The following is a 57,671-nucleotide window of genomic DNA, read 5'->3' as shown; positions in this document are numbered from 1 at the left end:
AACAAGCCATAAAGCTTGGACTTTATAGCATTTCTATAACTGACCATTGCGAATGTAACGAGTATTTCTTTAATAATGTGAGAAAAAGTATAGAGGCTTCTGTTATGGCTTCGGGTAAAGCGAGAGCAAGCTATGGCTCTAAAATGAAGGTATATACAGGTATAGAACTTGGTCAGCCAACACAAAATAAACTTGCCGCAGATGATGTACTTTCCTTGTGCGATTATGATTTTGTTATTGGCTCTCTACATAATCTCAAAAATGAACAGGATTTCTATTTTCTTGAATACAATAATGATAATGTTAATGACCTGCTCGAGAGATATTTCACACAGCTTTATGAACTTGCAGTAGATAACCGCTTTGATACGCTTGCACATATGACATACCCCTTGAGATATATAGTTGGCAATGTTACCAAAGAAATTAAATACGATACATATAAAGAAATGATAGATGAGGTTTTAAAAGTTCTTGTCAGAAATAAAAAAGCTTTAGAGATAAATACATCAGGCTTAAGACAAAGAATAGGAATGACGCTTCCAGGAGAAAATATAGTTTCACGCTTCAGAGAGCTTGGCGGAAAATATATTACAATCGGTTCAGATGCACATAGATGGGGAGATGTCGGCTCAGGTTTAGAGGAAGGATATAGACTTGCCCAAAGGTGCGGTTTCTCTTATGTAACAGTATTTGAAAAGCGTCAGCCAGTACTATTACCAATAGATTAGTGGCTGAGTGCCTCCGCTGTCAAGACGCGGAATCGCTCGACAAGTCTCGCTTGTGGTGGATTAGGGAAGATAGTTGACGCGGTCGGAGAAATTCCCAGTGAACTATCGATTAGCTAATAGATTTTCCTAAGACAATTAAAAGTTTTGCTCAAGCTTTTTCAAAAGCTTGCAGGGTTGAGGACAGAGTCTCTCATAGGTGTTAAGGACAACGCCCTTAACATCTTGTGCTAATACGGGCGAACGCAGTTTGCCTATAAAATATCAGAGGAATAGAAAATGAATTATAAAATGAATCTTGGTGCATGGAATAGCATTTTCGCTGTTCCATGCAGTGTTGTTGATGAACATATAAAACTTGCGGGAGCGGCTCAACTAAAGGTTTTGTTGTGGTTTTTGCGTCACGCAGGAGAAAATTTCTGCGATGAAGATATGGCGTCAGCACTTTCAATGAGCCCAGCTGATGCCCGTGACAGTATGCAATATTGGATAGCAACAGGCATTATAACCATAGATAAAGAAAGTGGTTCAATAGCTCCTTCTGTAAATGAAACTTCTGTACCATTTGGCTTTAAGCTTACAGAAAAACCTACTTTTACTGCTAAAATAGAACCTAAGTCTGAAACTTTAAAAGCAGAAATAACGCCTGTCGAACAGCCGATTGAAAAAAAGCAAAGTGAGCCTAAAAAACCACTCTCCAGACCGCAAAAGCCCGATTCAGCACACCTCGCAGAAAGAATGGTTGCTGACCCGTCAATCGCATTTCTTATGCAAGAGGCAGATAATATTCTTGGCAGAATGACAAGCAATGCTGATAAATGCACCTTGCTTATGCTGAATGAATATTACGGACTTCCTGTTGAAGTTATAATAATGCTTTTGCAGTATCTTCAGGATATGGGCAAAACTAATATGAAATACATAGAAAAGGTTGCCGAAAGTTGGGGAGATAATGAGATAACAACGGTTGACAGAGCCGAAAAGGAAATTATGCGTATGACAAATAGCAGAACTGCCTTTAGGCTTATAGTTCAAACAATCGGTCTTGAGGAACATTCCCCGACAGATAAGGAACTCAAACAAGCTGAGAGGTGGGTAAACGAATGGCACTTCACGGCAGATATGATTCGTGAAGCATATGAGAGATGTGTTGATGCTAAGGGCAAGTATATTCCTAATTATGTTGAATCCATACTTGAACGCTGGCATAAGGCCCATATTACAACCATAGAACAGGCTAAGGCAGAGAAAAAGCCAAAAAGAGCTAAATTCTCAAGTGAATCAGAAGCAACCTATGATTTGGAAGCATATGAAAATTCAAGCATTTTTGATGAATAAGGTGATATAAACAATGGGATATTCCAAGGATATATATGATGACGCTTTTGAGGAACTAAAAGCGAGAAGAAATAAAGCAGAATATGATGCAATGATAAAGCATTCAGAGCTTATTAAAAAGTTGCCAAGGGTACAAGAGATAGAAGAAAGCCTTGCAAAAACAAGTACAATGGCTGCTCGTGCAGTATTTGCCGATAGAATAAGTGTAAGAGAAATGCTCGAAAAGCTTAAAACACAAAATCTTGCCCTACAAATGGAGCTTAAAACAATTTTAGAAAAAAATGGTTATCAGTCAGACTATCTTGATGTACATTATAGCTGCAAAGAATGTAGCGATAAGGGATATATTGACGGGAAAATGTGTTTGTGCTTAAAAAAGCTTTTGCGTGAAAAGGCTTACGATAAACTAAATAGTGTTTCTCCGCTCTCACTTTCGGATTTCAAGACATTTTCACTCGATTATTATAGCCGAGAGCCTATTCGTGAGGGTGAAAAGATGATTTCACCATATACAAGAATGGAAAAAATTCTTAATTTTTGCGAAAGCTATGCAGTTAATTTCACACCACAATCAAGAAGTATTTTATTTCAGGGTGGTTCAGGACTTGGAAAAACTCACCTTTCACTTGCAATAGCAAAGGAAGTTATAAACAACGGCTATGGTGTAGTATATGCTTCTGCACCTGATATTCTCTCAAAACTTGAGAGCGAGAGATTCAACGATGATAAATCTACTGATGCAACAGAAAATCTTCTCAAGGAATGTGACCTCTTGATTATAGATGACCTTGGAACAGAATTTCTAACACAATTTACATTGTCAAAAATTTATAATATAATAAATACAAGAATGCTGCTGAAAAAGCCAATAATAATAAGTACAAACCTTACACTCAAGGAACTTGAAAAATCCTATCATCAGAGATTGGTTTCAAGAATAATAGGCGAGATGCTCAGACTTAAATTTATTGGTAGGGATATTCGTCAGATGCAGTATAATGATACAGTTAAGAAAGGGTGACCTCTATGGAAAGAAATGTATTGATAACGGCAGACAGCACTTGCGATTTGCCAGCAGAGCTTAAAAAGAAATATAATATTTCAACATATCCGCTCCATATTATTCTTGGCAGAACAAGCTATGACGACGGTGTAAATATAACACCTGATGAAATTTATAAGCATTTTAAGGCTTCAGGAACACTTCCAAAAACTTCAGCTGTCAATGTTCAGGAGTATATTGATGGATTTTTACCACTTGTAGAGCAAGGCTATGAGATAGTTCATATAAACTTGGGTTCAGCACTTTCTGCGTCATATAAAAATTGTTGCATTGCCGCAGAACAGCTTGGCAATGTTTATCCGGTCGATTCCTGCAATCTTTCAGGTGCGTCAGGACTTCTCGTTCTTGAAGCCGCTGAAATGGCTGAGAAGGGAATGTCAGGAAAAGAAATTGCAGAAAATATTCGTGCATTAACTTCGAAAACCTATGGAAGCTTTGTTGTTGATAGGCTTGATTATCTTCGTGCAGGCGGAAGATGTTCAACTATTGCAATGCTTGGTGCAAATCTACTCAGCCTAAAGCCAAGTATCATTGTAAATAATAAGGATGGTTCTATGACGGTTGGCAAAAAGTATAGAGGTAAGCTCGAAAAGGTTTTGCCACAGTATATTGATGATAAGCTCGCGGAATTTGATAATATCAATCCCAAAAGAGTTTTTATAACACATTCAGGTATATCTGATGAGCGTTTAAAGCTTGTTTATGATTATCTCAAAAGTAAGAATGTATTTAATGAAATTCTTATTTCAAGAGCGGGCTGTACTATTTCATCTCATTGCGGTCCTAATACATTAGGAATTTTATTTATGACAAAGTGATTTAAAATATCAAAGGAGATTCTATGAAACTAAAGACGAAGGATATTGTTATTACAACCCTCCAAAGAGAAAACAGAGAGATTTCTCGTGATGAGCTTTTCAAGCTTTCAAATATATCAGATAAGGCAAGCTATAACCTCGCTATTTCTGAACTTCAGGAGGACGGCGATATTATCCTTATAAAGAATAAAAATGTTGTGCTGAGTGAAGCAATGGGATATGTAAAGGCTACAATTCTCAGAAGCTCAAGATATTTTTCATTTGCAAGACCAGCAGACGGTTCACCTGATATATTCATTCCTTGCGAGAAGATGAAGGACGCTATCCCAGGAGATGTTGTCCTTTTGCAAGATATTCGCCAAGAGGAAAAAGGTCCTTCAGGAGGAGTTTTTCGTATAGTCAAAAAAGGCGACAGACTTATAACAGGTATGGTCGAGAGATATAAAAGTAAGCTTTCTGTTATTGCAGATGGCGGATTCGGATATAGTATTCCGATTGTAAGGGGCGGAGAACTCAGGTCCCGTGATGGGGATAAGGTTCGTGCGGCTCTTATGTATGACCAGCACGAAAGAAAGCTTTATTGCCGAGTTTTGAGCATTTATGGCAAGGCAAACAGTGCAAAGATATGTGCCGATGCAATTATAGATAGGTATGGTATTCCAAGCGAATTTTCAAAGGGACTTCGTGCAGAGGCAAAGAGAGTTTCAGAAGAGCCTATCACAGCAGAAGAAATCGCAAAACGCAGAGATTTGCGTGATGAGGCAATTCTCACTATTGATAGTGCAGATGCAAAAGACCTTGATGATGCAATTTCCGTAAAGAAAACCGAAAATGGCTGGACACTCGGCGTACATATCGCCGATGTTTCGCATTATGTCCGAGAAGGTAGTGAGCTTGATAAGGAAGCTTTTGAGCGTGGAACTTCCGTATATTTTGCAGATAGAGTTATTCCAATGCTTCCAGAGGAGCTTTCAAATGGCTGTTGTTCACTTAATAGCGGAACAGATAAATTGACTTTTTCTGCTATTATGAACATAGACCAGAAAGGAAATCTTTGCGATTTTGAATTTTGCAAGAGCATTATCAATTCCAAGGTAAGAGGAGTTTATTCCGAAGTTAATGAGATTCTTGCAGGAACTGCTGATGATGAACTTATAAAAAAATATTCTCCAGTTGAACAAACTCTCAAAGACGGAGAAGAGCTTTTTGCAGTTCTCAAGCAAAATGCTAAAGAGCGTGGCGAGCTTGAAATTGAAACAACTGAACTTAAATTTGTTCTAAATGAAGCAGGCGTATGTATAGATGTTTCTACAAGAACTCGTGGCAAATCAGAAGAAATGATAGAGCAGTTTATGATTATGGCAAATCAGGCGGCTGGTAAACTTGCTAAGGAAAAGAATATACCGTTTGTTTATCGTATTCACGCAAAGCCTGAGGCAGAGAGAATCGCAGCACTTGCAGATTTAGCACAGGCTTGTGGTTTCAGAGTTAATAAGATAAAGCCAGGACTTACACAGCGTGATTTAGCAGAATTGCTTTCAGCAGCAAAGGGTACAAGATACGAAAAGCTTATGTCTATGCAGGTTCTTCGTACGATGGCAAAGGCACAGTATGACGATAAGCCAATCGGACACTTTGGTTTGTCACTTGCAGATTATTGCCACTTTACATCTCCGATAAGGCGTTATCCTGATACATCAATTCACCGTATTCTTTCAGCACTTGTAGGCGGAATGTCTATTGAAGAAATCAAGAGAAAATATGAAGATTTCGCAGAGGAATCTGCAAAGCAGTCATCAGAAAGAGAAGTAAGAGCTGTAAATGGTGAGCGTGATACAGAAAAGTGTTATGCGGCAGAATATATGACAGCACATATCGGCGAATGTTATGATGGCGTAGTTGAGGGCGTAACTGCAAAGGGAATATTCGTATCAATTCCTTGTGGAATAGAGGGCTTTGTAAACCTTTCAAGACTTGAAAATGCGTTTTTTGAATATAATGGCACAACAACTACAATCGATAAGCGTTCTGGAATAAGCTATTCTATCGGTGATAGTGTAAGAATAAAGGTTACTGCTGCAACAGTAGCACTTGGCACAATAGATTATGAATTAGTATAATAAAAGCTAACCAACTTTCCTAAAGACAATTAAAAATTTCGCTTGAGGCGGAGTGCTTCCGCCGTCAAGACGCGGAATCGCTCGACAAGTCTCGCTCGTAGCGAGTGAGAAGACGGTTGACGCGGTTGGGAAATTTTCTAATGGACTACCGCTTAGCTAACAAACTATCCTAAGACACTTAAAGTTTAGGTCAAGGGGCTGTTTTTTTCACAGCCCCTTTTTTTAATAATTTATGTTATGAGTTTTAGTGAATTTTATTTAATTATTGAACATTGCAATAGCATTTTTAACCTCATTTGATGATTGGTCAATGGAGAGATATTCATATGAATAGAGCATAAAACCATCACAATTTATACTTCTACCATAGAGAATTTGATTTTTCAGAATTTCGTCAGATTCAAGCCAAGTTCCGCCGTCACTATCTGAACCAGCCTTATATACAGCCAAACCGATATAAAATTTTACGCTTTTATTGTTAATTATCTTTCGCCATTCATCAGCAGATTTTTTAAAAGGCAAATATGGGTGTGTATTGCTAACATAAATTTGTGGACAAATATAATCTACAAAACCTGCAATGCTTCCCCAGGATTTTATATCAGCAGAAATCTTTTCATCATTTTCGGTATTGCATTGTGGAGAAATGCCAAATACAACATTATCTTTTATTTCGTGAATAGCTGTATATACTCCTGAAATTAGTGCATTAATATTAGCCTTACGCCATTCTGTATGTGTGAGTGGGGAATAATTTTCATCAACTGTTGAGAGATATTTTTTATAATCAACTTCATCACATTTCATATCGTCTTCAGGGTAGAAATAATCGTCAAAGTGTATGCCGTCTACTTCGTAATTTTCTATAATCTCACGAACACCATTTATAATTAACTCTCTTACTTCGCTATATGCAGGATTATAGTATATATTTTTTCCACTTTGAAAAGTATAACGGTTGTTTTCCTCGTTCTCATCATTTTGCCAAATGGTATAGGGATTATCTGAAGATAGGGCAGAGGGTGTTTGGGAAAAGCGTATTCTTAGTGGATTTATCCACGCATGAACCTTTATATTCTTTTTGTGCGAGGAAATAATAATATATTTAAGAGGGTTATAGCTTGGATTTTTGCCTTGTGTACCACTGATAATATCTGACCACGGAAAATATTTTGAGGGATATAGTGAATCGCCGTTTGGTCGGATATGAATTATAATTGTATTGAGTTTATTTTTTGTGCAATTTTCGAGAATATCGTCTATTCGCTTTTGAAAGGCTTTTTCGCTGCGGTCTGTACCACTCATATTTAGTGACATATATGGAATCCATACGGCACGCATTTCCTCATCGGTATTTTCTTTGATTACAGCTGTTTCTATGGCTTTAACAGTAGTTTTTGGGGTGGAAATATTAGTTTTGCTTGTTTCGTATTTTGAAGGTTTTGATGAGGGAAAAATCATAGAAAGTATCACCGCAGAAATCATAAAAAATACGGAAATAAAAGCAGGAATGAGATTCATAGGATTTTTTTTCATTTGTCACACACCTTGATTTTTATTTATTATAATTATATAATAATTTTAAGTAAATAATTCTAAAGGGCGTGAAAAAGTGGAGTGGATTTTAATTGCATATCTTGTGGTTATAAATATTATAGCGATTTATGCGACAATTCACGATAAGAGAAGTGCTATAAAGCATAAATGGAGAGTGCCTGAAAGCACCTTGTTGCTATTAGCTGCGATGAGTGGTTGTGTTGTAATGTATATAACTATGCGTATAATTCACCACAAGACCAAAAAACTTAAATTTATGCTTGGCATACCAATAATTTTTATTCTTGAAGTTCTGACAGTCTTTTGTGCAAAAGTGCTTATTAGCTGTTGGTAAACTAAGTTGAAAGGTGGAATTAATATGAATGAAAGTAAGTTTACACCTACACCACATATCGAGGCAAAATATGGAGATTTCGCCGAAACAGTTATTATGCCTGGTGACCCTCTAAGAGCCAGGCATATATCTGAAAATTTTCTTATAAATGCAAAGCTTATAAATTCTGTAAGAGGGATGTATGCTTATACAGGAGAGTATCAGGGTAAGAAGGTTTCAGTTATGGCAAGTGGTATGGGTATGCCCTCAATGGGAATTTATTCTTATGAACTTTATAATTTCTATGGTGTTAAGAATATAATTCGTACAGGTACAGCTGGTGCGATAAGTGATAAGCTTCATATCAGAGATGTAGTTCTTGCAATGGCATCTTGCTATAATTCAAATTATGCGGAACAATATAAGTTACCAGGCACAGCGGTTCCAACAGCGGATTTTGACTTGCTTGATTCTGCATATAACAAGGCAAAAGAAATAAATATGCCAGTGTATGTCGGTACAATACTTTCAACAGATAATTTCTATTATGATGACCCTGACACATTAAAACAGTGGCAAAAACTCGGTATTTTAGCAACAGAAATGGAAAGTGCAGCACTTTATTTTAATGCTATGCGAGCAGGTAAAAATGCTCTTTGCATATGTACAATATCTGATTGTCCTTTAACAGGCGAGAGTGCATCTTCTGAGGAACGACAAACCTCATTTAATGATATGATAAAATTAGCTCTATCATTAGTATAATTATCTTATAGACAGAAAGCCATAGCTCAACTATGAGTTATGGCTTTTTTTATGTTATATTAGAATTTTGCGTTATGGATTATTACTCCACGATTATCTACAAGACTTGAATTTTTATGATATTCATCAATATCTGATAGTACCCAAGAAAATTCACTTACTTTGATTATGCTTCCGCAAAATTCACAATGTCCAGTATTGAGAACAGTTACTTTTGCACCACAGTTCGGGCAAATGACGGTTTGTATACCGTTTTGGATATTAGTTTTTTGGTCAACTGTAAATCTTCTCATAAATTTAAGCTGATATATAGTCTTTAAGTTTTCAGAAAAGCTTCCCTCAATAGGGATATTGGAATTTTTGCGGGAATCAAGAACATAATGTCTATGGATTGACATAAGGTATACAGTGATATATTCAAAACCAGATTCTCGCTCATATTTGTTGATAAAACAACCTACAAGTGAGCTGATATTATAAATATCCTTACGATTTTTTTCGAAATTGTCTTCGAGCAAGGAACGCATTTTTTCGTATAAATCATCACCAAGAAATATTCTTGATGCTTCAATATTGCCTATTGTCCAAGAATCCCAGAATATTCTAAAGCACTTTTTGCTCCATTCTATAAACTCAATAGAATTAAAGGCCGGGTCTGTGTATTGTAGAAAAACCATAATTTCGCTTGTATAGTTATTTGGAATAATATATGGGGAAGGCTTTTGATTTGGGTCTGCAAAAGATTCTGGATGAAACTTTTGCGGGGTGAAACCGTCACGAATAATATTTTTATCCTTAACTTCGTTGATTTTAAGATAGTCATCTATCGTTTTAGGCTTTTTTCTTGCTTTAATAAGATAATAAATCATAATACCAACTATGCAAAGCAAAGTAAAAACTACTATATATGCAATATTAAATGAAATTATGGAAGATACAATAATTGGTGCAAGTGCTATTGATATTATTAATAAAATAAATTTGATAAGAAAGAAAATAATTTCTTGTTTATCTTTTTTCTTCTTTTCCTCAATTATTTCATCTTGGTCTTTTGATATAGAGTCTTCATATTCTTTAAATCTTTCGTTTAGTTCATCAAATGCAAGACTTTGTATTGATTCTGGCAAATCATCATAATCAAATATGTTATATTTCAATTATTATAGTATCTCCTTTTAGAGTGCTGCTTTATTATTAGAAATTTATATTATGAATTATTACTCCACGATTATCAACAAGAGTTTTGTTTCTCAGATATTCATCAATGTCTGATAATACCCAAGAAAATTCGCTGACTTTGACTACGCTTCCACAAAATTCACAGCGTCCAGTATTAAGAGCAGTTACTTCTGCACCACAGTTTGGACAAATAACAATTTGTGTACCATTTTTAATATTAGTTTTCTGGTCAATCGTAAATCTTCTCATAAATTTAAGCTGATATACAGTTTTCAAATCCTCGGAAAAACTTCCTTCGATAGGGATATTAGAGTTTCTGCGCGAATCAAGAACATAATGCCTATGAATTGATGTAAGGTATACTGTAAGATATTCAAAGCCAGATTCTCGCTCATATTTATTTAGAAAACAACCTAAAAGCGAAAAAATCTTATAAATATCTTTGCGATTTCTTTTTGTGTTATCTTCAAGCAGAGAACGCATTTTTTCGTATAAATCATCGCCAAGAAATATTCTTGATGCTTCAATATTGCCTACTGTCCAAGAATCCCAAAATATTCTGAAGCACTTTTTGCTCCATTCTATAAACTCAAGAGAATTAAAGGTCGGGTCAGTGCTTTGCAAAAACACCATAATTTCGCTTGTATAGTTGTTTGGAGCTATATAGGGGGAAGGCTTTTGGTTAGGATTAGCAAAAGATTCTGGGTGAAAGCGTTGAGGGGTAAATCCATCATTGATAAGGTTTTCGTCTTCTATCTCATTGATTTTAAGATAATCGTCCATACTCTTAGGATTTTTCTTTGCTTTAATAGCATAAAAAATCATAATTACAATTATTCCTATTATAATCAGTGCTGCTATATATGGAATAGCTGGCATAAGTATAGCAAAACCAAGATTAAGAATATCACCATTGCTTTTGTTTGTTGGATAAGAATGATAATATTTAAAATAAAGCTCTTCATAGTTTATACTAATATAAAAATAAAATGCTATATCTAAGATAATAAATATAGTAAAAATTATAGAAAAAATATAGCTTGATTTTTTTTTCTTTTCTTTTTTTGCTTCGATTATGTCTTTATCTTCATTAGCCATTGCCTTATTATATTCGTGTAGTTTTTGATTTAATTCGTCATAAGCAAGACCATCGAGAGATTCAAGGTTTACATCATCATAGTCATCTTTATCAAAAAGCCCCATTTACAAGTACTCCCTTTAAGTTATTCTAAATATTCCAGACATACCGAGGTCTGTTCCAATTTGAGTTTTTCTTAGAGCTGAAATTCTCCAGCTTGAATTTGTTGTTTTGACAGTTTGACCGCAGAATCTACATTTTCCAGCAATAACTGCGTCAATATTAGAGCCACAGTTCGGACACTGGCAACTTGAAACACCTTTACCTATAAAACTTTTTTCTCCAAGTTTACGCCTTAGTGTCATACTATAAATAATAAAGTTATCCATATTTTTATTGCCGTGAATAGAATCTCCTGTTGCAATATCTTCTATATATTCAACAGCTTTAGCTTTTATGTAAAGGCTTGCATATTCAAATTTATCATTATATTCATAGCGATAGATATAATCTGTTTGAAAGTTTATTCTGTTGCATATATGAGCAATGCCCTTTTCAATATCGTCTTCAATTATTTTTTTATCATCAAAGAATATATCTTCTGTGGTAAGGTCTTCTATAAGTTTAAGATTTCTTTCTCCAAAAGCATCTTTATATGCTATGAAATAGTTTTCCGCAAACCATATAAATCTATCTCCGCTGAAATTTTCATCATTTTTGCGAATCTCATTAGAGATTTGCTCAGTTAAATTCTTTGGTTCACCAAAGTTGTTAGAATTTATCTGAGCCATTTGCTTATCTCTTTCGCGAATAAATCTCTCACCAGCATTATCATCTTTGGTTTTTTGGTACTGATATTTTATGAAGTAATATCCACCAACGACAATAAATACAATCAATAAAGTCCAAACGCCTGATGGGTCATCTGATGACGAACTATGAACAACATATCTTGTCATGTCAGTTATTTCATAGTTCGAGGCATAAGCACTAAGACTAAATATTCCCAAACAACAAATAATAGTGAGAAGTGTCAATAGAATTTTTCTTTTCATGTACTAACCTCTGATTTAGAATTTATTATTGTTATTAAAGACTATACCGCTAATATCATCAACGAAATTATTATCAACAGGTTCAAATTTTGTGAGAGTCCAGTCGGATTTTTCGATTTTAGTGATACTTTCACCGTTTATAATTGTGGTTTTGATACCATTAGTTCTAACGAAGGTCATCTGATAAATGGTATCAAAAACTTCTTCTTTTTTTCCAGTAATAATGCTGCCAGATGCTTCATCTACAATATAATTATTCATAGTTGCTCTAATGCTTACAGTGAGATTTTCAGAGTTTTCATCTATAACTAATTTATGAAGATAAGCATCTATAATATTGATATTATCTTTAATATTTACTCTACCAAGGCTAATAAGCTCTTGTATCTGAGCATTATGCTCCTCAAAAAGTTCTTTTGATTCAAATGTAAAAATTTTCTGCCAATCTCTCTGTGAAAAAGCGTTTTCAAGGGTTAAGAAGATATTTTTGACCCAATTAAGAAATTTTTCTAAATTGAAATTCTCATCTTTTTTGTATATATATTTGGCGATTTGCATATTAGCATTATGTGGAAATATAGGTGGAATATTTTTATAAACCTTTGTCGATTTTTTCTTATTTATTTTAAAAGTTATAAATGTAAAAGCGAGTACTATGAGTCCAGCTATACAATATATTGCTAAATCGATTGAATTACTGCTTGCTGAATGTGAACGATAGCGAGAGTGAGAACGAGAACGAGAGCGTCGAACTTGGGACAAATTATAATCAGCAGTAGATTGATTATAATTTTCATAGCTATTACTTACATAGGCAGGAAGTTCATATGCTTTAACAGCTATTGTTATAGGAAGCGAAAATATTAATATCATAGAAAGGATAATGGCAAAAATATTCTTTTTCAATTTTATATACCTCTATTAATTTTAATTATTACTAAAGATTATTCCTCTCATCTCATCAACGAAATGCTCGTCAACAGATTCAAGATTTGAGAGAACCCAGTTGAACTCTCCAGAATGAACAACGCTTCCGCAATATTGGCATACTCCTGCACTTGCAGATTCAACAGTAGCACCGCAATGTGGGCAAACATTAACAATAAGACCATTTATAAGATTAGTTTTTATACCTTTGCGTCTTGTGAAGGTCATCTGATAGATAGTATCAAAAACTTCATTTTTATTGCCCATAAGAACCTTGCCATTTTTCTCATTTATAATATAGTCATTCATAGTTGCTCTCAGGCTTACTGTGAGATTTTCAAAGTTCTCATCTATGACAAGTTTATGCAAGTAGGCGTCTATGACATTGATATTTTCCATAATATTTATTCTGCCAAGGCGAATATATTCTTGTAGCTGTGTGTTATGCTGTTCAAAAAGTTCTTCCTTTTCGATAGTACGGATTTTCTCCCAATCACGCTGAGCCCAAGCGGTCTGAATAGTAATAAAGATGTTCTTAGCCCATAACAAGAATTGTTCTGTGTCGAAATTCTCATCATTTTGCTTAATAAACTCAGTAATTTGCTCAGTAGCATTATAAGGAAACATAGGAGGAATGTTCTTATATTTTTTAGATTTTTTATCTGGTTGTTTTACACACCAAATTATAAGACCAAATACTGAAACGAATATAACTAAAAATGCTATTACCAAGATTATAGCTGTTTTTTGGTCAATTTCAGAAGAACCTGATGATGAACTACTTCTACCAGATGATGAATAAGAACGAGAGCGGGAACGAGAGTTAGAGCGAGAACGAGAACGGGAGCGAGAACCACCACTGTAACGATGATGGTTGCCAGTATCGAGAGGAAGATTATAGTAAGCGTCAACAGCTAATGCCGTAGGCATAGAGAACGCCACTATCGCCGAAAGAATAACTGCAAGAATTTTCTTTTGTATTTTTTTCATTTTTTACACCTTTTACACCTAAAATTAATATTGATTTGTACCATCAAGGAAAACTATGCCACGGTTGTCATTTACAAAATTTACATCAACAGATTCAAGATTTGAGAGAACCCAGTTAAATTCATCTGTATGAATAATACTTCCGCAATATTCACATTTACCCGAACTTGCAGAATTTACAGTAGCACCGCAGTGAGGACAGATATTTGCGACAAAACCATTAACTATATTTGTTTTAACGCCTTTTCGTCTTGTGAATGTCAACATATAGATAGTATCAAAATAAGATTTTTTATTGCCCATAATGGCTTTTTTTGTTTTTTCGTCAATTATATAGTCAAGCATAGTTGCCCTTAGACTTACTATAAGATTCTCAAAGTTTTCATCGATTACAAGCTTATGTAAGTAGGCATCTAAAACTTTGATTTCGTCTATAACATTTATCCTGCCAAGGCGGATATATTCTTGTAGCTGTGTGTTATGCTGTTCAAAAAGTTCTTCTTTCTCAAGGGTACGAATCTTTTCCCAATCACGCTGAGCCCAGGCGGTTTGAAGTGTAATGAAAATTTCCTTACTCCAGCCAAGAAAGCCTTCGGTAATGAAATTTGGGTCATTTACTCTCATAAATTCTGTAATTTGTTGGTTAGCATTATAAGGCATATTATTTTTAGAAAAAGTCTTATGATAAGTTTTCTTGCACATACCATAGATGAATACACCCGCAATTATTACAATAAAAATACCTGCCGTGATAGGGTCATTAACTCCCGAACCTGAACCACTTGAACGAGAACCACTTGAACGAGAACGAGAACGAGAACCGCCACTATGGCTGTGGTGGTTACCAACATCAAGTGGAAGATTGTAATATGCCTCAGCAACCATTGCCGTAGGAAATGAAAGTGCTAATATCGCCGAAAGAACAACCGCAAGAATTTTCTTTTTCATTTTAATTCGGATTTTCTCCTATCAATTCTGATTATTATTCAATATGATTATGCCACGATTATCGTTGTAGAAGCCATCTTCAACACCTTCCATATCAGAGAGAACCCAGTTGAATTCGCCTGTGTGAATGATACTTCCGCAGTATTCACATCTGCCAGCACTTGCGGAATTAACAGCCGCACCACAATGTGGGCAGACATTTGCAATAGCACCATTGACAAAAGCAGTTTTGATACCCTTTCTTCTTATAAATGTAAGCTGATAGATAGTATCAAAGACTTCCTTCTTATTGCCCATAAGAACCTTGCCAGATTTTTCATCAATGATATAGTCATTCATAGTTACAAACATACTTACTGTTAAGTGTTCGTAATTATCATCAATTACAAGCTTATGAAGATAAGCGTTTGAAACATTGATATTCTCTATAACATTTATCCTGCCAAGGCGGATATATTCTTGTAGCTGTGTGTTATGCTGTTCAAAAAGTTCCTCTTTCTCAAGAGTACGAATCTTTTCCCAATCACGCTGAGTCCAAGCTGTTTGTAGAGTGACGAAGATATTTTTGCTCCACTCAAGGAATTGCCCAGCATTAAAGTTTGTATCATTCTGCTGAATAAATCCTGCGATTTGAGGTGTGAAATCGTATGGAATAATTCTATTGGAGTTATTTTCTGACCTTTTCTTCTTGCCTGTGCATGTTTTAGTAAAAAACAAAATCAAAACTATAATAAATATTATTGCTCCAACAGTTATTACAATATCTTCTGGATTAGAAAGGTCAATAGAAGATTTTGAGCTTTTTGAAACACTGCCAGAATAATTGCTGTAGCTTCTGCTTGAAGACGAATCGGGTTTACTGTTTTTTGAAGACGAACTTGATCTACTCCTTGAACTACTTCTCGAAGATGACCTTGACCTGCTTCTTGATGAGGAACTTTTTTTCTTGTTATTATATCTGTGATAATTACCTACATCAACAGGCAGAATATCGTATGCTTCAGCAATCATTGCCGTAGGAAGTGAAAGTGCTATTATTGATGAAAGTATAATTGCAAGGATTTTCTTTTTCATTTTAATTAAATTTACTCCAATCAGTTTTGAGTATTATTGTTATCTAAAAGAATTACACCACGGTTATCATTCTTGAAGCCTGGTTTAACTGCCTGCATATCAGAGAGAACCCAGTTATATTCGCCAGAATGAACAATGCTGCCACAATATTCACATCTGCCAGCACTTGCAGAATCAACAGGGGCACCACAATGTGGACAAGAATTAGAGATAACACCATTGATAAGTGTAGTTTTAATACCCTTGCGTCTTGTAAATGTAAGGAGATATGTCATATATACATCCTTGTCCTTGCTACCCTTAAGAAGCTTACCTGATTTTTCATCAATGATATAGTCAACCATTCTGACCTTCATACAAACAGTTAAATGCTCGAAATTCTCGTCACGAACATACTTATGTAAGAATGCCTGGTTAACATTTATTCTTTCAATGCAATTTATTCTGCCAAGGCGAATATATTCCTGCAGTTGAGCGTTATGCTGTTCAAAAAGCTCTTCTTTTTCGATAGTACGGATTTTTTCCCAGTCACGCTCGCTCCAGGCAGTTTGTAGCGTAATAAAGATGTTTTTGCTCCATGCAATAAACTTTTCTGTATTGAAATCTATATCACTTTGCTTGATAAATTCAGTAATTTTGTTTGTGCAATCAGCAGGCATATATTGAGCAGGTGTTTCATAAGAACTGTAAGAAGTATTCTCATTGTTGCTTTTGTTTTTAGAACGATTATTAGAAATGATAGATATTACTATAATACCAATAAAAATAACTGCAGCAATGATGAGACCCTCTGGGTCATCTGAAACACTACTGCTTGAGTATGTAGTACCACCATAATCAGTAGTACCACCATAATCAGTAGTACCACCATAATCAGTGGTACCACCCCAATCGCCACCACCGCCATAATCATTGAAGTTGCCGACATCTAGTGGAAGATTATAGTATGCACCGACTAAAGCTGAAGGTATTGATAGCGCAACAAGAGCAGAAAAAATAATTGCAAGTATTTTCTTTTTCATAATATAACACCTCTAAATTATTTAATAATGTGATTATGTTGCAATATTTATATAATTTAATATATCATAATTTAACAAGATTTTCAATATACAAAACAAATTAAATAAGAAAAATTTGTCTAAATATGTAGTTTTATCTAATGGCTTATCTTAGAAACTTAAAAGCTTCGTTCAAGCCTTTGAAAAATGCTCACAGGGTCGAGAGCCCATCATGGGGGCTGTTTTTTCACAGCTCCTTTTTTTAAAATATCGACAGTTTTGTACAAAATCAACCTTAAAAGTGTATTTTTCATCACTTTTTAAAAAGAACTAAATTATGTATATAATTAATTTAGGTGATGAGAAAATGTTACATACAATTTCAGAAAATATAGCTAATTCATTGTTTGATGAAGAAAGTAAATATCCTATGAGCATTTATGTATATGGAATTGAGCTTATGATTTCATCTTTAATTGGAACCATAGTGGTGCTTACAATGGGAATATTATTTCAAAGCATTATTGAAAGCATAATTTTTATGGTATCACTTTCGCTGATAAGATTTTTTTCAGGTGGCTATCATGCACAGACATATATTAGGTGTAATACAGTTTTTGCTACATCTGCTTTACTTGTATTTATAACAAGTAAACTATATATAAAGTATCTTATGGAATATAATATTATAATTCATATAGGTGTATTTGTAGTTTCATTTATTATTATGGCAATATTCTCACCTGTTGAAAATGAAAATAAAAAGATTGATAAATCCGATAGATTAAAATTTAAGATAATCTCCATTTCAATAACTTTCATAGAAATTATATTATCTATGTTTATATATTATGAAACTGGTTTTGATTCAGTATTAGCTGTATTACCTACTATTATAGTTGTTGATGTGGCTATATTGGTTGAAATAATACTAAAGGAAAGGAGAAAATCTTATGTCAGCAAAGAAAAATGTTAAGAAGATTGTTGAATTTCTTGCTATAAAATCAGCAAAGATGGCTTGTGGCACAGCATCAACAAATGATTTCTGCCAGACAAAAGAACCTGAGAATCTCAAGAAGTATTTTAGCAAGAGATAACTTATTAAAAGGTTATTAAGATGCACTGAGCTTTTATAAGCTTGGTGCATTTTTTATATTAAAATACAAATTGAAACTTATAATTTTTATAATAAAAAGTACTTGACAACTATAAATTATAGAGTTATAATCTTATTATAAAATATATAATAAGTAATAAAGGGGAGCGGGTCTATGAGTAAAAATGTTCTTGTAGTAATTGATATGCAGAATGATTTTATTGATGGAGCACTTGGTACAAAAGAGGCTCAGGCAATAATTGAAAATGTTTATCAAGTAATTCAAAGCTTTGAAGGCGAAGTAGTTTTCACTCGTGATACTCATTTTGAAAATTATGCAGATACTCAAGAAGGTAAAAAACTTCCTATTCCACATTGCATCAAGGGAACAAATGGCTGGCAAATCAACAGCAGGCTAAAAAAGCTGATAAAACCTGAAACTAAGATTTTTGATAAAATAACCTTTGGCTCAACTGAACTTACAGAATATTTAAAGAATAATAAAGAGCTTGAAAAAGTAACTCTTGTTGGATTATGTACAGATATATGCATTATATCCAACGCTTTGCTTATTAAAGCAAATTTGCCAGAAGTTGAGATAGAAGTTTTAGAAAACTGTTGTGCAGGCGTTACACCAGAAAGCCATATAAATGCACTTAATGCAATGAAAATGTGTCAGATTTCAGTTAAATGATGGAAAGGAATGGTTATTCATGATTAAGATTAATGGCAAACAAATCGAGTTAGGACACTTCCCAGACGGAACACTTCTTTTAAAGAGTAATATAAAAGAGCTTGCTTGTGATGATGATAGCATTACAATTAAGTGGAATTACGAAAATAACGAGGAGCTTGTAGCACTTTATTTTCTTACAAATAATATTAAGGCATCAGGCTTTAAGAATATAATTCTTGATATGCCGTATATTCCAAATGCAAGACAGGATAGAGTAAAGAATGGTGAAGATGTATTTACCCTCAAATACTTTGCACAGATGCTCAATAGCCTAAGCTTTAGTGAAGTAAGAGTTTTAGACGCTCACTCAAATGTAAGTCTTGCACTTATTGATAATGTAAAGCTTGTATCTCCAAAAGAATATATCTATAAGGTTATTGAGAAAATCAAAGGAGATAATGCAGAAAATCCACTTATGTTTTATCCTGATGAGGGAGCAAGCAAGAGATACAGTGGAATGATTCCGCTTCCGTATTGTTTCGGAATTAAAAATCGTGATTGGAGTACAGGACAGATAAAGAGCTTATCTATTTCAGGTGAAGTTGATAGAATCAAGGGGAATAATGTTCTTATTGTAGATGATATATGCTCTTTTGGTGGAACATTCTATTTTTCAGCACAAAAACTTACAGAGCTTGGTGCAAAGAAGATTTATCTATTTATATCGCACTGTGAAAAATCAATACTGAATGGCAAATTGATAAATTGCGAGCTTATTAATAAAATTTATACAACAGACAGTATTTATAACTGTGAAAATAAGAAAATAGAGATAGTAACCCTTTGATTTTGAGAAAGGACTAAAGTTATGAAAAACACTAACCCAATGCTTCTGATAGATTTTTATAAGGCTGTTCATTCGGATATGCTGCCGAAGAAAATTGAAAAATCCGTTTCTTACTTTACACCTCGTATGAGTAGAGTAAAGATGTGGGATAAGGTTGTAATGTTCGGCTTACAGGCATTTATAAAGGTATATCTTATAGATTATTTCAATAATGAATTTTTCTCTTTGCCACTTGATGAGGTAGTAGGAGAATATGAAAGAGTACTGAATGCAACACTTGGTAAAGAGGCATTCAGCAGTAAAAAGATTTTAAAGCTCCATAAGCTCGGATACTTACCTATTGAAATCAAAGCTTTACCAGAGGGTACAAAAGTTCCTATGCATGTTCCTATGTTTGAAATCAGTAATACTCACCCAGATTTTGCATGGCTTCCACAGGCGTTAGAATCTCTTATAAGTGCAGAAATGTGGCACCCTATGCTTAGTGCAACTGTTGGTGCAACATATCGTGACATCATCAATAAGTACTATGATATTTCGGTAGATGATAATATTTCTCGTGCAAGAGCTATTGGTGATTTCTCATTCAGAGGTCAGGAAAGCTTGCAGTCCGCAGTTAAATCAAGTGCTGGTTGGTGCTTATCTTTCTTGAATACTGCAACAGTTCCAGTAATTCCGTTCTTAGAGCAGATTTATAACTGTGATTGCGAAAAAGAACCTGTTGCATTTGGTGCAGTAAGCACAGAACATTCTGTTATGTGCAGTAATTATGCAGTTGATGGAGATGAAATAACTCTCCTTCGCAGACTTCTTACAGAAATTTATCCTAATACAAGTTTCTCTGCGGTACTTGATTCTTATGATTATTGGAATATAATAGATAATGTACTTCCTCAGCTTAAAAAAGAAATTCTTGAGCATAATGGTTGTATGCTTATGAGAGGCGATAGCGGCGATTGCGTTGAGGTGGTAACAAAAACAGCTTTCAAGCTTTGGGATATTTTCGGCGGAACAATCAATTCTAAGGGATATAAGGTTTTAGACCCTCATGTTAAGGCTATTTATGGTGATAGCATTACTGTTCAGCGTTGCGAAGAAATTTATAAAATTCTCATTGAGAATGGTTTTGCCTGCAATAATGTTTCGCTTGGAGTTGGCAGCTTTAGTATGCAGTGCATAGAAGAAGATGGGATTTTAAAGCCATTTACAAGAGATACTTTCAGTTCTTGTATTAAAGCAACTTATTGTGAGGTTGATGGTAAGCCTATTCCTATTTTTAAAAATCCAAAAGAGGGCGGATTCAAAAGGAGCCAAAAAGGATTGTGTTTTGTATATCGTGATGAAAATGGAAATCTTACCTTTAAAGACGGCTATACAAGCCAAGACATTCCAAAAGAAAATAACCTTCTCGAAACTGTATTCAAGGACGGAAAAATCGTAAGAGAGCAATCTCTTGCGGATATAAGAAAGCTGATGTATGGAGATAAATTCTAAATAGAAAGGTTTTTACTATGGAAAATTTGCTTAGAGTTCTTACAGCTTCTCCGAGAGTTCATATCGGAAATGTAACAAAAAACTGTGATGAGATAAAGAGTATCTATAAGGAATATGCAAATAAAGCAGACATAATTCTTATGCCAGAGCTTTCTTTGACAGGTTATACCTGTGCAGATTTATTTGAAAACAGAAACTTGCTTGATAACACAGTAAGTGGTCTTATGGCTTTGACCAAATTTACTGAAAGTTTTGGAGAGAATGGTTCAGCTTTAGTTGTTGGTGCACCGATAGAAGTTTCAGGTGAATTGTATAACTGTGCAGCTTTTATTCAAAATGGCAAAATAATTGCTGTTGTTCCAAAGACATATCTTCCTAACTACGGTGAATTTTATGAAAAAAGATGGTTCAGTGCAAGAGAATATGATTTTGAAAATATAGAAATAGGAGATATGACAGTTCCTTTTGGAAACAATCTTATAATAGAGCTTGGGCAAAAGGGTAAATCCGTAAAAATCGGTATTGAAATTTGCGAAGATGCGTGGACACCTATTCCACCAAGCCGTATTCTTGCCATAAATGGTGCAGAGATTATTCTTAATCTTTCAGCGTCTAACGAAGTTATAGGTAAAGAACAATATAGACGCAATCTTGTAGGAAATATTTCCTCAACCTGTCTTTGCGGTTATGCCTATGCTTCAGCGGGAATATACGAATCGACTTCAGATATAGTTTTCAGCGGACATAATCTTATGTATGAAAATGGCAAACTTCTCGGAGAAATTAAGCCATTCGAGAGCGGTATTCTGATTCGTGACTTTAGCCTCACCAAAATCCGCCATGACAGAATAGCAAATAAATCATTTGCTGATTGTAAAGGAATGTTTAATGGAAGAAATTTTGTAAAAATCATATGCAATAAGAAACTTATGCAGAAAAATGAGATTCTTGCAAAGGTTTCTATGACACCTTTTGTTCCATCAAAAAATAGACTTGAACGCTGTACTTCTATTTTCAATATGCAGGTAGCAGGCTTACAAAGAAGACTCGAAGCAACTAAAAGCAAATGCGTGGTTATAGGAGTTTCGGGTGGTCTTGATTCAACGCTTGCTTTGCTCGTTGCAGCACAGGCGGTAAGAAATCTTAATCTTCCATCAAAAACAGTTGTAGGAATTACTATGCCAGGTTTTGGTACAACAAAACGCACAAAAAGTAATTCTATTACTCTTATGGAGAAGCTTGGTTGTGATATAAGAGAAATTTCCATAGTAAAAGCGACAAGACAACATTTTGAAGATATTGGACACGATGAAAGCATACACGATATAACCTATGAAAACTGCCAGGCTCGTGAACGCACACAAGTTCTTATGGATGTTGCAAATAAAGAGGGTGGATTTGTCATTGGCACAGGTGATTTATCCGAGCTTGCACTTGGTTGGTGTACCTATAATGGTGACCATATGAGTATGTATGCTGTAAATACAAGTATCCCCAAAACACTTGTCAGAACGCTTGTTGATGAAATCGGACATCATCTTGGCAGAAATGGCTTTGATGGTATAGATGAAGTTATAGAGGATATTATAGATACTCCGGTAAGCCCTGAATTGCTTCCTCCTAATGCGGACGGAACTATTGCACAAAAGACCGAGGATACAGTAGGCTCATATATTTTGCACGACTTTTTCTTATATTACACTTTGCGTTATGGAATGAAGCCAAATGAAATATTCGAGCTTTGTCAGACTGCTGTAAAGCAAAGTGATGAATATAAATTTGATGATGCGGAAATTAAAAAATGGCAGAATGTATTTTATACAAGATTTTTCAGACAGCAATTTAAGAGAAACTGTATGCCAGATGGTGTTAAGGTTGGTACAGTTTCAGTAAGTCCGAGAGGAGATTTGCGTTTGCCATCAGAAATTGAATTTGAAGAATTTTTGTTTGGTGATAAGCAATGAGTAATTTAAATGAATTTCTTTCGACATATAATATTGAAAGCTATGAACGACCGTCTATTGCAACAGATATAGCAGTTTTTACTGTTGTTCCTGATACAGAAATAGTAGATTGCAGAAAGCTTCCTTCAAAAAAATTAAAGGTATTGCTTATTCGCAGAGGAGAAGAACCCTTTAAAAATCTATGGGCATTGCCTGGAGGCTTTGTGAGAAAGGGAGAAACTATCAATCAAGCGGCAAGGCGTGAGCTATTAGAGGAAACAGGTACACAACAAGCTTATATTGAAATGTGCGGAACATTTGATGAAGAGGGTAGAGACCCTCGTGGTTGGATAATTTCACAAGCTTTTATGGCTCTTATCAATAGTGAAGATAAGGAACTTATGGAAAATATTCACGCTGGTGGAGATGCCAAAGAAGCAGAATGGTTCGATATTTCACTCAACATAGTAGGTGATGGCTATGAACGCACAAAAGATGACAGAAAAAGTATAACAACATATGAGCTTAATTTAAAAGGAAAAGAAAAGATTACTGCTGTTATTCAAGAGAAAAGGCTATATAAAAATTATCATAAAGAAATTGAGTATAGTATAATTAAATCTGATGCTTTAGCGTTCGACCACTCAAAAATTTTAACTTGTATTCTAAATAAACTGAGGCAAAAATTAGAATTTGATTTAAGAACAGCTTTTGATTTAATGCCAACTTATTTTACTTTAACAGATTTACAAGAGGTTTTTGAGATTATTTTAAATAAAGAGCTTGTTAAACCTAATTTTCGCAGAAAAATAGCTGATTATGTAGTAGAAACTGATAAAACAGTTATGAATGGTGGACACAGACCTTCAAAATTATTTATGAGAAATATGGATTTATTTTATAAATAAAATAATGGTAATGCCACAACTCAAATTAAAGCGAGTTGTGGCATTTTTATAGTCGATTTAATTGATATAATAGATAAATTATTGCTAATAATATAAATATACTTAGTTACTATTGACCATAATCTAACATTAGTGATATAATCTATATATTGAAATAGCCTATGAAATAAGGAGGATATTTTTATGAAAAGAACTATTTCTATAAATCCGACAAAACCCCAATATATTACTGTAACAAATTTAAGTTATGCACAGATTGATTACTGGTTCGGACACGCAAGAATGGATTTAAAGCTTGATATAATTTTTCCAGAAGAACATACCGAAAAGAAATATCCTTGTATTGTATGGATATGTGGTGGCGGTTGGCTTTCTATGGATAAATCTGTTCATATGGCTTATCTTTCAAAGCTTGCTTTAGAGGGCTTCGTTGTTGCGAGTGTTCAGTATAGAACAAGTAATGAAGCTTCTTATCCATCTCAGATTCAAGATGTGAAAGCTGGTATAAGATATTTAAAAGCACATTCTGAAAGGTATCATATAGATATTGAAAGGATAGGCATAATGGGAGATTCTGCTGGTGGTTATCTTACAGCTATGGCAGCGTTTGATAACGATAAATCGCTTGATGTCGGAGCTTATCTTGATTGCTCAAGTGAGGTCAAGGCGGCTTGTATGTGGTATCCGCCGACAAATCTTGCTAAGTTTATGAATGCAAATACTGTCTCAGCAGAAAAGCTTATGCTTGGAGCAGAACTTTCAAATAAAAAATCCGCCTTAGAGTCATCACCAGTAAATTTTGTAAGAGAAAATTTGCCAGCAAGCCTTATTATTCATGGTACAAATGATAATACAGTGCCATTTTCGCAAGGTGAGGAACTTTATGAAAAATTAAATTCATTTGGTAATGATGTAGAGCTTATTGCGATTGATGGGGCAGACCACGCAGATGAGCATTTCTTTCAGGACGAAATCTGGTCAGAAATCCTATCGTTTTTTAAGAAAAAGCTGTAATTATCTATCATAGTAAGGTGTATTTTCATATCCATCCTTTTGTAGTCTGAAAACCATTTTATCCAGTCGTTTCTTCCAAAAAACCTTGAACCATTTTTGTTTCCCAAAGAGCTTAACTATTTTTGGGCTAATTTTATAATATGTTTTGATAAACAATCTTCCAAGAAAAGATTTGCTTAGCTTAAAATCTCTAAATCGTCTTAAAGTCCAAACCTGTGGGCAATCATATGAGCCATATACACAGGTTGCAACATAACAGCCACCTGAATTTTTCTGAGTTTTTTGACTGTTTTCTGTAGGCTTGCTGTGAGCAATTCTTTTTATAGGTAATTCCGAAAGAGTAGTATCTATTCTTTTCTTTATATATTCCTTGTTTACACCATAAGATGTCCAAAGAGTGATTATTGGAATACCTGCTTCCTCACATATATTGTGCACTTTTTGGTCACGCTCTTTACGCTGATTTGAATTATGAGAAGAATCATTTATTTCAATAAATATAAGTGGTTTAAACTCAGAGTCTGTAATTAGAAAATCTATATTCCTGAAAAGCTCATTTTGAAAATGAGAAGAATCGTCATCTTTAGAAATGACAGCCGCAAGATTTATCTGTGGGAAAAGCAAGTAGTTATCAGGAATAAGCTCTTTAATTACATTATAAAATCCTTTTTCAGCTTCAGTAATTAGTGATGGTTTAGGATTATAAATGAATTTTTGAGATTGTTGTGCGTCATTACTTTGAATTGAGGAGCTTTCGCAACTTGAATTTGGACTATGCCATTTGCCACATTTTTCACATTTGATAAGTTTACCATCTTTAAAAAGGTAATAGCATTTTTTACACAAATTATATTTGCCACTATTATCACCACAAAATTCGCAAATCATATTAACCCCCTAAAATATACATTGTTTTTATTTTAGTATATCATATTTATGAAGTTTTGTAAATAATATTGTACAAAATAAAATTTTGATTTTTACTATTTTATAATAACAAAAACTTCTTTCTAAAGTTGCTTCAAAAAGGTTGACACAAAGTCGTATAAATGATATATTATGAATTGTAAGAATTTTTAAATTCCGGGATAGAGGTGCGTTAATTCGTGTAGCAAGGAGGAGAGTTCCGAAATCTGAGATACCTTGCGAATAGAATTATCGCCGAAGCGTAGGGCTATGGCAAAACCTTTCGCTGGCTGTGTGGAACATCTCCATATGGCTGTCATCATACTTATGGTGGAGAGCTATCTTTATATATCATAGAGGCAGCTTAATAATATCAGAAGTATGAACCGGTTTTTAGTGAACCGGTTTTTTGTTGCTCTTTTATTCGGGATAATGAAATTTTTTGCCATCAGGCAATATAAAAGGAGTTTTTTATTATGAAAAAGTACAATGTAGGTATTATTGGTGCTACAGGTATGGTTGGTCAGCGTTTTGCCACACTTCTTGAGAACCACCCTTGGTTTAATGTTGTTGCTCTCGCAGCAAGTGCTCGTTCAGCTGGAAAAACATACAAAGAGGCAGTTGCTAACCGTTGGGCTATGACAACACCTATTCCAAAGGCTATGGAAGATATGGTTATCCTTGATGCTGCAAATGTAGAAGAAGTCGCATCTAAGGTTGACTTCGTATTCTGTGCTGTTGATATGAAGAAGGACGAAATCAAGGCTTTGGAAGAAGCTTATGCGAAGGCAGAGTGCCCAGTTGTTTCTAATAACAGTGCTAACCGTTTTACACCTGATGTGCCTATGATTATCCCAGAAATCAATGATGAGCATCTTAAAATCATTGAGGCTCAGAGAAAGCGTCTTGGAACAAAGAAGGGCTTTATTGCTGTTAAATCTAACTGCTCACTTCAGAGCTATGTTCCTGCTATACACCCACTTCTCAAGTATGGTGTTAAGAAGGTTCTTGCTTGCACATATCAGGCAATTTCAGGTGCAGGAAAAACTTTCGAGCGTTGGCCTGAAATGGTAGATAACCTTATCCCATATATCGGTGGCGAGGAAGAAAAGTCTGAGCAAGAGCCACTCAAGATTTGGGGTAAAATCGAAAACGGCGAAATCGTTAAAACTAATACTCCTGCAATCACAGCACAGTGCCTCCGTGTTCCTGTAAGTGATGGACACACAGCGGCAGTTTTTGTAGAGCTTGAGCAAAAGCCATCAGTTGAGGAAATCATCGAAACTTGGGAATCTTATAGCGGTAAGCCACAAGAGCTTCAGCTTCCAAGTGCTCCAAAGCAATTCCTCCACTATTTCAGAGAGCCAGACCAACCACAGATTAAATCAGCAAGAACTCTTGAAAATGGTATGGCTATTTCTGTTGGCAGACTCAGAGAGGATACACAGTATACTTACAAGTTTGTTTGTATGTCACATAATACTCTTAGAGGTGCAGCAGGCGGTGCAGTTCTTCTTGCAGAGCTTCTTGCAGCAGAAGGTTACTTTGACTGATTAATTCTATAAATCTAAAATTTATAAACGGGGTGATACTATGTCAGAACACATTTTTGAGGGTTCAGGCGTTGCTATTATTACACCTATGAATCCCGATGGTTCAGTAAACTTTGACGAGCTTGGACGAATTATCGACTTCCAAATCGAAAATGGTACTGATGCAATTATAACCTGTGGTACAACAGGTGAATCCGCAACTCTCAATAACGAGGAGCATTGCGAGGTTATCGAATACACTATTAAGAAGGTTGCACATCGTGTACCTGTTATTGCAGGTGCAGGAAGCAATGACACAAACTACGCAATAGGGCTTTCAAAGCATGCTCAGACTGTTGGTGCAGACGCTATTCTTTCCGTTACACCATATTATAATAAGACCTCTCAGGCAGGACTTATTCGCCACTATACAGCTATTGCAGATAATGTTGATATTCCGATTATTCTTTATAATGTTCCATCAAGAACAGGCTGTAATATTAAGCCGGAAACATATTACGAGCTTTCCAAGCACCCAAATATCAAGGCTACAAAGGAAGCTAACGGCGATACATCAGCACTTGTACGCACAATGGCTCTTTGCGGAGATAATCTTGATGTATATTCAGGCGAAGATAGTCAGGCTTTCACAATTACAGCTATGGGTGGTAAGGGTGTTATTTCCGTATTTGCAAATATCTGCCCTAAGGAAAGCCACGAGCTTGTAGCTGCTGCACTTGCAGGTGATTTTAAGAAGTCATTTGAGATGCAGAAAAAATACATTAAGCTTATGGATATGCTTTTCTCAGATGTCAACCCTATTCCGATTAAGGAAGCTATGAATATGTTCGGTTTCAACTGCGGAGATTGTCGTTTGCCACTTACTGCTATGAGCGAAAGCGATCACGAGGCATTGAGAAAGACTCTCGTTGAATACGGCCTTATTTAAGCGGCGAGCCGCCGCTGCCAATATGCGGATTGGGAAGTTTATTCATGCGGAGGACTAAACTACCGATAAGTTAATGTACTTCTCTAAGATACTTAAAGTTTAGGTCAAGCCTTTTTAAAGGCTTGCGGTTTCCAAAGGTAGTCACCTACGGCAGAGCCTTTGGTGGGTTTTAAGGGCGAAGCCCTTAACATCTCTTGCTCCCTAAGGGGCGGACTTTGTCCGCCCCTTTTGACTAATGTTGCTTACACAAAAAATTGAGCGGCGGACAAAGTCCGCCGCTCAGAAGTAAAGAATGTTAAGGGCGTTGCCCTTAAAACCCATGAGGGACTCCGTCCCTCAACCCTGCGAGCAGCTTTCACCAGCAAAGCTGGTGTAGAAAAGGCTCGAGCGAAACTTTTAAGTTTCTTTTGGGAAGTGCGTTAGCTAATTATGATTTTTAAATAAAAGGATGTGTAAACGATGACAAAGATAGTTCTTTGTGGAGCTTGCGGAAAGATGGGAGCAGCTATTGCTGCTGCTGTTGATAATCGTTCCGATTGTGAAATTGTTGCAGGTGTTGATATTGCAAAAAAAGAAGGCTTAGGATTTCCGGTATACAGCGGTTTTGCAGAAATATCAGAAGCTGCCGATGTAGTAATCGACTTTTCTAATCCTGTCTGCCTTGATGATATGCTTGCATATTGTATTGAAAAGAAGTTGCCTGCTGTAATTTGCACAACAGGTTATAGTCCTGAACAGGTTGCACAAATTAAGGAAGCTTCAAAGAAAATTGCTATTTTCTATTCAGGAAATATGTCACTCGGCATAAATCTTCTAATCGAGCTTTCCAAAAAAGCTGCTAAGGTATTTGGTGAAAGCTTTGATATAGAGATTATCGAAAAGCATCATAACCAAAAGCTTGATGCACCGAGTGGTACAGCACTTATGATAGCTGATGCAATAACAGAGTACGCAAAAAATGACGCACAGTATGTTTATGACCGCCACGCATACAGAAAAAAGCGTGATAAGCGTGAAATCGGCATCCACGCTGTTCGTGGTGGAAATATTGTCGGCGAACACGAAGTACTTTTTGCAGGTACAGATGAGCTTTTCACAATAAGTCATTCTGCCCGTTCAAAGTCAGTTTTTGCAGTTGGAGCAGTTAATGCGGCAGTATATATGAACGGTCAGTCTGCTGGAATGTACGATATGAGTGACTTGCTTTCTGCACAAAACTAAATCATAATTTTATAATGTTATAACTTGAAAGGAGCTGTTTGTTTTGAGTAAATTTAACCCTGTTATTAAAACCTGTGAAGATGTCACATTGATTAAACTTATGAATGTACCGAGTGATATGGCGTTTATAGGAGAGGTATTCGGAAAAATTGCAGAACTTTCTGTAGATGTAAATATGATTTCACTTTCAGAAAAAAGTAACCGTTCAGTTCTTGCCTTTACTGTCAAGGACGATGATTTTATCAAAACTGTTGAGTATACATCTAAGCTCAAAGATGGCTCTGTAAAGCCAATAGTTTCGAGCGGAAACTGCATTATTTCTATAGTTGATGTTGCTATGGAGAATGCTCCTGGTGTCGCTGCAAGGGTATTCAAGACCTTAGCTGAGGCAAATGTACAGATTATGCTTATCACAACAAGTGAATCACAAATTTCTGTGCTTGTAACTCGTGCAGACTTCGATGACGCAGTAGACAGCCTTAGCCGCCAATTTGTATAAAAATAAAGGGCGAATATTACTCGCCCATAAACTCAGAGGTATGATATACTGTGAAAAAGTTTTTTAAAGAATTTAAAGAATTTGCACTTCGTGGAAGTGTAATGGACCTTGCAATCGGTGTTATCATAGGTGCGGCATTTCAAGCAATAGTTAATTCACTTGTAAAGGATATTATGTCACCTTTGATAGGACTGGTTGCAAAAACTGACTTGTCAGATTTGTCTGTTGAGATTTTCGGCGTAAGTGTGAAGTATGGTTCGTTTTTAACAGCAGTTATCAATTTCATTATTATGGCATTTGTTATCTTTTTGCTTGTTAAAGGACTTAACGCTTTATCAAGACTCGGAAAGAAAAACAAGCCTGAGGAGGCTGAGCCTACCGTCAAGACTTGTCCTTTCTGTATGACAGAGATTGATATTAAGGCTACACGCTGCCCACACTGCACATCTCATCTTGATGAGGTTTTCGCAGATGCAGACAAGGATTAAGCCCGAAATTTAATTATAACATAAAGTCTTCGGGAGAGTATTTCTGAAGCGGAGGGAGCTTATTCGGTTCACGCTTGAGAGGGTCATACTTAAATTTCTTACAACCGCCCTCTTGAGGTGTTGAGCCACTGTAACAAAGAATAGTTCCATCATCTTTAACTCGACCGAAACAGCAATATTCGCACTTTGGCTCAATATTGTTGCCGAAAAGCTTTTTCTGAAAAGGCAGCTTTATATTATTTAGGTTAATCATAAATATCATCTTCCTTATCTTAAATAAACGCCCAAGTGCGTATTATTGTCTATCTATCGACCTATTATAACACTTTTTGCGAAATATTGCAAATATCGTATTAGGAGAATGAATGTGATATTCAAGAGCAATAATACAAATTTAAATTTTGTGAACGGAGTTGCCTTTTTAACATTTCCAAATCTTTCTGAATTGGACTTTGTTAAGCACGCATTTTCTACACGCATCGGCGGTGTTAGTGATAACGAATTTAATTCTATGAACCTTGCATTCGGCAGAGGAGATTCTGACGAAAATGTCAGAAAGAATTATAAGCTTATGTGCGATGCAGTAGGCTTAGATTATTCAACTCTTGTAAGCTCTGCACAGGACCACCATACCTTTGTACGCAAGGTTACTTCTGCGGATTGTGGCATAGGAATTGAGCGTCCTAAGGATATGCTCAGCGTGGACGGCCTTATGACTAATGAGCCTAATGTTACGCTTGTAACGCATTATGCGGACTGTACACCGCTTCTTTTTGCTGACCCTAAAAAGCATGTTATCGCAACTTCACACGCAGGCTGGAGAGGTACAGCAAGCCGAATGGGGCAGGTCACAGTTGAGCGAATGACAGAGGAATACGGCTGCGACCCAGAGGATATTATAGCAGTTGTAGGTCCTGCGATAGGTGGTTGCTGTTACGAGGTGGATACACCTGTTTATGAGAAATTTGCCTCAATGATAGATTTGCGTCCAGCATATTTCACAAAATCACTTGGCAGGGGAAAACACATTGTCGATTTAAAGGAAGTAAACCGCAGAACTTTGCTTAGTGCGGGCTTATTGCCTGAAAATATTCTTGTTAGTGACCTTTGCACAAAATGCAATAGCGACCTTCTATTTTCACATAGAGCAACAAACGGTAAGCGTGGAGGCTTGAGTGCTTTTATTTCGATGACTGAATAATTACAAATATAAATTTGTTAAATAAACTATTTCTATCAAGAGTTTTAAATTTAAGATTTATTTTTTAATTTTCTTTGAAGTAAAATTATTTAGCGAAATTTGTTGTATAGTTATCTATGTTCGCATTTTGATTAAGGTACTCTACATTTTGTGGTTTATCAAAATTTGTTAAAACTATATATTGACAGCTTTCTCTGATTGTGCTACTATATATTGTATCACAGGCAGAGGAATATCTTAGATTTATATCTGAAAGCCTGTTTGTAAGCAGGCTTTTTTATTGCGATTTTTTAAGGGAGTATTTAAAATGAAAATTATTAAGCGTAATGGTACAGAGGTCGTTTTCGATATAACTAAAATTATTTCAGCAATTACAAAAGCAAATAATGCAGATGATTCCTCCAAAGAACTTTCTCGTGAACAGATTGTCAGAATAGCTGCATCTGTTGAGCAAAAATGCAGCTCTATAAACCGTGCCTCAAGTGTTGAAGAAATTCAAGATATGGTTGAGCAAAAGATTATGGAGCAAGGTGCTTTTAAGGTTGCTAAACGATATATTAAGTATCGTTATAACCGTACTCTTGTAAGAAGGGCAAATACTACTGATAATCAGATTCTTAGCCTTATAGAATGTAATAACGAAGAGGTTAAGCAAGAAAATTCAAATAAAAACCCCACCGTCAATAGCGTTCAGCGTGACTATATGGCAGGTGAGGTCAGTAAGGATATTTCAAAGCGTTTGCTTTTGCCAAAAGAAATTGTAAAAGCCCACGAGGAAGGTATAATTCATTTTCACGATATGGATTATTATGCACAGCATATGCACAACTGCGACCTTGTCAACCTTGAGGATATGCTTCAGAATGGAACAGTTATTTCTGGTACACTCATCGAAAAACCACATAGTTTTTCAACAGCTTGTAATATTGCAACACAGATTATAGCTCAGGTTGCAAGTAGTCAGTATGGCGGTCAGAGTATCAGCCTTGCACATCTTGCACCATTTGTACAGGTTTCAAGAAATAAAATCCGCAAAGACGTTCTCAGAGAAGTAGAAGAACTTCATGGAGAACTTGATGAGGAAGTTATCTCAAATATTGTTGAACGCAGACTTCGTGAAGAAATCAAGCGTGGTGTTCAGATTATCCAATATCAGGTTGTAACTCTTATGACCACAAATGGTCAGGCACCTTTCGTAACAGTATTTATGTATCTTAATGAAGCTAAGAATGCTACTGAAAGGCGTGACCTCGCAATGATTATCGAGGAAACACTTCGTCAGCGTTATGAGGGCGTTAAGAATGAAGCGGGCGTATGGATTACACCTGCATTCCCAAAGCTTATATATGTCCTTGAGGAAGATAATATAGAAAAGGGTTCAGAATATTATTACCTCACAGAGCTTGCTGCAAAATGCACAGCGAAGCGTCTTGTTCCTGATTATATTTCCGAAAAGAAGATGAAAGAGCTTAAAGAGGGTAACTGCTTTCCTGTTATGGGTTGCCGTTCCTGTCTTTCACCTTGGAAGGACGAAAATGGAAACTATAAGTTCTACGGCAGATTTAATCAAGGCGTTGTAACAATCAACCTCGTTGATGTAGCACTTTCATCAGGCGGAGATGTTGATAAATTCTGGGAGATTTTCGATAAGCGTCTTGAGCTTTGCTATGATGCACTTATGTGCCGTCATGAAAGATTAAAAGGTACGCTTTCAGATGCGGCACCTATTTTATGGCAGTATGGTGCAATTTCTCGTCTGAAAAAGGGAGAACCGATAGATAAGCTTTTATATGGAGGTTATTCTTCAATATCTCTTGGTTATGCAGGACTTTGTGAGTGTGTAAAGTATATGACAGGCAAATCTCACACAGACCCGTCAGCAACTCCATTTGCGATAAAAATTATGGAGCATATGAACGAGGCTTGCGAGCGTTGGAAGAAAGAAACAAATATTGGTTTTGGTATATATGGAACACCTCTCGAAAGCACAACATATAGATTTGCAAAGTGCTTGCAAAAGCGTTTTGGAATTATCGAGGGTGTAACAGACAGAAACTATATAACGAATAGCTATCATGTTCATGTAACAGAGGATATAGATGCTTTTACAAAGCTTAGCTTTGAATCAAAGTTCCAAGCACTTTCAACAGGCGGTGCCATAAGCTATATCGAAGTTCCTAATATGCAGCAGAATATTGAGGCTGTTCTTGATGTTATTAAGTTCATCTATGATAATATTATGTATGCAGAACTAAACACAAAGAGCGATTATTGCCAAGTGTGTGGCTTTGATGGAGAAATTCAGATTGTTACAGATGAGGACGGTAAGCTCGTATGGGAATGCCCACATTGTCACAACCGTGACCAATCTAAGATGAATGTTGCAAGAAGAACTTGTGGATACATAGGCACACAATATTGGAATCAAGGTCGTACACAGGAGATTAAAGACCGTGTAATGCACTTATAATAAAAAAGCTACGGTTGCTTTGAATTAAGCAAAGACCGTAGCTTTTTTGATTGGTGGTTAGTCTAATGAATAAATCAATTTTTGTAGAAAAACCAAATCTTCCGAAATTTAATGTTTCGGAGCTTATAGTTTCCGGTAGATATAAGTTTGTTATAGATGAGCTTAAAAGGCTCGGAATTTCTATAATAGAATCTGATATGCTTTCTGAAATATGTGGTGTTGAAAAGTATCATACCGATATTTCAACAATTCATTTGTGCAATGATAATTTGCTTGTTGCTAAAAATAATGCTGTTCTTGCGGATAAATTAAGCTTTCTCGGCTATAATGTTTCGCTTTCAAAAAAAATAATTTCTGGCAAGTATCCAAGCTGTACAGCACTTAATGCTGTAATTTTAGGAGATAAAATGATATGTCGTGAATCATCTATTGATGATAAGCTTATGGAATATTGCAAGAAAAATTCTATTAAAATTATTTCAGTTAAGCAAGGTTATGCTCGCTGTTCGACTGCTGTTGTTGCAGAAAATGCCGTTATAACCTCAGATAACGGAATATATAAGGCTTGTATTGAAAATAGCATTGATGTACTTAAAATAGAGAGTGGATATATTGAAATAGAAGACTACAATTATGGCTTTATCGGAGGTTCTTGCGGAAAGCTTTCTGATGATATTCTTGCATTTTGTGGCGATGTAAAGGTTCATAAAAACTATGATGATATAAAAGCCTTTGCTTTGAATTATGGTATAAATCTAATTTCACTTTCAAACAAAAGACTTTTTGATATAGGTGGATTTATATCTACAAAGCAAGAGTGGGTTTATTGATATAAATTAAAATTTGCGAAAAATATTTTATTAAAAATAAAGTTTTTACTTGCAATGTCCAATAAATATGTTATAATAAAAGTATAAAATAAAATGTAGCCAAAAAGGAATGATAAGCTATGAAAAAGAAAATTATATTTTCCTCGATTTTGCTTGCAACGGTTATTGCATTAGTTATTGCAATGGTTCTTGCAGTGTCGGCTTGTAGTTCATCAGAAACTGCTCCAACTAATGCACAAATCGAAAATTCATCAGAAAATACGGTTAATAATACCTCATTAGAGAGTAGCTTTGACAATTCATCAGAAAGCAAAATCTCCGAAAAAAGTAATATAGAAAGCAGTATAAATTCAAATGTAAGTAGTGATTCTCAAAATTCAAAGGTGGAAAATTCCAAAAAAGAAACTCAAAACTCAAATTCATCAAGTAAACCAACTGAAACCTCAAAATCATCAAATACTTCAACAAATTCCAGTAGTAATTCTAAAGTGCCAAGTAACGATAGCAGTTCTAAACCGTCAAGTGGTGGCTCAAGCAGTGGCTCAAGTAGTAGTTCAAGTTCTACACCATCACATAGTCACAGTTATTCATCAAAGACTATAAAAGCTACTTGTACAAGTGGTGGTTATACAGTTCACACCTGTTCTTGTGGTGCAAGTTATACTGACAGTTATACAGATGCTACTGGTCACAGATGGTCTGATTGGAAAACTGTCAAGAAAGCTACAACTTCTTCAGAGGGTAGGAAACAGCGTACCTGCAATTCTTGTGGTAAGACAGAATCTAAGACTATTGCAAAAGTCCAAGGTTCGTCTACTTCAGGTGGTCACAGGATAACAGGTGCAAGGAAGGCTGTTTATTCTTATAGGGGTATGGATAGCTTCAGCAGTGTAAATCTCGTTGACCTCATCAATGCGGAAAGAGCAAAAGAAGGCTTGGGTAAACTTGAGTGGACAGCTGATGGTTTGACTCGTTTAATAAATGAAGATCCATCAGCTAAGAATGATTTTGATTATTTATTTGATTCTACTGGTAAGTTTGATCCTTATAGAGATCCAGAAGTAAGAGAACCGCTTGAAGGAGCACAGAAAATGGCTAATATGGGTTATGCTACACATGGTAGTGGTGTTGGTTGTTCATGTGTGGGAGCGTCAGAGGGGGCTTCAACAATAGAGGAAGCTTTGAGGCGACAGATTAAAGCTTATATGAACTCACCAGAGCATAGAGCCATTTTGATGAACGCAGGCAGTCACTCTGTGACTGCCGCATACGCTATAGATTCTAATGGTACTGTATATACAGCTATTAGAGTAGGCGGGGCTATTGTGTAGAATATAAATAGTGTAAAATTGAGTATATAATTAGTGGTTTGTTGAGTTTTGGGGTACATCTACTTGACAAATACCAGTTTTAGAGCAAGTAAAAAGAGCAAGCTTAGGTAAAACTAAGTTTGCTCTTTAATTTTAAGGTCTTTGATTTTGCCTTATAGCACCATTTCTATATGCTTGAATAAGCTCTTTTAAATCTTTTATATTTTCTCTTATTTCTTTGCCATTATCAGTATCTCCGACAAGTATACGCTTTTGACTTACTTCCGATGCAACACGGTTTGTCTGCATATCTATGCCATTTCGGATAGTATCATCTACTGATTTAAAAGGCTCGTGAGCTGTGAGCATAAGTCCATAGGAGTTATAAATCAGAGTATATCCCGCTATACCTGTTACTTTGTGATATGGTTGAGAGAAACCGCCATCAATAATAATAACCTTGCCATTACATTTAATAGGACTTTCGCCCTCCGTATGATGAATAGGAACATGACCGTTTATAATATGAGCATTTTCGCTTTCTATACCAAACATCTTAAAAATTTTATTTACTATATTTTCATCATTTATAAGCTGATAATAAATATCTTTGACTTCTTTATGCGTTTCATTATCCTCAACAAAATATCTTTCAAAGGTAGTATTTGCAAGTCGATTTTTCAATATTAAGCACAAAAAAGCTTGTCTGTTTATGTAGACAAGCTTTCTGAATATTAATAGTTATTACTTTTTTTAACCATATCTTTTAAAGCACTCGGGTGGAATAATATAAGCAGTGGGAAAAGTTCAAGTCTTCCTGCGAGCATATCAAACATAAGAACATATTTTGAGAATGGACCAAATACTGAAAAATTCTGAGTAGGGCCAACAAGCTCTAAGCCCGGACCTATGTTATTGATTGTTGCAGTAACAGCAGTAAACGATGTAACTATGAATTTTCCTAAGCATAGAGCGACACTTATGAATGCAGACTTTCCCATTTTGTACAGCCGGCAAACGCGTTATCAGCTAAATCAGTGACGTTATCCAAGAATGTAACCTCAGCTAAGTTTACGCAGTTCATAAACGCATACTCGCCAATTTTCTTGCAATTCTCGCCGCCGGATAGCTTTACTAATCCTTTTGCACCCGTAAAAGCATAATCACCAATATAAGTAACCGTATCAGGAATTACAACTTCACAGTTTCCAAAGACAGCTCCAAAAACATAATAATCTTTCTTATCATCACCGATTCCAACAACTTTTTTTCCATCTATTTCACTTGGTACTATGATTTTGTCATATTCAACATAATCATAGTTCGTGAATCCAATTATACTAATTCCACTGTCAACTTCTGAATAATTGAAAGCTTCAGTTGAATCATATATCAACTCTTTTTTGTTTGAGGAGCTGTTACTTGCCGAAACTGATGATTCTGTTTTTGACTCCTTTGAAGAAGTGTTTGTATCGTTGCCACATGCACAAATTGACATTGTCATTATTACGGCCAAAAGACCAATCATTATTTTTTTCATAATTATTAAAATCTCCTTTAATATGTTGTTTGTTTAAATAATTGTGTTTCAATTATTCATATTTTGAAATCATTGTACCCTTAGATGATTATGTGTTATATTATACTTTTTATTTAATTATTTGTCAACAAAAATTATATAGGGCAAATAATTTCTATAATTCTATTTATAATATCACTATAATAAGACAATTTGACAAACCAAAACAAGTCTGCTCCTGAGCTATATTAAGTACAAAAAAGCTTGTCTGTTTATTCAGACAAGCTTTCTGAATATTAATAGTTATTACTTTTTTTAACCATATCTTTTAAAGCACTCGGGTGGAATAATATAAGCAGTGGGAAAAGTTCAAGTCTTCCTGCGAGCATATCAAACATAAGAACATATTTTGAGAATGGACCAAATACTGAAAAATTCTGAGTAGGACCAACAAGCTCTAAGCCCGGACCTATGTTATTGATTGTTGCAGCGACAGCAGTAAACGATGTAACCAAGCCTATATTTTCAAAAGAAATAGCAAACACTGAAAATGCAAAAACAACCATAAATGTAATAAAATATACATTAGTTGCACGAACAACATCATGTTCAACAGGTTTGCCATCAATCTTAATTTTTCGCACACTTCGTGGGTGAATATAGGAATTAAGCTCTTTAACTACTGTTTTAATTAATATCATAATACGAGATACCTTTATACCACCACCAGTGCTTCCCGAACAAGCACCTATAAACATAAGTAGTACAAGTATAATTTTTGATGTTTCAGGCCATATATCGAAGTCAACAGATGAGAAACCTGTTGTTGTAAGGATAGAGCCAACCTGAAAAGTGGCATGTCTTAATGCGTCAAAAGCATTTGAGAAAAGATTAAGAATATTAAAGAAGATTATAGCCGTAGAAATACCTATAATTATAAAATAATATCTTACTTCCTCCATAAGCAAGCTCTTTTTCCATTGTTTAAGTAACATAAAGTAGTAAGCATTAAAATTAACACCAAAGAGAATCATAAATATAGTAACAACCCATTGTATATATGGAGAATAACTCGTAATACTATCATTCTTTATGCCAAAGCCACCAGTACCAGCAGTTCCGAAAGATGTAGTTATTGCATCAAAGATAGGCATTTGACCTGCAATCAGAAGTATAATTTCTATAAATGTCATTCCTATATATATTATGTAAAGAAGTCTTGCAGTTGTTTTAATCTTAGGAACAAGCTTACCCACAGATGGACCAGGGCTTTCTGCTCTCATAAGATTAAAGTTAGAACCGCCACTCAATGGGATAATCGCAAGAAGAAACACTAAAACCCCCATACCGCCTATCCAGTGAGTAAGGCTTCGCCAAAATATATTGCAATAGGAGAGAGATTCTACATCGGAAAGAATACTTGCACCCGTAGTAGTAAAGCCTGATATAGTTTCAAACAGAGCGTCCGTAAATGACGGTATTTCTTGAGTTATAACAAAGGGCAGACAGCCCATTATACTTAAAATTATCCAGCTTAAAGAAGTAGCTACACAACCCTCTTTCAGATAAAAAACATGGCTTTCAGGTTTTTTATGTGTTGAGATAAATCCAATAATAGCACATATACATAAAACAGATAAATAAGAGAGCAAGCCTTTATATTCTCCATACACAAGAGCAACTATACATGGAAGAATCATCAATGCGGCTTCCATTTTCAGAACTAAGCCTAAGATATATCGTATAATCGAAGTGTTCATTATAAATACCTTCCTGTTATCAAAAATATAACCTTTAATCTTTTAGAATATCCTGAATATCATTAAAGCCTGTATGAGTAGTAACTATCATAACAGTATCTCCAACATGGATAGAATCCTGACCACTTGGAATAGTTATAACGCCATTTCTATTTATAAATGCGATTAAGATATTATTTTTTAGATTTAGGTTCATAATTTCAGTATCAGTAACAGCTGAAGGTTCATATATGCTAAATTCAATAGCTTCTACCTGAGAATTAAACATATGATAGAGAGTTTCTATATTGCTATTATTTATCGAATTTTTCTTTGCACGAACATATGCAACGATTGTTTCAGAGGTTATGTACTTAGGATAGAGAATACTGCCAAGATTTAGGTCATCTATAACATTCATAAAAGCATTACGATTTATTTTTGTTATAACCTTAGCATTAGAAATTTTGCTTGCGTAAAGAGTCAAGAAAATATTTTCTTCATCAATGCCAGTGAGCGGTATGAATGATTTACAAGTGGAAATACCTTCTTCTTTTAGAAGTTCTTCGTTTGTACCATCACCATTTATTATAGTTGCTTTAGGGAGTAGTATGCTGAGTTCCTCACAGCGTTCTTTGTTTTGTTCTATAATCTTTACCGAAATTCCAATATTAATTAAAATTTTTGCAAGATAAAAAGCGGTTTTTCCGCCACCTATAATCATAGTATCCTTAACCTGATTTGTTCTGAAGCCTATTTGCTTTAAGAAATTTATAGTTTCTCGTCTTGTAGCAGCAAAAGAAATCTTATCTCCTTTATGAAGGGTTACATTACCTGATGGAATAATAATTTTTCCATCTCGTTCTATTGCACATATCAGAAATTTAGCATTTAAACTTTTGCTGATTTGTGCAATAGACTTATTATCTAAGAAATTACTTTCTGGAATCTGAATTTTAATAAGTTGAGCTTGGTTATGGGCAAAAGAGTTAACCTCAAGAGCGGTAGGGAGGCAGAGTATATGTGTAGCCTCTTTAGCAGTTTCAAGGTCGGGATTTATAATCATAGCAAGACCAAGTCGTTCTCGGAGATAATTACTTTCTTCACTATATTCAGGACTTCTTACTCGTGCAATAGCTGAGCAATTACCAACTTGTTTTGCTATGGTACAGCAGAGTAAATTAAGTTCGTCTGAACCAGTAACCGCAATTATAAGGTCAGTATTTTCTATTCCAGCTTCTTGCTGAACGCTATAACTTGCACCATTTCCAACAATCCCCATAATATCATAAAGATTTGTATAGTTTTGAATTTTTTGTGGATTTTTGTCTATTATGGTTATATCGTGACCTTCTCTTACTAATTGCTCTACGAGAGCTGCACCAACTTTTCCACAGCCCACTATTATAATATTAAGACCGTTTTTGCTATGGTGTATGTTGCTAATCATTTTAAAGATACTCCTTTTATTATATAAAATACATACACGAATACTATACCATTATATTCAGTAAAAGTCATCATTTTTCTGCAATTTATATATTTAAAAAAATAAGTGTATTAAATACAAATTTATTTAATCTTCTTATATTGAAGGGCTTGAAAATATTAATATCCTTATTGATGAGTTAAAGAAATATATTGACTGCTACAACGAAAAATTACCTTAAACTAAAAGGAATGAGTTCGGCATAATACCAAACTCATTCGCTAATAATTTAATATTTAATTTTACTAAACTTTTGGATTTACTTCAAAATAAATTTAGCGGAGATGTTTATAGATAATGGGGATATTAGAAAGATTATATTATTTATTGAAGTTGAATGCAGAGATACCTGGGTATACTGCACTTTCGCCAAGTTCCTCTTCAATTCTGAGGAGTTGATTATATTTTGCAACTCTTTCTGAACGACTTGGAGCACCTGTCTTGATTTGGCAAGTATTAAGAGCGACAGCAAGGTCTGAGATTGTTGTATCTGCTGTTTCACCTGAACGGTGTGAAGAAATTGCTGTGTAACCAGCCTTATGTGCCATTTTGATAGCTTCAAGTGTTTCAGAAACTGAACCAATTTGGTTAAGCTTAATGAGGATAGAATTACCACACTTATTGTCAATACCTTTCTTGAGTCTTTCTGTATTTGTTACAAAGAGGTCATCACCAACAAGCTGAACCTTGTTGCCAATCTCTGCTGTAAGAAGTTTCCAGCCTTCCCAGTCTTCTTCGTCAAGAGCATCTTCTATAGATACGATAGGATATTTCTCAACAAGCTTTTTCCAATGCTCGATAAGTTCTGCTGATGTAAACTTTGTACCTGCCTTTGGAAGAATATATTCACCCTTCTTTTCGCCTTTCCATTCGCTGGAAGCTGCGTCCATAGCAATCATAAAATCCTTGCCTGGTTCATAACCTGCATTCTTAACAGCTTCCAGAATGTACTGAATAGCTTCTTCATCGCTTGCAAGGTTAGGAGCAAAACCGCCTTCATCGCCAACAGATGTTGCAAGGCCCTTAGACTTGAGAAGTGCTGCGAGTGCGTGAAAAACTTCTGCACACCAACGGAGTGCTTCTTTAAAGCTTGGAGCACCAACAGGCATAATCATAAATTCCTGAACATCAACTGTGTTAGCTGCATGAGCACCACCATTGAGAATGTTCATCATAGGAACAGGAAGACGGTTGCCTGAGATACCGCCAAGGAATCTATAAAGTGGAATATCCATAGCTGTTGCTGCTGCTCTTGCTGTTGCAATAGAAACCGCAAGAATGGCGTTAGCACCGAGATTAGATTTATCCTTTGTGCCATCAGCCTTGATCATAGCTCCGTCAACTGCATAAATATCAGAAGCATTAAGTCCCTTGATAGCATCGTTTATAACTGTATTTATATTATTTACTGCCTTAGAAACACCTTTGCCGAGGTATCTTGATTTATCGCCATCTCTAAGCTCTAATGCCTCAAATTCTCCTGTTGATGCACCGCTTGGAGCTGTGCCTCTTGCAACGGTACCGTCAGTGAGAGTAACCTCTGCTTCTACTGTTGGATTTCCTCTTGAATCAAGAATTTCTCTTCCGATAACCTTTTCAATTTCTAAATAACTCATTAGTTAAATCTCCTTTGACATCAGATAAGTTAGTATATTCTAACCGAATTTATAATAGCACCTCTATTTTAGTTTGTCAACCCTAACTCGAGCTTTTTATACGCAATTTGCAATCTTTTTTATTTATTAGGCAAAAACTTTATTTGTCAGCAGTTGACTTTATCTATTCAATTTGTTATATTTAGAAGTGGAATTCTAATGAAAATTAAACAATTTCAGAATAAAATTTATACAGAAATGAGATGCCTATTATGAGAACTTATATTGTACAGATTGCTGATAAAACAGTACATTTGACTTGTGAAGAAAAACTTGAAAATGCTGTTCGTTCTTTGGCTGAAGTTATAGCTCAGCTCAATTCTCAGAAGGATATTTTTAATGAGGATTTTACTCTTTGTGCAGGTTGGTCTTATTATTATTTTAAGAAAGAAGATGATTATTGGGATATTCTTGCTCCTGATTTTCATCGTGACCCACATAATACAAGGACAAATAATCTTACAATACCGCTTATGGTGCAAAATTTTCAGAGCGAGGCTATGCACACAGCTGGTATACAGGTTGTTCCAGGCACTATGCCTATAACCTTTAAGCATAAAATGCTCGTGCTTAAAGATGCTCTTACTGCAAAAGATGTTTATTTTTCACGCTCAGAGCCTGAGAATGCTGATGATTCTGGCTGGTATCTTGGCGTTATGGGTGATGACGAATCTCAGCATGAGCCTGGTGATTATGCTGAGATTCAGACTTGCGAGCTTCTAAAATTCAGACCACTTTCTGTTCGTATTCTTTGTATGCCTGTTGGTACACTTGCTGTTTTTGACGGCAACAAGATGACTGCACTTGTAGACAAGGACAATAATCCTCTTAAATTCTCTACTGACGGAAATGAAAATAAAGGAAGAACAGAAACAAATGTATAAGCTTATAAAAACAAACGGTTCTGCCAGGCTTGGCTCTTTTACAACTGCACATGGAGAGGTTCAGACACCTGGTTTTATGAATGTTGCCACCTGTGGTGCGATAAAGGGTGCTTTATCTGCACTTGACTTAAAGGAACTTCGCTGTCAGGTTCAGCTATGTAATACTTATCATTTACATTTGCGTCCAGGCGATGAGAATATTAAAAAACTTGGCGGACTTCATAAATTTACCCGTTGGGCTGGACCTATTCTTACAGATAGTGGTGGATTTCAGGTTTTCTCACTTGCAAAGCTAAGAAACATAACCGAAGAGGGAGTAACATTTTCTTCTCATATTGATGGACATAGAATTTTCATGGGTCCGGAAGAAAGCATGACTATTCAATCCAATCTCGGTTCTGATATTGCTATGGCTTTTGATGAATGTATTGAAAACCCCGCCGAATATAATTATACAAAAAATTCCTGCGACAGAACTTATCGCTGGCTTGTTCGCTGTAAGAAAAAAATGGCAGAGCTTAATTCAAGAGAAGATACTATAAATAAACAACAACAGCTTTTTGGAATAAATCAGGGTTCAACCTATGAAGATATAAGAATCGAGCATATGAAAGCTATAAGTGAGCTTGACCTTGATGGCTATGCTATTGGAGGTCTTGCTGTTGGTGAAAGTGCAGAAGAAATGTACCGCATAATTGAAGCAGTTGAGCCTTATGCTCCTAAAAATAAGGTTCGATATCTTATGGGTGTTGGAACTCCTGTAAACATTCTTGAGGCTGTAAGGCGTGGAGTTGACCTTTTCGATTGTGTTATGCCATCAAGAAATGCTCGACACGCACATCTTTTTACTTGGAGTGGCAGAATGAATATGTTCAACGAGAAATATGCTCTTGATGATTCACCTGTTGATTCACAGTGTGATTGTCCTCTTTGCAAGAATTTCTCTCGTGCATATCTTAGACATCTTTTCAAAAGTGGAGAAATGCTTGCTATGCGACTGGCAGTTATTCATAATATTTATTTCTACAATACCCTTATGATTAAAATTCGTGAAGCCCTTAAAAATGACGAATTTGACAAATTTTATAATGAATATGTAGAAATTATAGGCAGACGAATCTGACATATTTCACTTGCATATTACTGATTAAATTGATATAATATCATTATTAGTCTTTGCAAAATTTGAAAAATATTCCACTGGACTTTTTGAAATCGAAAGGAATGTAAAAGAATGAATTTTAATTTTTTACTTGATAATGCTGCTTCTTCCGCAGATGCAGCTCAACAACAAAATCCAGGTCAAATCTGGATGCTTTTGGGTATGTATGCTCTCCTTGCTCTTGCTATTTATTTCTTTATCTTCCGTCCTAATAAGAAGAAAAAGAAGGCAGAGGAAGAAATGAAAAACAGCCTTGAAGTCGGTGATGATATTACAACCATTGGTGGCATTATGGGTCGTGTTGTTTCTATTAAGGACGATGACTCTATTGTTATTGAAACAGCAAGTGACCGTTCAAGACTTAGAATCAAAAGATGGGCTATCTCTACTATTGATACAGAAAAGAACCCTGAGTCTAAGAAAGAGGAAGCCAAATCTGAAAAAACTGAAGAGTCTAAGAAAAAGAAAACATTCTTTGGTAAAAAAGACGAGAATTAATTTTTATAATAACAGCATATCATATTAACAAAACCTCCTGAATACAATTAGAATATAATTGTTTCGGGAGGTTTTTTTGTGAGAAAAGAAAAGTCGCAACAAATTACAATAAAAATTATGGCTAGAGCTGTCATTTTTGGCGGATTATTTGGTGGTGTTATGCTGATATTGATGTTGTTTTTAAGTTCATTTTTTGTGCTTAAAATGAAATCCTTATCACAGACAGCGGTTTTTGCGGCGGCGATTATATCCTCCTGCATATCGGCATTTTTAGCAGGTTTTCTTGCCTCACGCATACTCAAGGCTCGTGGAATTATTGTTGGTGCATTATCGGCTTTGCTCTTATTTATAATTGTGTTACTCACAGGAACAATTATTTCATCAGATTCTATAAATCTTGATACGCTTATGAGATTTGCGGCAATGCTTTTATCAGGCTCATTTGGCGGAATACTTGGTGTAAATCGCCGTCCTCGTCGCCGTTAGTATAAAGGGGTTCATAGTAGATTTTAAACTTATAATCTTTATAGAATTCATATTAATAAAAAAGTTTCGCTTAAATCCGTTTAAAGACCTAAGCGAAACTTTTGTCATTTTTTAAATTTATTATTATTTTTTTACCTCGAGAACAGCACCTCTGTTACCAGATGTTACAAGAGAAGCATATCTTGCGAGATAGCCTGTTGTAATTTTAGGTTCTCTTGGAGTCCAAGCCTTACGGCGTTCTTCAAGTTCTTCATCAGAAAGGCGAACATTGATTGTGTTTGCAGGAATATCAATGTCTATAATATCGCCATTCTTTATGAGGGCAATATTTCCGCCGACAGCAGCTTCAGGAGATACATGACCGATAGCTGCACCACGAGTAGCACCAGAGAAGCGTCCGTCTGTGATGAGGGCAACTGTGCTGCCAAGTCCTCTACCCATAATAGCAGATGTAGGATTGAGCATTTCACGCATACCAGGACCACCCTTAGGACCTTCATAACGGATAACAACAACATCACCATCTACAATTTCACCGCCATTGATAGCAGCCATAGCATCCTCTTCGCAATCATAAACCTTTGCTGGGCCTGAATGTACAAGCATTTCAGGAGCGACAGCAGAACGCTTAACAACACATGAATCAGGAGCAAGGTTGCCCTTAAGAACTGCAATACCACCAGTTTTTGAATAAGGATTGTCAGAATGACGGATAATATCAGGATTCTTATTAACAGCGTTTGCGATATTTTCTGCAACAGTTTTGCCTGTGCAAGTGATAATATCAGTTTTGAGCAAACCAAGCTTGTCGATTTCTTTCATAACAGCGTAGATACCGCCTGCCTCGTTAAGTTCTTCCATATAGTGGCTGCCAGCAGGAGCAAGGTGGCAAATGTTAGGAGTTTTTTCACTGATTGCATTAGCCATATCAAGGTCAAGCTCAATGCCACATTCGTGAGCGATAGCTGGAAGATGAAGCATAGAGTTTGTACTACAACCAAGAGCCATATCCATTGTGAGAGCGTTCTTGAATGCGTCAAGTGTCATAATGTCACGAGGCTTAATATCCTTGCGGAGAAGCTCCATAACCTGCATACCTGCGTGTTTAGCAAGCTGAATTCTCTCTGAATATACAGCAGGGATAGTACCATTGCCACGAAGTCCCATACCGAGAACCTCGGTAAGGCAGTTCATAGAGTTAGCTGTGTACATACCTGAGCAAGAGCCACAGGTTGGACAGACTTTATTTTCAAACTCTTCAAGCTTTTCAGCGGAGATTTTTCCGGCATTATAAGAGCCAACAGCCTCAAACATACTTGAAAGGCTTCTCTTGCAACCATCAACAAGACCAGCAAGCATAGGACCGCCACTGACAAAGATAGTTGGAATATTAACACGAGCAGCAGCCATAAGCAAGCCAGGAACATTCTTATCGCAGTTAGGAACCATAACAAGAGCATCTAAACCGTGAGCCATAGCCATAGCTTCTGTTGAATCGGCAATAAGGTCACGAGTCACAAGGGAATACTTCATACCTTCATGTCCCATGGCAATACCATCACATACAGCGATAGCCGGAAAAACAACCGGAGTACCGCCAGCCATAGCAACACCCTGCTTAACAGCCTCTACGATTTTGTCTATGTTCATATGACCTGGAACGATTTCGTTATATGAACTTACAATACCAATAAGAGGTTGTGCGATTTCTTCGTTAGTCATACCAAGTGCGTGGAGCAACGACCTTCTTGGAGCCCAATCAACACCATTATTAAGCTTATCACTTTTCATTTGGATAACCTACTTTCTTAAATGAAATTCATAGATATATTATAATCTTTTTTTATGTAGGTGTCAACGAAAGCTTTCTAATATCACTATGCCAATGTTAATAACATTTTTGAAATAAATACCTGGGGCTGTTTTCTCACAGCTCCATTTTTCGTCTACTTATTCATTAACATTTTGTTTACTCATTCAAAGCCAATCTTCCTTTGAATTTATGTGCTTGCAAAACCATAGAGTGTAGAGTATAATATTAAAAGATATACTTATAGATTGGAGATGCACAATATGACAACAATAGAAAATGAAATAGTAAACTTAGTTGATGATATTATTGCAGACTATGATAAAGGTCGTTCTATTGATAAAATCAATACTTTTAGTCAACCTGATAAAGAGGTTGTTATTGATATTGTAAATAAGCTTCAGAAAATTATTTTTTCAGGCTACTTCAAGAATAAATCATATCACAGTTATACTCTAAAGAATAATGTTACCATGCTTCTTGAAGATGTTCTCTATAATCTTTGTAAGCAGATTTCATTAGTGCTTAAATATTCTAAAGATTACAAAGACCTCAACGAAAGCAGCCTTTATGCAGAATCTCAGAAAATTGCCCTTACATTTCTGAAGAAAATACCGCATATAAGAGAATATATAGAAACAGATGTTCAAGCAGCATTTGAGGGCGACCCTGCGGCATTTAATAAAGAGGAAATTATTATTTCATATCCTGGATTATATGCAATATTTATAAATAGAATTGCACATGAGCTTTATAAGCTTTCTGTACCGCTTATTCCGAGAATGATGACCGAATATGCCCATAGCAAGACAGGTATAGACATTCACCCAGGTGCAGAAATCGGGAAATATTTCTTTATTGATCACGGAACTGGCATCGTTATCGGAGAAACTACAATTATAGGTGATAATGTAAAGGTTTATCAAGGTGTTACTCTTGGTGCATTATCTACAAGAGGTGGACAAAAACTCAAAAATAAAAAGCGTCACCCAACAATTGAAGATAATGTAACAATCTACTCTGGAGCATCAATTCTTGGTGGAGAAACAGTTGTTGGCAAAGATGTTGTTGTTGGTGGTAATGCTTTCATTACGAAATCTATTCAAGCTGGAGCAAGAGTAAGCATAAAGAATCAAGAATTAAGCTGTAATTATGATGCAGAACACCCTGTTGAAAGAGCAGAGCTTGAACAAGACGAAAGCTGGTATTATGTCATATAAATTTATATATTGAATAGGATATCTAAGATAACAGTGTTGTATAATACTGTTATCTTTTTTTCTTGAGGTAAAATGAATTGTTGTTTATATAAAAAGAAATTTTGAATATAATAAGGAATAGCATTCAAACTTGGGTAAAAGATGAATGACTTTCTTCAAGAGATACAACAGAACACATTGAAACTATTTATGTTTGAGTATGTCGATTTTTTACATAACTATTGTATTCGATAAAAACAAAACTGACTCCGTTTGAAAAACGAAATCAGTTTGTTGCTTAAAATTTAATTTTCTACATCAAATGGATTCTATTTGTATTATCTGCACAATCTTGGGCAGGTCATTATATGAGGAGGTTAATCATTATAGTAAAGATTTGTTTTCTTTTCTTTATCAAAAATATGTAATGCCTTGTTATTAAAACCAACTGTAATTTTATCCCCAGGTTGATAGAAGATAGATTCGGCATCTGCGTCAAGAGCAGGGATACGAATTGCAGTATCCTTATTATCAATATAAGCGTGAAGATGAACTTCGTTGCCAAGCATTTCGCTTACTTCTACGATAGTATCAACAGATAATTGACTGCCTTGTGGTACTATTGCAAGATTTTCAGCTCTTACACCGAGTGTTACTGGCATAGACTTAACATTATTTTTAGTGTAAACCTCTTGCATTTTGTCATTAAGTCTAATAACCATACCTAATAATTTTACAGAATATCCATTTTCATCTTTAATAAGCTCTGCATCAAAGAAATTCATTTGAGGTGTTCCTATAAAGCCTGCAACAAATATATTTCTTGGGAAGTGGAATACTTCTATTGGAGTTCCAACCTGTTGAATAAAGCCATCTTTCATGATAACTATTCTATCACCGAGTGTCATAGCCTCAACTTGGTCATGAGTAACATAAATAAATGTTGTACCCAATCTTTGATGAAGTTTTGAAATTTCTGTTCTTGTTTGAGCTCTCAATTTTGCATCAAGATTAGAGAGAGGTTCGTCAAGCAAGAAAACCTTTGGGTCACGAACTATTGCGCGTCCAATAGCTACACGCTGACGCTGACCGCCTGAGAGAGCCTTTGGCTTTCTTTGCAGAAACTCAGTAATTCCAAGGATTTCTGCTGCTTCTCTAACTCGTTTGTCAATTTCTTCACGAGGTACTTTTCTTAGTTTTATTGAAAAAGCCATATTATTATAAACTGTCATATGAGGATAAAGTGCATAGTTTTGGAAAACCATAGCAATATCTCTATCTTTTGGAGCAACATTATTAACAAGCGTATCGCCTATATATAATTCACCATCGGTAATGCTTTCAAGACCGGCAACCATTCTCAAGGTGGTTGATTTTCCACATCCTGATGGTCCGACGAATACAACAAATTCTTTGTCCTTTATATTGAGATTAAAATCGTGAACAGCTACTACATTGCCGTCATAAACCTTTTTTATATTGCGGAATGACAAATCTGCCATTATAAATCTCCTTCTTTCGTTTTATTATGAGGGGTTATTACATATTTTTCAATCTGTGGCCATGAATTAAATGACGCTGTAAAGCTCATTATTGAGAAACCAAATACTATTGGCAGAAACAATCCTACTGGAAAGTAGCCTATTGCTACAAATATAATTACTGCCTGAACTATCATTGTAATAAGAGTTCCAAATGGTTTTATGAGATATAGCGCCAAAGCATTCCTTATTATCTGCTTAAGTGATAGGTCAACAGACGCTATCATAACATATACATAATTGGAAATCGCAAAGAACATTATCGCAACCGCCAAAACCAACGCTACAAGAATAGCTGAGAATGTAGAATTATCTATCAGCTTTGAGTAAACACCTATTGCAACATATGCAAGAGCTATAAATACAAGCTGAATTGCTGCAAAAGCTGTATTTTTCTTCCATTCTTGCTTAAAGCCTTTCATAAAATCGTCTATTACATATGCTTGCTCATCTCTTGCAAAACGGCTCATAACTCTTGTTAAACCGCCGATTGCAGCAGGGATTGTAACTATCGGAATACAAAAAAGTATAAATAGAAGATTTGCTCCGATTATACGCCAAAAGGCTTCGTAAAAAAGCATAAGATATAGAGTTATTCTGTGCTTAGGATAGCGTGTTTTTTTATCATAATCTTTCTGTGGTGCTTTATCCTTTGCGAGTATCATAATTGCTTCATTCCTTTTTATAATTTATTATTTAATAGCACCATCAACAACACCCTTGATAATCTTCTTTTGTGCGATAAGATAGAAGATAACAACTGGCAACATTGAAAGTATGAGTGCGGCTGTCGCAATATCCCAGCTACTTGTAAATGTGCTGAAGAATTTACTTGTCTGAAGTGGAAGTGTATACCATGATTGTTCTTTGAGAACAAGGCTTGGTAAGAGATAGTCATTCCAAATCCACATAATCTGAAGAATTGCAACAGTTGTGTTTATAGGAGAGAGAAGAGGGAAGACTATTTTCCAGAAAGTCTTAAACATACTACAACCGTCAATCATAGCAGCTTCTTCAAGCTCCTCTGGAACCCCTTTTATAAATCCGTGATATAGCATAATTGCCATACTACAGCCAAAGCCAAGATAAGTAAATACTAAGCCAAAAGGATTAAGTATATTAAGACCGTTAAGCGCAAATGTTGCATCACCAAATGATATTGAAAAAATTTCTTTGCTTCCCATAATAGACATAAGAGGGAGCATTACACACTGGAAAGGTATCAAAAGTGCAACTGCAAAAAGAATAAACATAAGCTTTGAAATTTTTGTTTTATATCTGACAAGAACCCATGCTGCCATTGAAGAAAATAGTAATATCAGAGCTGTAGAAACTACTGTTATCCATACAGAGTTCCAAAGAGAATTGAAGAAATTCATTTTCTCCATAGCTTTTGGGTAGTTATCAAATATAAATGGATTTGGCCAACCCAAAACATCTGTGAGTATACCTTTTTGATTCTTGAAGGAATCCATTAAAAGTATAAAAATAGGAAGCAAAAATAAAATCGCTACTAAAAAGCCTATTACTATTTTCAGATATTTAAAGAATTTATTTTCACCTGTCATGTTTCTACCTCCGCTCTCTTAGTAGCGATAAGCTGAATTATAGAGATTGTTGCAACTGAAATAAGGAAGATTACAGCCTTAGCCTGTGCATAGCCTGTTTGGTTAGAAACAAATGCGGAGTTATAAATATTTAGTGCAAGCATCTCATTGCAGTGGTTAGGACCGCCCTTTGTTAGTGCAAGGTTTTGGTCAAAAAGCTTAAATGAGTTTGAAAGCATAAGGAAAAGACCAACTGTAAATGCAGGAACAACCATAGGAATAGTTATGCTAAAGAGCCTTCTCCAGCCACCTGCACCGTCTATCGCAGAAGCTTCTATAACGCTGTCTGGAATATTCTGTATTGCGGCAATATAAATAATCATCATATATCCGCCCATCTGCCAGACCATAACTATAAGCAATGCGAAAAATCCTGTTGTGCTGTCTGTCAGCCAGTTACGGAAAAATTCCATTCCTGTGGCTGTATAAATTGCATTAAAAACCTGCTTAAAGATAAACTGCCATGCAAAGCCCAAAAGCAAACCGCCTATAAGGTTAGGCATAAAGAATATCCCTCTGAGTAGAGTTGCTCCACGGAATTTCTTTGTTACAAGAAGTGCCAGTGCAAAGCCCACTACATTGATACATATAACAGCTGTTATAGCAAAAAGAGCTGTGTAACCAAAAGAATACCAGAAATTGGAATTATCATTTGTAAAAAGCTTAATATAATTTTCAAAACCTATGAAATTAGCGTTTCCTGAACCTTTCCAATCTGTTAATGAATAGTAGATACCTATAACTGTAGGAATTAGAACTACTATTGCAAAGGAAATCAAACATGGTGCAAGAAAAAGCCAAAAACCCAATTTGGAGCGTTTCATAATATTGTTTCCTCCATTTCTTAAAAAGCAAAAAGGGACGCGATAGACCTATCCACCGCACCCCTTTTAATAATTATTATAAATTTATTATGTCGGTTTATTGCTTCGTACTAATTATTTTTTAGCTTCTGCCCAGCCATCTTGAGCTGTTTTTACAACTTCGTCCCAAGTTTTTTCTCCAGAGATATATGCCTGAACTGCTGCACCGAATACATTCTGTCCCCAACCATCAGGTGTACCCTTGAATACTGCGTTAACTACCTTGCCAGAGGAGCTGAGGTCTACAACTGCCTTTGAAAGTGGGTCTGATGGTGCGAGGTCACCATAGTTATCAAACACTGGAATAAATCCAAAGCTATTTACAACTATATCCTTACCTTCATCACTCTGATAGAGCCAGTTAAGGAAATCTTTTGCAGCAGTCTTTTCAGCATCGCTTGCCTTAGCATTAACTGTCCAATACTGAGAAAGGATAGAAATCATAGCAGCATCTTGATTATCTCCACCGATAGGCATAGGAAGAAGTGTGAGATTCTTAGCTGTTTCTTCGTCAATCTTATTGATTTCATTGTATGCCCAGTTACCCTGCTGAATAACTGCAACCTTACCTGTTGAAATATCAGGGATAGCATTACCTGAATATGTATAGGTTACTGCACCCTTCTTATTGTCTGCAAACTCAGAATATTTGAGCATCATATCAGTATAATCTTTGTATGTATCAGCATATTTCATTTCGACTGTCTTTGAATTATATGCCTTGAATGGGTCGCCTTCAAATTCAGGAGTGAGGAAAATATTTTCTGCGTGGTCACCAAGAACCCATGTTTCTGCACCTTGAACGGCTGTTACAGCTTTAAGATTCTTACAGCTATCTACATTTGCAAGAGAACCGTCCTTGATTTTTGCATCAAGCTTTGAGAATGCGTCATCAAAATCCTTCATAGATTTAAGATTTGAAATATCAATGCCTGCATCGTCAAAAATCTTCTTGTTGACAACAAGTCCAAGTCCCTCTGTTGAAACTGGTAAGCCATAGACCTTACCATCAACTGTCAGAAGGTCAAGAGAACCTTTTGTTGCGTGACTAACCCATGGTTGGTCGCTAAGGTCTTCAAGATAATCCTTATAAACTTCATATTCAGATGGACCAATAGCATTAAAAATAGTTGGCATTGTACCTGCGGACATATCTGCCTTAAGGACTGTGCCAATATCTGTGCCAGCACCGATTGACTGATATGTAATGGTTACATTTGGAGCTACACTCTTATATTTTTCGATAGCTTTTCCAAGCTGTTCATCAATTTCTGCCTTAAATTGCTTAATAGTAACAGTTACAGGCTCATTAGAAGATGACTTGGAATCTGTGCTACTTGCAGTTGAGCTTCCTCCTGTACTTGTACTATCACTTTTAGAAACGCTACATCCTGCCAGAGCTGCTGTGGAACAAATAGATGCTACGAGTAATGCTGCTAAGATTTTCTTTACTTTCATTGTTTTTCTCTCCTTGTTAAAAAAATTTTTGCAAGTAAAGTTTATTTTACTTTACCGCACCCATTGCTAAAATTATAGTTTATTTAAACTATAAAAGTCAATCTATTTGAAAATTTTTATATATTTTCTATATTCAGAGCTAAAAAGCAAAGCAAAACTAATGCTTTTTCTCTGTTTTGCTGAAAAAATTTCTATTATTACTAAATAAAAAGTGCTTTATTTATGCAATTTGTTCAGCAAATGACATAAATATACTCAGAATATAGCAAGAATATATTTAATATAAACATATTTTATTATTTTGCTTTTTAAAAATTGCCATTATTCACATACGATATTTGACATAATCATTTTGAAATGCTATTATTTTATAAAATATTAAAGGAAGTGCATATATGATTATTGATATTCATACTCATATAGGTTTGGCATCAGATTTTAATTTATCTGAAGAAGATGTTCTATATTCTATGAAAGCTTATAATATTGATTATTCAATTATTTCAAACATTGATGCTGTTGAATACTACCCTGATTTAACAGAGATACCGATTGAAATGCAGAAATCACAGTTTGAATGTCTTAATGATTGTATTAAAATAGCAAGAAAAAATCCCAATAAATTAGGTGTGGCATTTTGGTTTAAACCACACACAGAAAGACTCACTCGAGAAATTGAAGATACTGTAAAAGCTAATCTTGATATAATTAAAGCTCTAAAGCTTCACCCTTATTATAGTAAGACATCAACGGATAGTCCTGAAGTTGAAGAATATCTATGTTTTGCAGAGGAACTTAATCTGCCTATAATAATCCATACTGGCGGCTGTAAGGAGGCAGAACCTATCACTGTATATAACGCAGCAAAGAAGTTTCCTAAGGTTAAGTTTATTATGGCTCATATGGGGCTTGGCAGTGATAATTCAAAAGCAATAAAACTTATAAGCAGTTTACCAAATTTATATGGTGATACTGCGTGGGTACCAATTAAAAGTGCAATTTCTCTTATAAAGAATTCCTCATCAGAAAAGCTATTCTTTGGCAGCGACAATCCGATAGATGGTAAAGACACCTATCTCCATAATAAAACTGGCGACCGTAGTCTTTATCAGGAATATTTTAATGAACTTAAAGAACTTATTTCCGAGAATGACTACAATAATATTATGTATAAAAATGCGTTAAGGGTATTTAATCTTCCTTTCAATATATAACATATAACTTTCATAGCATAATATTTCAGAACAACCTGAAATATTATGCTATTTTCTTATATGAAAATATGAAATTATATATGTATGCACCAGCTTATAAATCTGTACATCTTGAAAATATAAAAACTGTACTTTTTAATAGGTGCAAACATATGTTATAATATAAAAGCTTTTTTAAAAATAATATCAAATAAGAGGGTTAAATAATGAAAAGAATAGTAACAATTCAGGATATTTCTTGTATCGGTAAGTGTTCTCTTACAGTTGCACTTCCAATTATTTCGGCTATGGGTATAGAAACTGCAATAATTCCAACCGCTGTACTTTCAACACATACAATGTTTTCAGATTTTACATTCAAAGATTTAACAGACCAAATTCAGCCTATTTCCGACCATTGGAAGAAAGAAAACTTCAAGTTTGATGCAATATATACTGGTTATCTTGGTTCAGCAGAACAAACAAAACTTGTATGTGATTTCTTTGATAGATATAAGACAGATGACAACATTATCTTTGTTGACCCTGCAATGGCAGATAATGGCAAGCTATATCCTGCTTTTGATAATAATTTTGCAAAACTTATGGCTAATGTTTGTGCAAAGGCTGATATTATAGTTCCTAATCTTACAGAAGCTTGTCTGATGACTGACACAGAATATAAGACAGAGTATGATGAGCAATATATTTTTGATATACTTCATAAACTTACCGCAATTGGTGCTAAGAAAGCTGCAATTACTGGTGCAAGCTATAACGGTAAATATGGCATTGTAGGATATGATAGCGAAAAAAATACTACTTTCTCATATTTCCACAAGAAGCTTCCTACAAGCTATCATGGGACGGGAGATGTATTTTCATCTGTATGCGTAGGTGCTTTAAACAATGGTTTATCACTTGATAAGGCAATCAAGATTGCCGCAGATTATACAGTTGAGTGTATACGCATTACAGCAGAAGAAAAAGGTGCCAATGCTTATGGAGTAAACTTTGAGCTTGCAATTCCATATTTACTCAGTCTTCTTAAAAATGAGAAATAATCTTTGTATGTTGATTTTTAACTTTTTGGGCGATATAATTAAAAAATTTCCATGTTATTCTTGATTTTTTTAATGAAAAATGTTATATTAGTGTTAATAAGTATATACTAAAACACATATAATTAAGCTCGGAGGCAAATATTATGAAATGCCCTTTTTGTACCTATGCTGAAAGTAAAGTTATTGATTCTCGTCCGACAGATGAAGGCGAACGCATACGAAGAAGGAGAGAATGCTTAAAATGTGGCAAAAGATTTACAACCTATGAAGTTGTAGAAACATTGCCAATAGTTGTTGTCAAGAGTGATAATTCCCGCCAGCCATTTGATGGTGAAAAGCTTTTGAATGGCTTATTAAGGGCTTGTGCAAACAGACCTGTTTCTTTAGAAACACTTCAAGGTGTTGTAGATGATATTGAAGTTAAGCTTCAAAGTAGTCTTGACCGTGAAGTAAGCTCAAAATATATTGGAGAGCTTGCAATGGAAAAACTAAAAAGCATAGATGAGGTTTCATATGTCCGTTTTGCTTCTGTATATAGACAATTCAAAGATATAAATTCCTTTATGGAAGAGCTTTCAAAACTCTTAAAAGAAAAGTAATTCATTTTTTGAAATTTTAGAAGATATGACACTTATTTTTAAAGTGTAAACTGCCCCAAGTTGTACTGTCTGCACAACTTGGGGCAGTTTATTTCAGGAAAATGATATATTATACCTTTTTATACTTATTTATCTTCTAAGTACAGATTTTTGTATATATAATAAAAACTATGTTACTTTCAAGATGATTTTTTAATAAAATAACACTTAGTGCAAACTGTACTATTTTATTTTCACAATAAAAAAATATTTAATATTAATAGAGAATTTACAATATGTTAATTTACGAAATTTGAAAAATATAGTATTATTACTTATAAACACATTTCTGATGTGTTTATTTGGAGTGATGATGTGTTTGGTTATTTAAAACCCGATAAGCCTGAACTTAAAATTCGTGAATATGAAGAATATAAAAGCGTGTATTGTGGGCTTTGTAAGTATCTTGGTAAAGATTATGGGATAGTTTCCCGACTTACACTTAGCTATGATTGCACATTGATTGCAATGCTTATAATGTCACTTAGAAATGAAAGTATAAATTATTCAAAAAAACGCTGTGTTGTA

At 35.2% G+C, this 57,671-nt stretch carries 55 protein-coding genes, 1 pseudogene and 1 riboswitch (2 of these 57 running past the window's edge); of the genes and pseudogenes, 33 read left to right on the top strand and 23 right to left on the bottom strand.

The window, feature by feature from the left end:
- The 5 genes from C9914_RS06410 to rnr all read left to right on the top strand — a co-directional run.
- Nucleotides 1–731 carry the 3' portion of a histidinol-phosphatase HisJ family protein gene (locus C9914_RS06410; protein ID WP_106764212.1) on the top strand. The gene continues 82 nt to the left of window position 1, outside the view, so the window shows 731 of its 813 coding nt (coding positions 83–813); the start codon falls outside the window, past its left edge; its stop codon occupies nucleotides 729–731.
- A 276-nt stretch (nucleotides 732–1,007) separates the two neighbouring features.
- Nucleotides 1,008–2,066 carry a DnaD domain protein gene (locus C9914_RS06405; protein ID WP_106764210.1) on the top strand — a complete coding sequence of 353 codons (1,059 nt, stop codon included), beginning with the start codon at nucleotides 1,008–1,010 and terminating at the stop codon, nucleotides 2,064–2,066.
- Nucleotides 2,067–2,079: 13 nt separating this feature from the next.
- Nucleotides 2,080–3,087 (top strand): ATP-binding protein, encoded by a 1,008-nt coding sequence (locus tag C9914_RS06400; RefSeq protein ID WP_106764208.1) that lies wholly within the window; start codon nucleotides 2,080–2,082, stop codon nucleotides 3,085–3,087.
- A 5-nt stretch (nucleotides 3,088–3,092) separates the two neighbouring features.
- Nucleotides 3,093–3,947 (top strand): DegV family protein, encoded by an 855-nt coding sequence (locus tag C9914_RS06395; RefSeq protein WP_106764206.1) that lies wholly within the window; start codon nucleotides 3,093–3,095, stop codon nucleotides 3,945–3,947.
- Between the two features lie 23 nt (nucleotides 3,948–3,970).
- On the top strand, nucleotides 3,971–6,067 hold the full coding sequence (rnr, locus tag C9914_RS06390) for a ribonuclease R (RefSeq protein ID WP_106764205.1): 2,097 nt from the start codon (nucleotides 3,971–3,973) through the stop codon (nucleotides 6,065–6,067).
- A 258-nt stretch (nucleotides 6,068–6,325) separates the two neighbouring features.
- Here the strand turns inward: rnr and C9914_RS06385 are convergent, their stop codons facing one another.
- Nucleotides 6,326–7,603, bottom strand: coding sequence for a glycoside hydrolase family 10 protein (locus C9914_RS06385; protein WP_106764203.1), 1,278 nt, complete (start codon nucleotides 7,601–7,603; stop codon nucleotides 6,326–6,328).
- Nucleotides 7,604–7,679: 76 nt separating this feature from the next.
- Here C9914_RS06385 and C9914_RS06380 point away from each other — a divergent pair, with 76 nt between their 5' ends.
- On the top strand, nucleotides 7,680–7,958 hold the full coding sequence (locus tag C9914_RS06380) for a DUF1294 domain-containing protein (RefSeq protein ID WP_022265051.1): 279 nt from the start codon (nucleotides 7,680–7,682) through the stop codon (nucleotides 7,956–7,958).
- 24 nt (nucleotides 7,959–7,982) lie between these two features.
- Nucleotides 7,983–8,702, top strand: a complete 720-nt coding sequence (gene deoD, locus C9914_RS06375; protein ID WP_106764201.1) for a purine-nucleoside phosphorylase — start codon at nucleotides 7,983–7,985, stop codon at nucleotides 8,700–8,702.
- A 59-nt stretch (nucleotides 8,703–8,761) separates the two neighbouring features.
- On the opposite strand, the gene C9914_RS06370 is transcribed toward deoD, so the two are convergent.
- Genes C9914_RS06370 through C9914_RS06335 form a run of 8 tightly spaced genes read right to left on the bottom strand, consistent with a single transcriptional unit; the run spans nucleotide 8,762 to nucleotide 16,975 of the window.
- Nucleotides 8,762–9,859 carry a hypothetical protein gene (locus C9914_RS06370; protein ID WP_106764199.1) on the bottom strand — a complete coding sequence of 366 codons (1,098 nt, stop codon included), beginning with the start codon at nucleotides 9,857–9,859 and terminating at the stop codon, nucleotides 8,762–8,764.
- A 37-nt stretch (nucleotides 9,860–9,896) separates the two neighbouring features.
- Nucleotides 9,897–11,084 (bottom strand): Tim44 domain-containing protein, encoded by a 1,188-nt coding sequence (locus C9914_RS06365; RefSeq protein ID WP_106764197.1) that lies wholly within the window; start codon nucleotides 11,082–11,084, stop codon nucleotides 9,897–9,899.
- A 15-nt stretch (nucleotides 11,085–11,099) separates the two neighbouring features.
- Nucleotides 11,100–12,014 (bottom strand): TIM44-like domain-containing protein, encoded by a 915-nt coding sequence (locus C9914_RS06360; protein WP_106764195.1) that lies wholly within the window; start codon nucleotides 12,012–12,014, stop codon nucleotides 11,100–11,102.
- A 15-nt stretch (nucleotides 12,015–12,029) separates the two neighbouring features.
- The gene (locus C9914_RS06355; RefSeq protein ID WP_106764193.1) at nucleotides 12,030–12,920 is read right to left on the bottom strand and encodes a TIM44-like domain-containing protein; all 891 of its coding nucleotides are present in this window, start codon (nucleotides 12,918–12,920) and stop codon (nucleotides 12,030–12,032) included.
- Nucleotides 12,921–12,941: 21 nt separating this feature from the next.
- The gene (locus C9914_RS06350) at nucleotides 12,942–13,931 is read right to left on the bottom strand and encodes a TIM44-like domain-containing protein (protein ID WP_106764191.1); all 990 of its coding nucleotides are present in this window, start codon (nucleotides 13,929–13,931) and stop codon (nucleotides 12,942–12,944) included.
- 24 nt (nucleotides 13,932–13,955) lie between these two features.
- A complete protein-coding gene (locus C9914_RS06345; RefSeq protein ID WP_106764190.1) occupies nucleotides 13,956–14,879 on the bottom strand; it encodes a Tim44 domain-containing protein in 924 nt (307 codons plus the stop codon).
- 21 nt (nucleotides 14,880–14,900) lie between these two features.
- Nucleotides 14,901–15,953, bottom strand: a complete 1,053-nt coding sequence (locus C9914_RS06340; RefSeq protein ID WP_106764188.1) for a TIM44-like domain-containing protein — start codon at nucleotides 15,951–15,953, stop codon at nucleotides 14,901–14,903.
- A 20-nt stretch (nucleotides 15,954–15,973) separates the two neighbouring features.
- A complete protein-coding gene (locus tag C9914_RS06335; protein ID WP_106764186.1) occupies nucleotides 15,974–16,975 on the bottom strand; it encodes a TIM44-like domain-containing protein in 1,002 nt (333 codons plus the stop codon).
- 316 nt (nucleotides 16,976–17,291) lie between these two features.
- On the opposite strand from C9914_RS06335, the gene C9914_RS06330 reads away from it, so the two are divergent.
- The 8 genes from C9914_RS06330 (at nucleotide 17,292) to C9914_RS06300 (ending at nucleotide 24,932) form a co-directional block, all read left to right on the top strand.
- A complete protein-coding gene (locus tag C9914_RS06330; protein ID WP_106764185.1) occupies nucleotides 17,292–17,930 on the top strand; it encodes an accessory gene regulator ArgB-like protein in 639 nt (212 codons plus the stop codon).
- Entirely contained in the window at nucleotides 17,908–18,051 is a 144-nt protein-coding gene (locus C9914_RS11490) for a hypothetical protein (RefSeq protein ID WP_158707348.1), read from the top strand. Before C9914_RS06330 ends, C9914_RS11490 begins: the two co-directional genes overlap by 23 nt.
- A 174-nt stretch (nucleotides 18,052–18,225) precedes the next feature.
- Nucleotides 18,226–18,744 carry a cysteine hydrolase family protein gene (locus C9914_RS06325; protein WP_106764183.1) on the top strand — a complete coding sequence of 173 codons (519 nt, stop codon included), beginning with the start codon at nucleotides 18,226–18,228 and terminating at the stop codon, nucleotides 18,742–18,744.
- Between the two features lie 19 nt (nucleotides 18,745–18,763).
- Nucleotides 18,764–19,573 (top strand): ribose-phosphate pyrophosphokinase-like domain-containing protein, encoded by an 810-nt coding sequence (locus C9914_RS06320; RefSeq protein ID WP_106764181.1) that lies wholly within the window; start codon nucleotides 18,764–18,766, stop codon nucleotides 19,571–19,573.
- 21 nt (nucleotides 19,574–19,594) lie between these two features.
- Nucleotides 19,595–21,067 carry a nicotinate phosphoribosyltransferase gene (locus C9914_RS06315; protein ID WP_106764180.1) on the top strand — a complete coding sequence of 491 codons (1,473 nt, stop codon included), beginning with the start codon at nucleotides 19,595–19,597 and terminating at the stop codon, nucleotides 21,065–21,067.
- A 17-nt stretch (nucleotides 21,068–21,084) separates the two neighbouring features.
- Nucleotides 21,085–23,031, top strand: a complete 1,947-nt coding sequence (locus C9914_RS06310) for an NAD(+) synthase (protein WP_106764178.1) — start codon at nucleotides 21,085–21,087, stop codon at nucleotides 23,029–23,031.
- Nucleotides 23,028–23,918 (top strand): NUDIX hydrolase, encoded by an 891-nt coding sequence (locus tag C9914_RS06305; protein ID WP_106764177.1) that lies wholly within the window; start codon nucleotides 23,028–23,030, stop codon nucleotides 23,916–23,918. The genes C9914_RS06310 and C9914_RS06305 overlap by 4 nt, the downstream gene beginning before the upstream one ends.
- A 183-nt stretch (nucleotides 23,919–24,101) precedes the next feature.
- Nucleotides 24,102–24,932 carry an alpha/beta hydrolase gene (locus C9914_RS06300; protein ID WP_106764175.1) on the top strand — a complete coding sequence of 277 codons (831 nt, stop codon included), beginning with the start codon at nucleotides 24,102–24,104 and terminating at the stop codon, nucleotides 24,930–24,932.
- Here the strand turns inward: C9914_RS06300 and C9914_RS06295 are convergent, their stop codons facing one another.
- Nucleotides 24,933–25,820, bottom strand: a complete 888-nt coding sequence (locus C9914_RS06295) for a DUF2726 domain-containing protein (RefSeq protein WP_106764174.1) — start codon at nucleotides 25,818–25,820, stop codon at nucleotides 24,933–24,935.
- Between the two features lie 193 nt (nucleotides 25,821–26,013).
- Nucleotides 26,014–26,187: riboswitch (Lysine riboswitch) on the top strand.
- Between the two features lie 127 nt (nucleotides 26,188–26,314).
- Between C9914_RS06295 and asd the strand changes: the two genes are divergently transcribed.
- From asd to mscL, 5 genes are all read left to right on the top strand, one after another.
- Nucleotides 26,315–27,391: an aspartate-semialdehyde dehydrogenase gene (asd, locus tag C9914_RS06290; RefSeq protein WP_106764172.1), complete on the top strand. Its 1,077-nt coding sequence runs from the start codon at nucleotides 26,315–26,317 to the stop codon at nucleotides 27,389–27,391.
- Between the two features lie 40 nt (nucleotides 27,392–27,431).
- The gene (dapA, locus tag C9914_RS06285) at nucleotides 27,432–28,319 is read left to right on the top strand and encodes a 4-hydroxy-tetrahydrodipicolinate synthase (RefSeq protein ID WP_106764170.1); all 888 of its coding nucleotides are present in this window, start codon (nucleotides 27,432–27,434) and stop codon (nucleotides 28,317–28,319) included.
- 459 nt (nucleotides 28,320–28,778) lie between these two features.
- Nucleotides 28,779–29,540: a 4-hydroxy-tetrahydrodipicolinate reductase gene (gene dapB, locus C9914_RS06280; RefSeq protein ID WP_106764168.1), complete on the top strand. Its 762-nt coding sequence runs from the start codon at nucleotides 28,779–28,781 to the stop codon at nucleotides 29,538–29,540.
- Nucleotides 29,541–29,583: 43 nt separating this feature from the next.
- Nucleotides 29,584–30,039, top strand: a complete 456-nt coding sequence (locus C9914_RS06275; protein WP_106764166.1) for an ACT domain-containing protein — start codon at nucleotides 29,584–29,586, stop codon at nucleotides 30,037–30,039.
- Nucleotides 30,040–30,089: 50 nt separating this feature from the next.
- Nucleotides 30,090–30,527: a large conductance mechanosensitive channel protein MscL gene (gene mscL / locus C9914_RS06270; RefSeq protein ID WP_106764164.1), complete on the top strand. Its 438-nt coding sequence runs from the start codon at nucleotides 30,090–30,092 to the stop codon at nucleotides 30,525–30,527.
- Nucleotides 30,528–30,540: 13 nt separating this feature from the next.
- On the opposite strand, the gene C9914_RS06265 is transcribed toward mscL, so the two are convergent.
- The gene (locus tag C9914_RS06265) at nucleotides 30,541–30,780 is read right to left on the bottom strand and encodes a hypothetical protein (RefSeq protein WP_022265075.1); all 240 of its coding nucleotides are present in this window, start codon (nucleotides 30,778–30,780) and stop codon (nucleotides 30,541–30,543) included.
- 108 nt (nucleotides 30,781–30,888) lie between these two features.
- Between C9914_RS06265 and pgeF the strand changes: the two genes are divergently transcribed.
- From pgeF to C9914_RS06245, 4 genes are all read left to right on the top strand, one after another.
- Nucleotides 30,889–31,728, top strand: a complete 840-nt coding sequence (gene pgeF, locus C9914_RS06260; RefSeq protein ID WP_106764162.1) for a peptidoglycan editing factor PgeF — start codon at nucleotides 30,889–30,891, stop codon at nucleotides 31,726–31,728.
- Between the two features lie 307 nt (nucleotides 31,729–32,035).
- Nucleotides 32,036–34,198 (top strand): anaerobic ribonucleoside-triphosphate reductase, encoded by a 2,163-nt coding sequence (gene nrdD, locus C9914_RS06255; RefSeq protein ID WP_106764160.1) that lies wholly within the window; start codon nucleotides 32,036–32,038, stop codon nucleotides 34,196–34,198.
- 65 nt (nucleotides 34,199–34,263) lie between these two features.
- Nucleotides 34,264–35,028: a DUF6873 family GME fold protein gene (locus C9914_RS06250; protein ID WP_106764158.1), complete on the top strand. Its 765-nt coding sequence runs from the start codon at nucleotides 34,264–34,266 to the stop codon at nucleotides 35,026–35,028.
- A gap of 119 nt (nucleotides 35,029–35,147) precedes the next feature.
- Complete coding sequence (locus C9914_RS06245; protein ID WP_106764157.1) at nucleotides 35,148–36,359, top strand: CAP domain-containing protein; 1,212 nt, start codon at nucleotides 35,148–35,150, stop codon at nucleotides 36,357–36,359.
- 132 nt (nucleotides 36,360–36,491) lie between these two features.
- On the opposite strand, the gene C9914_RS06240 is transcribed toward C9914_RS06245, so the two are convergent.
- From C9914_RS06240 to eno, 6 genes and pseudogenes are all read right to left on the bottom strand, one after another.
- A complete protein-coding gene (locus C9914_RS06240) occupies nucleotides 36,492–37,022 on the bottom strand; it encodes a fructose-bisphosphatase class III (RefSeq protein WP_158707347.1) in 531 nt (176 codons plus the stop codon).
- A gap of 50 nt (nucleotides 37,023–37,072) precedes the next feature.
- Nucleotides 37,073–37,291 (bottom strand): annotated as a pseudogene (locus C9914_RS06235) (potassium transporter TrkG); the annotation flags it as partial.
- Between the two features lie 26 nt (nucleotides 37,292–37,317).
- Nucleotides 37,318–37,878, bottom strand: coding sequence for a leucine-rich repeat domain-containing protein (locus C9914_RS06230; RefSeq protein WP_022265082.1), 561 nt, complete (start codon nucleotides 37,876–37,878; stop codon nucleotides 37,318–37,320).
- 275 nt (nucleotides 37,879–38,153) lie between these two features.
- A complete protein-coding gene (locus C9914_RS06225) occupies nucleotides 38,154–39,617 on the bottom strand; it encodes a TrkH family potassium uptake protein (RefSeq protein WP_106764151.1) in 1,464 nt (487 codons plus the stop codon).
- A gap of 34 nt (nucleotides 39,618–39,651) precedes the next feature.
- Nucleotides 39,652–41,046, bottom strand: coding sequence for a Trk system potassium transporter TrkA (trkA, locus tag C9914_RS06220; protein WP_106764149.1), 1,395 nt, complete (start codon nucleotides 41,044–41,046; stop codon nucleotides 39,652–39,654).
- Nucleotides 41,047–41,405: 359 nt separating this feature from the next.
- Nucleotides 41,406–42,701, bottom strand: a complete 1,296-nt coding sequence (gene eno / locus C9914_RS06215) for a phosphopyruvate hydratase (protein WP_106764147.1) — start codon at nucleotides 42,699–42,701, stop codon at nucleotides 41,406–41,408.
- Between the two features lie 251 nt (nucleotides 42,702–42,952).
- Here eno and C9914_RS06210 point away from each other — a divergent pair, with 251 nt between their 5' ends.
- The 4 genes from C9914_RS06210 (at nucleotide 42,953) to C9914_RS06195 (ending at nucleotide 45,770) form a co-directional block, all read left to right on the top strand.
- Complete coding sequence (locus C9914_RS06210; protein WP_022265086.1) at nucleotides 42,953–43,624, top strand: immunity protein Imm33 domain-containing protein; 672 nt, start codon at nucleotides 42,953–42,955, stop codon at nucleotides 43,622–43,624.
- A complete protein-coding gene (gene tgt / locus C9914_RS06205; protein WP_022265087.1) occupies nucleotides 43,617–44,747 on the top strand; it encodes a tRNA guanosine(34) transglycosylase Tgt in 1,131 nt (376 codons plus the stop codon). Before C9914_RS06210 ends, tgt begins: the two co-directional genes overlap by 8 nt.
- 111 nt (nucleotides 44,748–44,858) lie before the next feature.
- Nucleotides 44,859–45,284 carry a preprotein translocase subunit YajC gene (gene yajC / locus C9914_RS06200; RefSeq protein WP_022265088.1) on the top strand — a complete coding sequence of 142 codons (426 nt, stop codon included), beginning with the start codon at nucleotides 44,859–44,861 and terminating at the stop codon, nucleotides 45,282–45,284.
- 78 nt (nucleotides 45,285–45,362) lie between these two features.
- Nucleotides 45,363–45,770 carry a TIGR04086 family membrane protein gene (locus C9914_RS06195; RefSeq protein WP_106764146.1) on the top strand — a complete coding sequence of 136 codons (408 nt, stop codon included), beginning with the start codon at nucleotides 45,363–45,365 and terminating at the stop codon, nucleotides 45,768–45,770.
- A gap of 123 nt (nucleotides 45,771–45,893) precedes the next feature.
- Here C9914_RS06195 and ilvD read toward each other — a convergent pair whose 3' ends face one another.
- Nucleotides 45,894–47,561 (bottom strand): dihydroxy-acid dehydratase, encoded by a 1,668-nt coding sequence (gene ilvD, locus C9914_RS06190; RefSeq protein WP_106764144.1) that lies wholly within the window; start codon nucleotides 47,559–47,561, stop codon nucleotides 45,894–45,896.
- Nucleotides 47,562–47,843: 282 nt separating this feature from the next.
- On the opposite strand from ilvD, the gene epsC reads away from it, so the two are divergent.
- Nucleotides 47,844–48,800: a serine O-acetyltransferase EpsC gene (epsC, locus tag C9914_RS06185; RefSeq protein WP_181013441.1), complete on the top strand. Its 957-nt coding sequence runs from the start codon at nucleotides 47,844–47,846 to the stop codon at nucleotides 48,798–48,800.
- 356 nt (nucleotides 48,801–49,156) lie between these two features.
- Here the strand turns inward: epsC and C9914_RS06180 are convergent, their stop codons facing one another.
- The 5 genes from C9914_RS06180 to C9914_RS06160 all read right to left on the bottom strand — a co-directional run bounded on the left by C9914_RS06180 (nucleotide 49,157) and on the right by C9914_RS06160 (nucleotide 54,248).
- The gene (locus C9914_RS06180; RefSeq protein WP_022265092.1) at nucleotides 49,157–50,281 is read right to left on the bottom strand and encodes an ABC transporter ATP-binding protein; all 1,125 of its coding nucleotides are present in this window, start codon (nucleotides 50,279–50,281) and stop codon (nucleotides 49,157–49,159) included.
- Complete coding sequence (locus tag C9914_RS06175; RefSeq protein WP_106764141.1) at nucleotides 50,281–50,985, bottom strand: YesL family protein; 705 nt, start codon at nucleotides 50,983–50,985, stop codon at nucleotides 50,281–50,283. Before C9914_RS06175 ends, C9914_RS06180 begins: the two co-directional genes overlap by 1 nt.
- Before the next feature lie 27 nt (nucleotides 50,986–51,012).
- Nucleotides 51,013–51,888 carry a carbohydrate ABC transporter permease gene (locus C9914_RS06170; protein ID WP_106764140.1) on the bottom strand — a complete coding sequence of 292 codons (876 nt, stop codon included), beginning with the start codon at nucleotides 51,886–51,888 and terminating at the stop codon, nucleotides 51,013–51,015.
- Nucleotides 51,885–52,751: a carbohydrate ABC transporter permease gene (locus C9914_RS06165; protein ID WP_022265095.1), complete on the bottom strand. Its 867-nt coding sequence runs from the start codon at nucleotides 52,749–52,751 to the stop codon at nucleotides 51,885–51,887. The genes C9914_RS06170 and C9914_RS06165 overlap by 4 nt, the downstream gene beginning before the upstream one ends.
- Before the next feature lie 114 nt (nucleotides 52,752–52,865).
- Entirely contained in the window at nucleotides 52,866–54,248 is a 1,383-nt protein-coding gene (locus C9914_RS06160; protein ID WP_106764138.1) for an ABC transporter substrate-binding protein, read from the bottom strand.
- A gap of 395 nt (nucleotides 54,249–54,643) precedes the next feature.
- On the opposite strand from C9914_RS06160, the gene C9914_RS06155 reads away from it, so the two are divergent.
- The 4 genes from C9914_RS06155 to C9914_RS06140 form a co-directional block, all read left to right on the top strand.
- Entirely contained in the window at nucleotides 54,644–55,462 is an 819-nt protein-coding gene (locus C9914_RS06155; protein WP_106764137.1) for an amidohydrolase family protein, read from the top strand.
- 206 nt (nucleotides 55,463–55,668) lie between these two features.
- Entirely contained in the window at nucleotides 55,669–56,505 is an 837-nt protein-coding gene (locus C9914_RS06150) for a pyridoxamine kinase (RefSeq protein WP_106764135.1), read from the top strand.
- Between the two features lie 143 nt (nucleotides 56,506–56,648).
- Complete coding sequence (nrdR, locus tag C9914_RS06145; protein ID WP_106764134.1) at nucleotides 56,649–57,104, top strand: transcriptional regulator NrdR; 456 nt, start codon at nucleotides 56,649–56,651, stop codon at nucleotides 57,102–57,104.
- A gap of 354 nt (nucleotides 57,105–57,458) precedes the next feature.
- On the top strand, nucleotides 57,459–57,671 hold the 5' portion of the coding sequence (locus C9914_RS06140) for a DUF5685 family protein (RefSeq protein ID WP_106764132.1). 681 nt of this gene lie beyond the right edge of the window; the window shows 213 of its 894 coding nt (coding positions 1–213); it begins with the start codon at nucleotides 57,459–57,461; the stop codon falls past the right edge of the window.

Origin of the sequence: Pseudoruminococcus massiliensis, assembly GCF_900291955.1 — a bacterium.
Classification (GTDB): Bacteria; Bacillota; Clostridia; order Oscillospirales; family Acutalibacteraceae; genus Pseudoruminococcus; species Pseudoruminococcus massiliensis.
Note: the sequence above shows the minus strand (reverse complement) of the source record. Positions and strands in the feature narration are given on the sequence as shown.

Excerpts from the sequence above, each read along its gene's own strand:
- C9914_RS06405 (WP_106764210.1), top strand. The coding sequence starts at position 1,008 with ATGAATTATAAAATGAATCTTGGTGCATGGAATAGCATTTTCGCTGTT.
- C9914_RS06400 (WP_106764208.1), top strand. The coding sequence starts at position 2,080 with ATGGGATATTCCAAGGATATATATGATGACGCTTTTGAGGAACTAAAA.
- C9914_RS06395 (WP_106764206.1), top strand. The coding sequence starts at position 3,093 with ATGGAAAGAAATGTATTGATAACGGCAGACAGCACTTGCGATTTGCCA.
- rnr (WP_106764205.1), top strand. The coding sequence starts at position 3,971 with ATGAAACTAAAGACGAAGGATATTGTTATTACAACCCTCCAAAGAGAA.
- C9914_RS06385 (WP_106764203.1), bottom strand. The coding sequence starts at position 7,603 with ATGAAAAAAAATCCTATGAATCTCATTCCTGCTTTTATTTCCGTATTT.
- deoD (WP_106764201.1), top strand. The coding sequence starts at position 7,983 with ATGAATGAAAGTAAGTTTACACCTACACCACATATCGAGGCAAAATAT.
- C9914_RS06365 (WP_106764197.1), bottom strand. The coding sequence starts at position 11,084 with ATGGGGCTTTTTGATAAAGATGACTATGATGATGTAAACCTTGAATCT.
- C9914_RS06360 (WP_106764195.1), bottom strand. The coding sequence starts at position 12,014 with ATGAAAAGAAAAATTCTATTGACACTTCTCACTATTATTTGTTGTTTG.
- C9914_RS06350 (WP_106764191.1), bottom strand. The coding sequence starts at position 13,931 with ATGAAAAAAATACAAAAGAAAATTCTTGCAGTTATTCTTTCGGCGATA.
- C9914_RS06345 (WP_106764190.1), bottom strand. The coding sequence starts at position 14,879 with ATGAAAAAGAAAATTCTTGCGGTTGTTCTTTCGGCGATATTAGCACTT.
- C9914_RS06340 (WP_106764188.1), bottom strand. The coding sequence starts at position 15,953 with ATGAAAAAGAAAATCCTTGCAATTATACTTTCATCAATAATAGCACTT.
- C9914_RS06335 (WP_106764186.1), bottom strand. The coding sequence starts at position 16,975 with ATGAAAAAGAAAATACTTGCAATTATTTTTTCTGCTCTTGTTGCGCTA.
- C9914_RS06330 (WP_106764185.1), top strand. The coding sequence starts at position 17,292 with ATGTATATAATTAATTTAGGTGATGAGAAAATGTTACATACAATTTCA.
- C9914_RS11490 (WP_158707348.1), top strand. The coding sequence starts at position 17,908 with ATGTCAGCAAAGAAAAATGTTAAGAAGATTGTTGAATTTCTTGCTATA.
- C9914_RS06325 (WP_106764183.1), top strand. The coding sequence starts at position 18,226 with ATGAGTAAAAATGTTCTTGTAGTAATTGATATGCAGAATGATTTTATT.
- C9914_RS06320 (WP_106764181.1), top strand. The coding sequence starts at position 18,764 with ATGATTAAGATTAATGGCAAACAAATCGAGTTAGGACACTTCCCAGAC.
- C9914_RS06315 (WP_106764180.1), top strand. The coding sequence starts at position 19,595 with ATGAAAAACACTAACCCAATGCTTCTGATAGATTTTTATAAGGCTGTT.
- C9914_RS06310 (WP_106764178.1), top strand. The coding sequence starts at position 21,085 with ATGGAAAATTTGCTTAGAGTTCTTACAGCTTCTCCGAGAGTTCATATC.
- C9914_RS06305 (WP_106764177.1), top strand. The coding sequence starts at position 23,028 with ATGAGTAATTTAAATGAATTTCTTTCGACATATAATATTGAAAGCTAT.
- C9914_RS06300 (WP_106764175.1), top strand. The coding sequence starts at position 24,102 with ATGAAAAGAACTATTTCTATAAATCCGACAAAACCCCAATATATTACT.
- C9914_RS06295 (WP_106764174.1), bottom strand. The coding sequence starts at position 25,820 with ATGATTTGCGAATTTTGTGGTGATAATAGTGGCAAATATAATTTGTGT.
- asd (WP_106764172.1), top strand. The coding sequence starts at position 26,315 with ATGAAAAAGTACAATGTAGGTATTATTGGTGCTACAGGTATGGTTGGT.
- dapA (WP_106764170.1), top strand. The coding sequence starts at position 27,432 with ATGTCAGAACACATTTTTGAGGGTTCAGGCGTTGCTATTATTACACCT.
- dapB (WP_106764168.1), top strand. The coding sequence starts at position 28,779 with ATGACAAAGATAGTTCTTTGTGGAGCTTGCGGAAAGATGGGAGCAGCT.
- C9914_RS06265 (WP_022265075.1), bottom strand. The coding sequence starts at position 30,780 with ATGATTAACCTAAATAATATAAAGCTGCCTTTTCAGAAAAAGCTTTTC.
- pgeF (WP_106764162.1), top strand. The coding sequence starts at position 30,889 with ATGAATGTGATATTCAAGAGCAATAATACAAATTTAAATTTTGTGAAC.
- nrdD (WP_106764160.1), top strand. The coding sequence starts at position 32,036 with ATGAAAATTATTAAGCGTAATGGTACAGAGGTCGTTTTCGATATAACT.
- C9914_RS06250 (WP_106764158.1), top strand. The coding sequence starts at position 34,264 with ATGAATAAATCAATTTTTGTAGAAAAACCAAATCTTCCGAAATTTAAT.
- C9914_RS06245 (WP_106764157.1), top strand. The coding sequence starts at position 35,148 with ATGAAAAAGAAAATTATATTTTCCTCGATTTTGCTTGCAACGGTTATT.
- C9914_RS06230 (WP_022265082.1), bottom strand. The coding sequence starts at position 37,878 with ATGAAAAAAATAATGATTGGTCTTTTGGCCGTAATAATGACAATGTCA.
- C9914_RS06225 (WP_106764151.1), bottom strand. The coding sequence starts at position 39,617 with ATGAACACTTCGATTATACGATATATCTTAGGCTTAGTTCTGAAAATG.
- trkA (WP_106764149.1), bottom strand. The coding sequence starts at position 41,046 with ATGATTAGCAACATACACCATAGCAAAAACGGTCTTAATATTATAATA.
- eno (WP_106764147.1), bottom strand. The coding sequence starts at position 42,701 with ATGAGTTATTTAGAAATTGAAAAGGTTATCGGAAGAGAAATTCTTGAT.
- C9914_RS06210 (WP_022265086.1), top strand. The coding sequence starts at position 42,953 with ATGAGAACTTATATTGTACAGATTGCTGATAAAACAGTACATTTGACT.
- tgt (WP_022265087.1), top strand. The coding sequence starts at position 43,617 with ATGTATAAGCTTATAAAAACAAACGGTTCTGCCAGGCTTGGCTCTTTT.
- yajC (WP_022265088.1), top strand. The coding sequence starts at position 44,859 with ATGAATTTTAATTTTTTACTTGATAATGCTGCTTCTTCCGCAGATGCA.
- ilvD (WP_106764144.1), bottom strand. The coding sequence starts at position 47,561 with ATGAAAAGTGATAAGCTTAATAATGGTGTTGATTGGGCTCCAAGAAGG.
- epsC (WP_181013441.1), top strand. The coding sequence starts at position 47,844 with ATGACAACAATAGAAAATGAAATAGTAAACTTAGTTGATGATATTATT.
- C9914_RS06180 (WP_022265092.1), bottom strand. The coding sequence starts at position 50,281 with ATGGCAGATTTGTCATTCCGCAATATAAAAAAGGTTTATGACGGCAAT.
- C9914_RS06175 (WP_106764141.1), bottom strand. The coding sequence starts at position 50,985 with ATGATACTCGCAAAGGATAAAGCACCACAGAAAGATTATGATAAAAAA.
- C9914_RS06170 (WP_106764140.1), bottom strand. The coding sequence starts at position 51,888 with ATGACAGGTGAAAATAAATTCTTTAAATATCTGAAAATAGTAATAGGC.
- C9914_RS06165 (WP_022265095.1), bottom strand. The coding sequence starts at position 52,751 with ATGAAACGCTCCAAATTGGGTTTTTGGCTTTTTCTTGCACCATGTTTG.
- C9914_RS06160 (WP_106764138.1), bottom strand. The coding sequence starts at position 54,248 with ATGAAAGTAAAGAAAATCTTAGCAGCATTACTCGTAGCATCTATTTGT.
- C9914_RS06155 (WP_106764137.1), top strand. The coding sequence starts at position 54,644 with ATGATTATTGATATTCATACTCATATAGGTTTGGCATCAGATTTTAAT.
- C9914_RS06150 (WP_106764135.1), top strand. The coding sequence starts at position 55,669 with ATGAAAAGAATAGTAACAATTCAGGATATTTCTTGTATCGGTAAGTGT.
- nrdR (WP_106764134.1), top strand. The coding sequence starts at position 56,649 with ATGAAATGCCCTTTTTGTACCTATGCTGAAAGTAAAGTTATTGATTCT.